Origin of the sequence: Moritella sp. PE36 (assembly GCF_000170855.1) — a bacterium.
GTDB lineage: Bacteria > Pseudomonadota > Gammaproteobacteria > Enterobacterales > Moritellaceae > Moritella.
Window position 1 is genome coordinate 1 of sequence record NZ_ABCQ01000022.1, and the last position, 57,671, is coordinate 57,671.

Annotated in this window: 35 protein-coding genes and 2 pseudogenes (1 of these 37 running past the window's edge); 20 read left to right on the forward strand and 17 right to left on the reverse strand. The window is 39.7% G+C overall.

All coding sequences use genetic code 11. The annotated features are described in order from the left end of the window. From PE36_RS13240 to PE36_RS13265, 6 genes are all read right to left on the reverse strand, one after another. A partial coding sequence (locus PE36_RS13240; protein ID WP_006032546.1) for an Ig-like domain-containing protein occupies positions 1 to 3,747 on the reverse strand: 3,747 nt, incomplete at its 3' end. A 501-nt stretch (positions 3,748 to 4,248) separates the two neighbouring features. Beyond that, positions 4,249 to 5,571: a TRAP transporter large permease subunit gene (locus PE36_RS13245; RefSeq protein ID WP_006032547.1), complete on the reverse strand. Its 1,323-nt coding sequence runs from the start codon at positions 5,569 to 5,571 to the stop codon at positions 4,249 to 4,251. A gap of 1 nt (position 5,572) precedes the next feature. Continuing rightward, positions 5,573 to 6,106 carry a TRAP transporter small permease subunit gene (locus PE36_RS13250; RefSeq protein ID WP_232286585.1) on the reverse strand — a complete coding sequence of 178 codons (534 nt, stop codon included), beginning with the start codon at positions 6,104 to 6,106 and terminating at the stop codon, positions 5,573 to 5,575. 331 nt (positions 6,107 to 6,437) lie between these two features. Beyond that, complete coding sequence (locus tag PE36_RS13255; RefSeq protein WP_006032549.1) at positions 6,438 to 7,454, reverse strand: TRAP transporter substrate-binding protein; 1,017 nt, start codon at positions 7,452 to 7,454, stop codon at positions 6,438 to 6,440. A gap of 316 nt (positions 7,455 to 7,770) precedes the next feature. After that, positions 7,771 to 8,301, reverse strand: coding sequence for a gluconokinase (locus PE36_RS13260; protein ID WP_157517789.1), 531 nt, complete (start codon positions 8,299 to 8,301; stop codon positions 7,771 to 7,773). 67 nt (positions 8,302 to 8,368) lie between these two features. Next, entirely contained in the window at positions 8,369 to 9,382 is a 1,014-nt protein-coding gene (locus tag PE36_RS13265) for a LacI family DNA-binding transcriptional regulator (RefSeq protein ID WP_006032552.1), read from the reverse strand. Between the two features lie 469 nt (positions 9,383 to 9,851). On the opposite strand from PE36_RS13265, the gene gndA reads away from it, so the two are divergent. Continuing rightward, complete coding sequence (gene gndA, locus PE36_RS13270; protein WP_006032553.1) at positions 9,852 to 11,354, forward strand: NADP-dependent phosphogluconate dehydrogenase; 1,503 nt, start codon at positions 9,852 to 9,854, stop codon at positions 11,352 to 11,354. A 63-nt stretch (positions 11,355 to 11,417) separates the two neighbouring features. Here gndA and PE36_RS13275 read toward each other — a convergent pair whose 3' ends face one another. Then, the gene (locus tag PE36_RS13275) at positions 11,418 to 11,840 is read right to left on the reverse strand and encodes a hypothetical protein (RefSeq protein WP_157517790.1); all 423 of its coding nucleotides are present in this window, start codon (positions 11,838 to 11,840) and stop codon (positions 11,418 to 11,420) included. 325 nt (positions 11,841 to 12,165) lie between these two features. Here PE36_RS13275 and PE36_RS13280 point away from each other — a divergent pair, with 325 nt between their 5' ends. The 10 genes from PE36_RS13280 to PE36_RS13325 all read left to right on the forward strand — a co-directional run bounded on the left by PE36_RS13280 (position 12,166) and on the right by PE36_RS13325 (position 26,561). Then, positions 12,166 to 12,912 carry an AzlC family ABC transporter permease gene (locus PE36_RS13280; protein ID WP_006032555.1) on the forward strand — a complete coding sequence of 249 codons (747 nt, stop codon included), beginning with the start codon at positions 12,166 to 12,168 and terminating at the stop codon, positions 12,910 to 12,912. After that, positions 12,909 to 13,211, forward strand: coding sequence for an AzlD domain-containing protein (locus PE36_RS13285; protein WP_006032556.1), 303 nt, complete (start codon positions 12,909 to 12,911; stop codon positions 13,209 to 13,211). The genes PE36_RS13280 and PE36_RS13285 overlap by 4 nt, the downstream gene beginning before the upstream one ends. Before the next feature lie 18 nt (positions 13,212 to 13,229). After that, positions 13,230 to 14,072, forward strand: a complete 843-nt coding sequence (locus PE36_RS13290) for a LysR family transcriptional regulator (protein WP_006032557.1) — start codon at positions 13,230 to 13,232, stop codon at positions 14,070 to 14,072. A 232-nt stretch (positions 14,073 to 14,304) separates the two neighbouring features. Then, positions 14,305 to 16,377 carry an alkyl/aryl-sulfatase gene (locus PE36_RS13295; RefSeq protein ID WP_006032558.1) on the forward strand — a complete coding sequence of 691 codons (2,073 nt, stop codon included), beginning with the start codon at positions 14,305 to 14,307 and terminating at the stop codon, positions 16,375 to 16,377. A gap of 511 nt (positions 16,378 to 16,888) precedes the next feature. After that, positions 16,889 to 18,721, forward strand: a complete 1,833-nt coding sequence (glmS, locus tag PE36_RS13300) for a glutamine--fructose-6-phosphate transaminase (isomerizing) (protein ID WP_006032559.1) — start codon at positions 16,889 to 16,891, stop codon at positions 18,719 to 18,721. A gap of 143 nt (positions 18,722 to 18,864) precedes the next feature. Next, positions 18,865 to 19,695: a heteromeric transposase endonuclease subunit TnsA gene (locus PE36_RS13305; protein WP_043994517.1), complete on the forward strand. Its 831-nt coding sequence runs from the start codon at positions 18,865 to 18,867 to the stop codon at positions 19,693 to 19,695. Beyond that, positions 19,674 to 21,752, forward strand: coding sequence for a DDE-type integrase/transposase/recombinase (locus PE36_RS13310; protein WP_043994518.1), 2,079 nt, complete (start codon positions 19,674 to 19,676; stop codon positions 21,750 to 21,752). Before PE36_RS13305 ends, PE36_RS13310 begins: the two co-directional genes overlap by 22 nt. A gap of 2 nt (positions 21,753 to 21,754) precedes the next feature. Then, complete coding sequence (locus tag PE36_RS13315; protein ID WP_006032562.1) at positions 21,755 to 23,416, forward strand: AAA family ATPase; 1,662 nt, start codon at positions 21,755 to 21,757, stop codon at positions 23,414 to 23,416. Positions 23,417 to 23,418: 2 nt separating this feature from the next. Next, positions 23,419 to 24,957, forward strand: coding sequence for a TnsD family Tn7-like transposition protein (locus PE36_RS13320; protein ID WP_006032563.1), 1,539 nt, complete (start codon positions 23,419 to 23,421; stop codon positions 24,955 to 24,957). After that, the gene (locus tag PE36_RS13325; RefSeq protein WP_006032564.1) at positions 24,954 to 26,561 is read left to right on the forward strand and encodes a Tn7-like element transposition protein TnsE; all 1,608 of its coding nucleotides are present in this window, start codon (positions 24,954 to 24,956) and stop codon (positions 26,559 to 26,561) included. The genes PE36_RS13320 and PE36_RS13325 overlap by 4 nt, the downstream gene beginning before the upstream one ends. Before the next feature lie 591 nt (positions 26,562 to 27,152). Here PE36_RS13325 and PE36_RS13330 read toward each other — a convergent pair. The 6 genes from PE36_RS13330 to PE36_RS13355 form a co-directional block, all read right to left on the reverse strand. Beyond that, positions 27,153 to 28,382 carry an MFS transporter gene (locus tag PE36_RS13330; RefSeq protein WP_006032566.1) on the reverse strand — a complete coding sequence of 410 codons (1,230 nt, stop codon included), beginning with the start codon at positions 28,380 to 28,382 and terminating at the stop codon, positions 27,153 to 27,155. Next, positions 28,372 to 29,361, reverse strand: coding sequence for a trans-aconitate 2-methyltransferase (locus tag PE36_RS13335; RefSeq protein ID WP_006032567.1), 990 nt, complete (start codon positions 29,359 to 29,361; stop codon positions 28,372 to 28,374). The genes PE36_RS13330 and PE36_RS13335 overlap by 11 nt, the downstream gene beginning before the upstream one ends. Then, positions 29,358 to 33,203, reverse strand: a complete 3,846-nt coding sequence (locus PE36_RS13340; protein ID WP_006032568.1) for an AMP-binding protein — start codon at positions 33,201 to 33,203, stop codon at positions 29,358 to 29,360. Before PE36_RS13340 ends, PE36_RS13335 begins: the two co-directional genes overlap by 4 nt. A 43-nt stretch (positions 33,204 to 33,246) precedes the next feature. Further along, complete coding sequence (locus PE36_RS13345; protein ID WP_006032569.1) at positions 33,247 to 37,476, reverse strand: type I polyketide synthase; 4,230 nt, start codon at positions 37,474 to 37,476, stop codon at positions 33,247 to 33,249. After that, positions 37,476 to 43,466, reverse strand: coding sequence for an AMP-binding protein (locus tag PE36_RS13350; protein ID WP_006032570.1), 5,991 nt, complete (start codon positions 43,464 to 43,466; stop codon positions 37,476 to 37,478). Before PE36_RS13350 ends, PE36_RS13345 begins: the two co-directional genes overlap by 1 nt. A 61-nt stretch (positions 43,467 to 43,527) precedes the next feature. Further along, the gene (locus PE36_RS13355; protein WP_006032571.1) at positions 43,528 to 44,079 is read right to left on the reverse strand and encodes a GNAT family N-acetyltransferase; all 552 of its coding nucleotides are present in this window, start codon (positions 44,077 to 44,079) and stop codon (positions 43,528 to 43,530) included. Between the two features lie 648 nt (positions 44,080 to 44,727). On the opposite strand from PE36_RS13355, the gene PE36_RS13360 reads away from it, so the two are divergent. The 3 genes and pseudogenes from PE36_RS13360 to PE36_RS24870 form a co-directional block, all read left to right on the forward strand. Beyond that, positions 44,728 to 46,524 carry an AMP-binding protein gene (locus PE36_RS13360; RefSeq protein WP_043994519.1) on the forward strand — a complete coding sequence of 599 codons (1,797 nt, stop codon included), beginning with the start codon at positions 44,728 to 44,730 and terminating at the stop codon, positions 46,522 to 46,524. Next, complete coding sequence (locus PE36_RS13365; RefSeq protein ID WP_006032573.1) at positions 46,524 to 48,191, forward strand: acyl carrier protein; 1,668 nt, start codon at positions 46,524 to 46,526, stop codon at positions 48,189 to 48,191. The genes PE36_RS13360 and PE36_RS13365 overlap by 1 nt, the downstream gene beginning before the upstream one ends. A gap of 31 nt (positions 48,192 to 48,222) precedes the next feature. Next, positions 48,223 to 48,372 (forward strand): annotated as a pseudogene (locus tag PE36_RS24870) (transposase); the annotation flags it as partial. A 185-nt stretch (positions 48,373 to 48,557) separates the two neighbouring features. Here the strand turns inward: PE36_RS24870 and PE36_RS13370 are convergent. Both PE36_RS13370 and PE36_RS25020 read right to left on the reverse strand, forming a co-directional pair. Then, a complete protein-coding gene (locus PE36_RS13370) occupies positions 48,558 to 49,301 on the reverse strand; it encodes a 4'-phosphopantetheinyl transferase (protein WP_006032574.1) in 744 nt (247 codons plus the stop codon). A 115-nt stretch (positions 49,302 to 49,416) separates the two neighbouring features. Next, positions 49,417 to 49,553 (reverse strand): annotated as a pseudogene (locus tag PE36_RS25020) (IS3 family transposase); the annotation flags it as partial. A gap of 259 nt (positions 49,554 to 49,812) precedes the next feature. On the opposite strand from PE36_RS25020, the gene PE36_RS13375 reads away from it, so the two are divergent. The 4 genes from PE36_RS13375 (at position 49,813) to PE36_RS13390 (ending at position 54,710) form a co-directional block, all read left to right on the forward strand. Then, on the forward strand, positions 49,813 to 50,073 hold the full coding sequence (locus PE36_RS13375) for a hypothetical protein (protein ID WP_006032575.1): 261 nt from the start codon (positions 49,813 to 49,815) through the stop codon (positions 50,071 to 50,073). 1,214 nt (positions 50,074 to 51,287) lie between these two features. Beyond that, entirely contained in the window at positions 51,288 to 53,180 is a 1,893-nt protein-coding gene (locus PE36_RS13380) for a copper resistance system multicopper oxidase (protein WP_006032576.1), read from the forward strand. Next, the gene (locus PE36_RS13385) at positions 53,177 to 54,055 is read left to right on the forward strand and encodes a copper resistance protein B (RefSeq protein ID WP_006032577.1); all 879 of its coding nucleotides are present in this window, start codon (positions 53,177 to 53,179) and stop codon (positions 54,053 to 54,055) included. Before PE36_RS13380 ends, PE36_RS13385 begins: the two co-directional genes overlap by 4 nt. Before the next feature lie 130 nt (positions 54,056 to 54,185). After that, on the forward strand, positions 54,186 to 54,710 hold the full coding sequence (locus tag PE36_RS13390) for a plastocyanin/azurin family copper-binding protein (RefSeq protein WP_006032578.1): 525 nt from the start codon (positions 54,186 to 54,188) through the stop codon (positions 54,708 to 54,710). A gap of 72 nt (positions 54,711 to 54,782) precedes the next feature. Here PE36_RS13390 and PE36_RS13395 read toward each other — a convergent pair whose 3' ends face one another. Beyond that, a complete protein-coding gene (locus PE36_RS13395; protein WP_006032579.1) occupies positions 54,783 to 55,127 on the reverse strand; it encodes a DUF3316 domain-containing protein in 345 nt (114 codons plus the stop codon). Positions 55,128 to 55,410: 283 nt separating this feature from the next. Here PE36_RS13395 and PE36_RS13400 point away from each other — a divergent pair, with 283 nt between their 5' ends. Both PE36_RS13400 and PE36_RS23755 read left to right on the forward strand, forming a co-directional pair. Next, complete coding sequence (locus PE36_RS13400; protein WP_006032580.1) at positions 55,411 to 56,085, forward strand: heavy metal response regulator transcription factor; 675 nt, start codon at positions 55,411 to 55,413, stop codon at positions 56,083 to 56,085. Then, complete coding sequence (locus PE36_RS23755; protein ID WP_006032581.1) at positions 56,082 to 57,434, forward strand: heavy metal sensor histidine kinase; 1,353 nt, start codon at positions 56,082 to 56,084, stop codon at positions 57,432 to 57,434. The genes PE36_RS13400 and PE36_RS23755 overlap by 4 nt, the downstream gene beginning before the upstream one ends. 25 nt (positions 57,435 to 57,459) lie before the next feature. Here the strand turns inward: PE36_RS23755 and PE36_RS13410 are convergent, their stop codons facing one another. Continuing rightward, positions 57,460 to 57,671: the 3' portion of an ABC transporter substrate-binding protein gene (locus tag PE36_RS13410; protein ID WP_157517791.1), read on the reverse strand. Its footprint extends 562 nt past the window's final position; only the last 212 of its 774 coding nucleotides appear in the window; its start codon lies beyond the right edge, outside the window — the gene reads right to left on this strand; the stop codon is at positions 57,460 to 57,462.

Consider the following 57,671-nt stretch of genomic DNA (forward strand, 5'->3'; position numbering starts at 1 on the left):
TACTGGCGTGGCGCCATCAACGTTATACGTTAATGTATCGCCCGCTTTAGAGCCGGTGACTGCGATCGTCGCCGTCACCGTGCCATCGGTACCTAATTCTGCTGCGTTATAAACGCCGTCATCATTGGCATCGATATCTGCGATCGTAACGCTTGGCGTCACGACCGCTGTATCTACCGTGATCGTTTGCTCAACGAAGGCTGCGTTACCTGCGGTATCGGTTGTGGTAATGGTTAAAGCTTGTGTGCCATCCACTAATGTCGATGTCGTAATTGAATAATTGCCATCCGCATCAACCGTGCCGGTACCCACAACTACGTTTGCTGCATTGGTGATAACAACGCTGGCGCCGATCTCACCGGTACCGTCAATCGTTGGGGTATTATCAGACGTAATATCGTCATTATTAATGGCGCTATCTGAGCCCGCATTGATGTCCGCCGTTGGCGTCACGATACCAGTATCTACCGTGATCGTTTGCTCAACGAAGGCTGCGTTACCTGCGGTATCAGTTGTGGTAATGGTTAAAGCTTGTGTGCCATCCACTAATGTCGATGTCGTAATTGAGTAATTGCCATCCGCATCAACCGTGCCAGTACCCACAACAACGTTTGCTGCATTGGTGATAACAACGCTGGCGCCGATCTCACCGGTACCGTCAATCGTTGGGGTATTATCAGACGTAATATCGTCATTATTAATGGCGCTATCTGAGCCCGCATTGATGTCCGCCGTTGGCGTCACGATACCAGTATCTACCGTGATAGTTTGCTCAACGAAGGCTGCGTTACCTGCGGTATCAGTTGTGGTAATGGTTAAAGCTTGTGTGCCATCCACTAATGTCGATGTCGTAATTGAGTAATTGCCATCCGCATCAACCGTGCCAGTACCCACAACAACGTTTGCTGCATTGGTGATAACAACGCTGGCGCCGATCTCACCGGTACCGTCAATCGTTGGGGTATTATCAGACGTAATATCGTCATTATTAATGGCGCTATCTGAGCCCGCATTGATGTCCGCCGTTGGCGTCACGATACCAGTATCTACCGTGATCGTTTGCTCAACGAAGGCTGCGTTACCTGCGGTATCGGTTGTGGTAATGGTTAAAGCTTGTGTGCCATCCACTAATGTCGATGTCGTAATTGAGTAATTGCCATCCGCTTCAACCGTGCCGGTACCCACAACAACGTTTGCTGCATTGGTGATAACAACGCTGGCGCCGATCTCACCGGTGCCGTCAATCGTTGGGGTATTATCAGACGTAATATCGTCATTATTAATGGCGCTATCTGAGCCCGCATTGATGTCCGCCGTTGGCGTCACGATACCAGTATCTACCGTGATCGTTTGCTCAACGAAGGCTGCGTTACCTGCGGTATCGGTTGTGGTAATGGTTAAAGCTTGTGTGCCATCCACTAATGTCGATGTCGTAATTGAATAATTGCCATCCGCATCAACCGTGCCGGTACCCACAACTACGTTTGCTGCATTGGTGATAACAACGCTGGCGCCGATCTCACCGGTGCCGTCAATCGTTGGGGTATTATCAGACGTAATATCGTCATTATTAATGGCGCTATCTGAGCCCGCATTGATGTCCGCCGTTGGCGTCACAATACCTGTATCTAAAGTAAAAGTAACTGGCGCACTTTCAGTGCTGTTACCAGCCGTATCGGTCTGGCGAACTACTACGCTGTTATCACCTTCAACTGGCGTATACGTGGTTGTCCAATCACCACCGTTAACACTGTATTCAACCACGGCATCATCTTCAGCCGCTGAAACTGTCAGAGCACCATCGTTGGTGATGGTATCACTGCCGCTAACACCAGAATCATTCGTTAATGAAACCGTTAATGCATCTGGTGCAGTCGTATCTAACGTGAAAGTAACTGGCGCACTTTCAGTGCTGTTACCAGCCATATCGGTCTGGCGAACTACAATACTGTTATCACCTTCAACTGGTGTGTAACTTGTTGTCCAATCACCACCGTTAACACTGTATTCAACCACGGCATCATCTTCAGCCGCTGAAACTGTCAGAGCACCATCGTTGGTGATGGTATCACTGCCGCTAACACCAGAATCATTCGTTAATGAAACCGTTAATGCATCCGGTGCTGTTGTATCTAAAATAAATGTAACCGGCGTACTTTCAGTGCTGTTACCAGCCGTATCAGTCTGGCGAACTACAATACTGTTATCACCTTCAACTGGCGTATACGTTGTTGTCCAATCACCACCGTTAACACTGTATTCAACAACACTTCCGTCTTCAATATTATCGAGTTTTAAACTGCCATTGTTGGTAATTAAATCACCATTTACACCGCTATCGGTTACCAATGAAACTATCGGTGTATCAATCTGATTGTCTAATTTGAACTCAAATTTGGTGTTACTTGAGGTATTACCTTCTGTATCTGTTTGACGAACATAAACCGTATTATCACCCTCAACAGCAATAAATTCATCGGTCCAGGTTTCACCATCAATACTGTATTCTATAGTCGCACCAGCTTCTGGGGCCGTTACACTCAAACGGCCATCTGTCGTAATCAAATCGCTATTATCGCTACCCGAATCATTTAGCAAACTAACAACAGGTGCATCCGGAGCAGTAATATCAATACTAATTACATCTTCAGCAACTGCGTCTGTACGGTTACCTGCTTTATCAGTAACTTGCGTATTAACATCATATTTTACGCCATCTTCAAACGGGGCTAACGTACCACTGTCTGGTACAGTGCTACCCGTATCAATGCTCCAGTGGCCATTTTCATCAACAACGACATCATTATAAGTTGCGCCATTAATAATCACAGTTAGACTATCGCCTGATTCCACAGTCGCGGAGCCAGTAATGATCGGTGTTAAATCATTACCATGAGAATTATTCACCGATGCAGCAACAGGGGGCGTGGTATCGACTTCAAAAGTAATATTACTGTTGTCAGAAACATTACCCGCGCTATCAGTCTGGCGAACCGTAACAACGTTTTCGCCTTCCACGGCAGTAAATTCAGGTGACCACGTTAAACCGCCATCAACGCTATATTCAACAGTTGCATCAGCTTCAATACCTGTAACCAATAAACGACCATCATTAGTGACTAAATCACCCGCAACATTACTGTCATTAACCAGCGCTACATTAACGGCCTGGGGGGCAGTACTATCAACAGGTACGGTGTTATCATCAGATGCTGCCGTATCAACAATACTTGTATCTACCAAGGTTTTAGTTTGCGCAGCCTGGGTAAAGGTTTCAGTTTCAAATTCAGCATGGGCCAGTGTCTCAGCTCCGGTACGTTCTACAGTTATCGCAGAAGAACGACCGCCATCACTGGCACTACCAGCAGCAGTACTAACAGGATCAATAAACTCTTCATCAGATAGGATTAAGTCTTGAATGGCACGAATTTCAGCTAAAATATCGTCACTAACTTGGGGTTGGTCTTGTACAGGTTTATCACTAGATGCGGTAATTTCATCTAACACATCCATTGCTACATCAGGCGTGTCAGCATCATCATTTGCTTTAAAATGTTCATCGATAATCACTTGTGAGCCATCGGCATATTTCAATATAACCTGAGCACCAGACGTGACTTCAATTTTGCCACCCGCCGCAATTTCATAACCACTCTCCAAGGATTGACTATCCTGCTCAAGTATATGCTCTGCTTTACCGTTAACAGATATAACTTGTGCTTGTTGGGGAATGACAAATGTGATCATGAGCAAGTCCTTTTGACTATCTTATTCTAAGGAACAGGTAAATACCTGCATAATTATCGGTTTACACTATGATCACACATACAAGAATCATCATTTTAACGATATAATAATTAACTACTTCAACTATCTAACTTAGTACATAAATCAACATAACAGCAGAGCTGTTAACGTTAAATACACATTTGCAATGAAGCATTAGTTTAAATAGCTCTTTTATTATACATATTTAAGAAGCTATAAACTATTGTATGACATGGTTTTTTAAATTCCAAAATTGCCTAGTTCGACGGCCATCAGTCAAACGGTGACAATACAACTTAGATTTACCACTAACCAGTTGTAATTAATGATTATTTTTCAATGCCACTTTAGTACCAATTTAAGTGTGAAATTTTAACTGTTCAAATTTCAAACAAAAAAAGCCCATTGTTATTACTAACAATGGGCTTTCAGATATCTAATTTAACAAGACGTCGGTTATATCACCTATTCAAGAATAAATTATTGCCACCATAATGCCAACTGAGGGAACATGATGAGCAATGCTAACGCGACAACTTGTAAACAGATAAACGGTACCAGAGCACTGAAAATCTCACCTAAGCTGATGTCTTTTGGTGCTACCGATTTAAGGTAGAAGGCAGCGGGACCAAACGGCGGTGACAAGAATGAAACCTGCATATTCATACAGAACACCACACCAAACCAAATTGGGTCAAAACCTAGACCAACCACAATCGGTACAAAGATAGGCATAGTTAATAATGCAACACCAACCCAATCTAGGAACATACCTAATACAAACAGCACTGCCATCATGATTAAGATAGTACCCATTGGGCTACCACCACTCATCGCCAGAATGCCTTCACTTACAAAATCAATGCCGCCCATTAAATTGTAAACACCAACTAATGCGCTCGCACCAATACCAATCCAGATGATCATGCCACAAGTACGTAACGTCGCAATCGAGCTTTCTTTTAACATGTTCCAGTTAAGCTCACCACGGATCGCCGCACTGATTGCAATACCGACAACACCTAATGCCGATGCTTCAGTAATTGACGCAATACCACTGTAGATACTACCCAGAACCACACCCACAGATAGCATTGGGAATAATAACGCTTTTTTGAAGTTAATATCTTTCGCGGCATCTTCCGCTAATTCTTCAGCTGTCGGTAATGGTGCTAATGACGGGTTTAAATGACAACGAATTAATACATACAAGATATACAATAACGCTAAAATCGCGGCAGGTAAGAATGATGCTTTAAACAGATCGCCAATTGATACATTTGCCGTTAGACCATAAATAATCAATACAATACTGGGTGGTAACATGGTGCCTAGCGCACCACCGGCACAGGTTGTACCGATCGCTAATTTACGATCATAACCAAGGCGCAGCATTTGTGGTAATGCAAGAATACCAAGTAGTACCGTTTCACCACCAATCACACCCGACATTGAAGCCAGTAGTACCGCAACTAATAGCGTTTGAACAGCAACACCACCACGGACGTTACGGCCCACTTTTTTCATTGCATCGAACAAGTCACGCGCAATACCAGAACGGTCAAGCAAGGCGGCCATCAATACAAACATAGGCACGGCTAAAAATACATACCCACTAACAAAACTATAAATTCGACTTGTGATCAGCGGTAGAACCTCAGGTCCAAACCAACCGAATGTAAATATAACCGCAACTAAACCAGTAACAAATGCTAACTGCATACCTGTTAACAACAGGCCAATCATAAGCACCAGCATTAATAAACTGCCGTAAGCAATACCAATAGATGAAAGATCAAACATATTATTTTTTCTTCTTAACTAAGCCGTGGATTTCTTGAATGAGGTGCAACACAAATTGCACTGACATTAAACACAGAGTACCAAAAATTAACGCTTTAAGTAGCGCAGGAAATACTGGATTCCAAGCTGAACCCGATGTTTCTAAACGCATCTCACCCCAAGGTGCATACCATGCGCCTTCCACCATGGTATAAGCGGCATAAGAAAGTAATACCGTAAATAATAAACCCATTATATGGTGGAATACATTCAAGTACTGCTTTACACGATCCGATACATGATCATAAATAAGCACAACACGGACATGTTTATCTGCGGCTAATCCATAAGCACCACCAATCACAAATAACGAGCCACCAACAAAGGACGCTGTTTCATGTACCCATGTCGTTGGCGCATTAAATACGTAACGCATAAGTACTTCATAAAACGATATTAATACCGTAAACAGAAACAACACACTAATTGCATTGCCAGCCCATATAATACCCGCATCGAGGCGGTTTCTTGGTTGCAGTTCTTCTGGATTACTCATAGATTTTTTCATCTTCTAAGTGGAAAAAAAAGGCTGCAGCGCAGCCTCCAGGTATATACCCAAGTTACTTCAAGATGCTATATCAGAGACGAGCAGGGATATCAGGACAAGGCACAATATATAGATAATGGTTATTCCATTTTCAAGTATTGTAACGCTGTACTGTTATTCCTGCTCGCCTCCCGTAGGGCAAACCGAAAGCAGGTATCTTCGGCGTTATGAAGTCTTGATTTAGAATAACTAAATCCTCGACTTCATGCCTTGAATATCCTCTCCTTTCGGTTTGCTGATTGTGCATCTTGAAGTAGCTTGGGTATAGCACTTACTTAAATTACAGTAAGTTTTTCGCTTTTAAATACGTTGTTACAGAGTCATATACTTTTTGTGCGTTTGGAGAACGTTTTGCGTAAACTTCCCACTGGCTACGCGCAATAGTACGGAACTTTTTACGTTCTTCTGCAGGCCAGTCATGTATGGTGATTTTTGGATCTGCCATAGCATCTGCGACCGCTTCAGCATCTGCTTTTTTCAGTGTCTCAACCATAGTGTAAGCAAATGTTTTAACTGAATCTTGCATTAGCGTTTGTAGGTCGGCAGGTAGTTTGTTCCACGATTTTGCACTAATCGAAACTTCAATTGCAGGTAAAGAATGGAAGCCAGGGTATACCGGATGCGTAGCGACATCATTCAGACCCGCTTTATGGTTCGTTGAGAACACCGTGTAATCAGCAGCATCAATAACGCCTTTACTTAGGCCTGTAAATACTTCTGAACCTGGTAAGTTAACTGGTGATGCACCTGCAGCTGCAAATACTTGTTGCACTAGACCTTCAGGCGCTCGTAGTTTAAGCCCTTTCAGATCGGCCACACCATTTAGCGGTACTTTAGACACAAACGCTTCAAGACCTGTTGCTGATGCACCAATATAATAAATACCATAAGGAGCATAGATCTCACGCATTAGCTCATTACCGCCGCCGTTATACATGTAATCTAATAGTTGTATTGGATCTGACCAAGCACCGACTGTGTTACCCATTAAACCAAATGCAGGATCTTTACCAGCAAAGAAACTTGTTGCTGTAATGTGACCTTGTAACACACCAAATTTAATACCATCGAGTGTTTCGGAGTGCTTAATTATCGCGCCAACTGGCAACATAGTGACATCGATACGACCGTTAGAATCTTTTTCTAATTGTTCAGCCCATGCCTTTTGCACTTGGAAGTTCTTCTCACCTGATGGATCAGAAGATTGAAATTTAAAATTAAATTCAGCGGCGAATGCAGATGCACTCATCATAGTTGCAACTGATGCTGCAATAATTGTTTTAGTAATGGTTTTCATTGGTAGCGGTATCCTTGTTTCTGACAAACCCGATAATGATATTGCTTTTATGTTACCGGTAACTATTGAGGTAATCTTACTCTCACAAACAGCTAAACTCTAGGGGTAACGTCACATTTTTATATAAAACCATCGGATAGTTTCAACTTTAAAGTCAGCATTGTTACATATAATCCACTTTTAAGTTTCATTTGAAGGGGAAGTGACGAGATAAAAAAAAAGGCCATATTTTGATTAAAATATGACCCTTGTTATAGTTTATAGATGCGCTAATTATTTTATAAAACGATTAGTATATTCACAAAAAATCGTAACACTAATGGCTTTTTAAAGCCTTAATACTGAGCGTTACTATGTCATCAATTGTGCCATCAATAGGCACAGAAAGTACGTCAATTTCATCCTCGAGTGGTAACTCCAGCGTGTTAAATTGGCTTCTTAACATATCATCACCACTAAAAAAATGCCCAGCTCGTGCTTTCAACCGTGTTAAAATTAAATCAAAGCTACCATCTAAGTAAATAAAAGTAATTGCTTTGTTACCGTCACGGATCTGATCGCGATAATCTTTACGTAATGCAGAACAAACAATAATACCCGTTTCATTCTTTTGCTCTATGCTAAAACACGCATCGCGAATACGCTCTAACCACGGCTTTCGGTCTGAGTCATTTAACGGTTGCGCTTCAGCCATTTTCAAAATATTGGCTTTCGGGTGTAGATCATCACCATCAATGAATTTAACGCCGAGCTGCTGTGCAATTTTTAATCCTATCGTAGACTTTCCACTACCAGAAACGCCCATGACTATAATACTTCTACCCATCATATTCTTACTTCTTAGCATTGCACTTAAAATCAACTAACGCAATGTTACCGTTAACACAGGGAAACACAAGTGTTATCAGTCTGACTTAGGTACTTGCACGCTCAGAAATAATAAAACCGAGATCTAAATGCTTACTTTCTATTGGTTCATCATTAATTCTTTTCAATAACAATTTGGCCGCCTGCTCACCAATATCAAAACGCGGAATACAAACAGAGGTTAATTTAGGGTTTGTCGCCGAGCAAATATCAAGGTCGTTAAAGCCTACTAACGCAATATCTTTCGGTACTTTTAAATTACGACGTTGACACTCAAATAGCGCCCCTGCAGCCAAATCGTCATTACAGAAGAAGATGCAGTCAGTATCAGGCCATTCACCTAATATCTCTGTCAACATATCAGCACCCATCTGGTAAGTTGAGGCATAAGAACTAGTGAGCACACGAGCATCGCTTAGCTCTGTTTCCCAAATCGCTTTGCGCCAACCATCTAAACGAAGTTGCGCACGTAGATCCATTCTTGCACCAGCAAAACCGATGTTTTTATACCCTTTGCCAATTAAATGCTGTGTCATTTTATAACCAGCTTGCGCATGATCTAAACCCACCGACATATCGATCGCGTTCTCATTACATTCCATGATCTCAACAACTGGTAAGTTTGATTTACGTAATAAACGATTACTCCGTTCAGTGTGGTGGGTACCAGAAATAATGATGCCATCGATACCAAACTGTAAGTAAGTCTCGATTAAGCGCTCTTCTTCTAATAAGGAATAACCCGAGTGGCCTAACAATATTTGAAAGCCTTGGTTTAACATTACATCATTAATGCCACGAACAACGTCAGCGAATACGCCGTTAGATAATGAAGGAACAATCAATACAATCGTTTTACTTTGCTTTGCACTTAACATGCTCGCAGCACGATTAGGCACATAGCCCATTTGATCAATTGCTTTATGGATACTTAAGCGTAATGATTCCGATACTTTCTCCGGCGTGCGGATCGCCCTAGAGACGGTGATTTTAGTCACACCTACTTTATTTGCAACATCTTGTAAGGTCACTCGACCAGACTTACGGCTGTTGGAACTCATACGCCTAATATCCTTAGTTATAAAATACTTACCACATTATACCTATCTTCAATTAGGGGTAAATAAACTTTTCAATTAACTTCAAAACAGCACAATCGTATGGTTTTTAACATATTTTTTAATTTATTTGACCAGCAATGATGCGGTTAAGTTAGATAACTATTCTTAGAAAGGAATATATAAAGATATTAGTAGTTTTAGCTACATTTATATAAGTGAACAGGAAAGAACCAATCTAAAATTTAACTAAACGCTGATAGTGTGAGGTAGATCTCATAAGACAATGCTGATTAACCATATTCGTTTTAATGATTTAAAATTAATTTATCAAAAAATAGTGATTTAGATGAAAAAGACAAATAACGATAGCGTTAACATTGTATCTTTTTCTACTTTCTATATCATGCCTTAAACTACAAGGCATTAGCCAATTCTCACCTTCATGACTTGCTAAGACACAGAGGACCAGATGAATAAAAATATTGATATTGCAGTAATAGGTTTAGGCGTAATGGGTGCCAACATGGCACTAAACTTAGCTGAACGTGGATTTTCCGTTGCAGCTTTTGATATTAACGAAAGCCGTCGTACTGACATCATTAAGCGTCATCAACCTTTAACAGCAGCAAAATTAATTGCGGTTGCCGATCTTGCAGAACTAATTAACCAATTAGAAGTACCTCGTCGAATCGTGCTTTCAGTACCAGCGGGTCCTGTTGTTGATATTATCTGTAATGACTTAATAGCAGCTGGCTTAGAAGCAAACGACATTGTTGTAGATACAGGTAACAGCCAATGGCGTGACTCTATCGCCCGTGCAGATACTTACGCAGGTAAGTTTAGCTTCTTCACTTGTGCTATTTCTGGCGGTGAAGTTGGCGCTCGTTTTGGTCCATCATTAATGCCAAGTGGCGACAAAGCAGCTTGGGAAAGACTAAAACCGATGTGGCAAGCGATGTCTGCGAAAGTAGACCCTGAAACAGGTGTTGAAATTGCACGTACACACGTAGACCAGCCACTACCAGAAGGTGAACCTTGTGCCGAATATATCGGTCCAATCGGTTCTGGCCATTTTGTTAAAATGGTACATAACGGTATCGAATACGCTGATATGCAAATGATTGCCGAAGTTGTGCAGTTCATGCGTCAAATCTTAGGCATGTCTGCGGTTGAAGTTGGCGAAGTATTCAGTGAATGGAACAAAGGTAAACTGCAAAGCTACCTCATCGAGATCACAGGTAATATCCTAAAAGTTGTTGATGAAGCAACAGGTAAACCTATGGTTGATGTGATCATGGATCAAGCAGGCCAAAAAGGCACAGGTAACTGGACTGCGCGTGAAGCCTTAGAGCTTGGCGTACCAGCAAACGCAATTGCCGAATCTGTATTTGCCCGTTGCCTAAGCACACAAAAATCTATTCGCCAGGTTGGCGCGACTAAACTTGCTGGTCCAACAGTCACGATTGAAGACCGCAACGTGTGGTTAGAAAAACTGGCTGACGCACTATATTGTTCAAAAATCTGTAGCTACGCACAAGGTTTTGAATTAATGTCTGCAGCACAAAAAGAACATAACTGGACACTTGATTACGTTGCAATTGCAAAAATCTGGCGTGCAGGTTGCGTGATCCGCGCTCACTTCTTAGATGATATCGCGAAAGCTTACCAAGCTGAACCTGAGCTATTAAACCTCATGTTAGCGGACCGTTTCACTAATACACTAGCTGAAAGCCAAATGGCATGGCGTGAAGTATTAGCGAAAGCAATCATGCAAGGTATGCCAATGCCTTCAATTAGCGCAGCAATGAGCTACTACGATTGCTACCGTGAAGCAGATTCATCAGCAAGCCTTATTCAAGCAATGCGTGACTACTTTGGTGGCCATACTTACCGTCGTAAAGATCAAGATGCAAGTCAAAGCTTCCACTATGATTGGCACTTTGGCACTGGCGAGCACAAAGCGCAGCACTAATTAATCGCGTTTTATTTTGTTAATAAAAAAACCCGGCTTGCTGGGTTTTTTATTAACTCAAGGTTAATGCTGCTTGATAAATTCGACTTGCACTACTTTTTCGACATACAAAGTTAGCGCTGCAAGTTCTTTTGAATCCCAGGCAAGCATTTCAGCTTGCATCGGTTGCAACATACAAAATTGCACCATCTGCTCGGCATCTATAGAGGTTAAACCCGACATATCTTCCGCCATTGCGACCAAGTGCGGATATGGCTGTTTAAAACTATCATTAAATGCCGCGCCACCAGCATGACAAGTACCGCACGCTAAACCACTATTACCAAGGCTAGGGTCATTCCACAGTTGTTCCCCATAAGCGAGTAAGTCACTACGATCACCACTGTAAACAGGGCTGTCGGCTTGTCGAACAAATTTGTTTAGCTCTTCATCATTACAACCCGCTAAACCAATCACGGCGATTAACGCCAGTATTTTCAATTTCATCGTCATTCTCTATTGTGTATGGGCAATTAAAGTTAGAAATTATGAGCAGTTAAAGTTAGAAATTAGAAGCGTAATTAAATATTAGTCCTATTTTTAGATTAAACAAACTAAGCTCATGATTTTACAAGGTCGATAAATGATGACAATAGACTAATCGCCAGCATATAAAACTAATATAATCACCATAGCACTTGGTTTAACGTATATATTCATCCACTCTCGCGATCCACAACCAAATGTATCCACCATATCTCTTACTCATGCGCTAACTCCGTTAATATGCATAATCACTATAAAAACAACATATATGACAAGGAATAAAAACATGTCACAGCCACAATCATCCGCCTCGATCAGAAAGTCATTATGGCGAGGTATGATCGCAGCAATGCCGTTAAGTATTGCGGTGATCCCTTGGGGTATTTTGGCGGGCTCTTATGCCATTGAAGCCGGTTTAGATATGCTGCAAAGCCAAGCAATGTCAGCGATTGTGTTTGCTGGTGCGGCGCAGCTGGTTGCTGTGGGGATGATCAAATCAGGCGTTGGGTTAACCAGTATTCTCTTAACTACCCTACTCATTACCTCACGCCATTTTTTATATGGCATGGCTATGCGTCAGCAAATGAGTCCCCTGCCTTTACGTTGGCGGTTAACACTGGGATTCTTACTCACCGATGAATTATTCGCTATATGCAGCGACACCAAGCAGCACAAATTTGATCGCTGGTTTGCGTTTGGCGGTGGCTTTAGTTTTTATCTCATTTGGAATATAGCGTCTGCGGTCGGTATTTTTGCTGGTCAACAGATCCCCAATTTAGATGAGCTCGGTTTAGACTTCGCTATCGCAGCGACTTTTATTGCCTTGGTTGTACCTGCCATTAAAACCCCATCCATACTCGTTAGCGTACTGGTGTCGTTAGTCATGGCCGTCGTGTGTGAAGTGTTTGATATCCAGGGCGGATTACTCATCGCGGCATTATCAGGCATGAGTGCTGGTATGCTTACAGCTAAATTAACCAATGAGGCACACCCAAATAAAATCATATTAACCAGACCGGGAGAAGGCCTATGATCTGGCTAACCATTATATTAATGACGGTCATTATCTTTATTAGCCGCTACATATTCATAGAACCGAAACTACCATTGCGCCTTAATCCCGGTATGGTGAAGTTTTTAAGCTATTCGGCACCTGCAGTACTTACTGCAATTTTAGCGCCGATTGTCTTTATTCAAGACAATACTTTGCATCTTAATCTCGATAATAGTTACTTGATCGGCGCTGTGTTTGCGGTGTTGCTGATCCTGATAACCCGCAACACGTTGCTCACAGCGGTATTGAGTATGCTGCTTTTTTTCTTAGTTCATTAAGCCGCAGAGGTAATTGTTATGCATGATTTTGATATGAACCTAATTAAGCCCTTTGCAAAAGTGTATGAGCTTAATTCTATAACTAAAGCCGCTGAATTATTAAATGTGTCACAGCCCGCGATTAGTGGTGCGATAAAACGCTTAGAAACGTATTTAGGTTACCCGTTGTTTATTCGCAGCGGCCGAAAATTAAGCCCTACTCCTAATGCACAAAACTTCTACTCACAGGTTTCTACCGTATTAGAAATTGTTGACAATGCACTGGGCAACAAAGAGCACTTTATCGTTTACGCCCCCGAGAGCATTTTGCTCAAACTCAGTGGTATTCACGATATCCAATTAATAGAATCAAGTGATAGTGAGGAAGATACATTTAACGATTTACGTATGCGTAAAATTGACCTCGCAATTGATAACGTCACACAGCAAGATAACAGTTTCTGTTTTGAACTGGTGCGCAAAGAACATCTTAAACTGGTGTGTTGCAAAAACCACCCTACAGTTACAGATAGCATCACCATGGAGCATTATTTACAACTCGGTCATGTGGCAATGAAACTGGTGCGTAATAATATGCGTGCCGTGGAGTACTTTGCCAAAACAGCATTAAAAGCGCGTGATATCAGAGTGCAAGTCTCTAGTCCAGCCAACATGATGCTGGCAGTACAAAATTCAGATTATATTGCCGCCATCCCTGAGGGCCTTTGTCATATTGCAGATAGCTTAGGGTTAAAAGTCATTGAGCCGCCTTTTACCATGAAACCAATCGACTTCCATTTGATTTATCACAAGCGTTACCTAAAAGATAAAGGCCATCAGCAATTAAGAGAAACAATCAAAAACAAGCTGATTAATTTTTAACGATTGTTCAGCACGCCGATTTAGCATCGGCTACAGTTTAGTTAGCATAATCACAGCGGCCATTTATTTAGTATAAGCACAGCTTATGGCAGGCATAACGCCTGCCCCGTTCTTTTATTTACCGACAATGTTTATTATTACCCCATCGAAGCAAAGCAGCTAATAACCAGCTATCTGTTGCGCTTTATAAAACTTTATATCTTTATAATGTAATGAATTAACGGGTGATATTATGAAAAAAACTACATTAGCTATCGTGATCTCTTCTCTCTCTTTAAGTGCAATCGCTGCCGACCATGGCCATGACCATGCTCACCTAAGCACTATTGGTGAGCAAGGTGGTAAAGACGCAACCAAAGCTACGATCCAATACAACAACGAATTTGCCAAAACACTTAACTTTGAAGATGTGCGTGCTTTTGAAAATAATAACCGTGGTTTGATTGCTGAATTTGACCAAACAACTGGTGATATTATTCGTAATAGCTTTAACTTTATTGATGCCGATGTAGCAAATGCAGATAACGCCCCCGATTCAGTAAATCCATCATTATGGCGCCAAGCGGTATTAAACCAAGCGGCAACGGGCTTATATGAAGTCGTACCGGGTAAAATTTACCAAGTGCGTGGTACCGACCTTTCTTCAATCTCATTCATTCGCAGTGATAGCGGTTGGATTGTTTACGATGTGTTATTAACCAAAGAATCAGCGGCGCAATCTCTCAAATTCTTCCAAGAAAATGTACCAGAAGCAGGTAACTTACCGATTGTAGCGATGATTTACTCACACTCACATGCCGATCACTTTGGTGGTTCACGTGCGATTAAAGATGCTTTCCCAGATGTGAAAGTATACGGTTCAAAAAATATCACCAAAGAGATTGTTGATGAAAATGTATTAGCAGGTAACGCTATGTCACGCCGCGCCGCTTATCAATACGGGGCAACATTAGACCGCAATAATCACGGTATTGTTGACGCAGCCTTAGCAAAAGGCCTCTCTACAGGTGAGATCACTTACGTATTACCTGACTATGAGTTAAACCATGACCAAGAAATTGAAACCTTAGTCATTGATGGCTTAGAAATGAAATTCATGGATGCATCCGGTACCGAAGCCGCATCAGAGATGGTTACGTTTATTCCCAGCATAAATACCTTGTGGACAGGTGAGCTCACTTACCAAGGCATGCATAACGTTTATACATTACGTGGGGCCAAAGTACGTGACTCATTAAAATGGTCGAAGAAAATTAACGAAATGTTGGTCACTTGGGGCGCTAAAACAGACGTATTATTCGCGTCACACTCAGCGCCGATTTGGGGCAATGAAGAAATTTCTAATTACCTAAAAATGCAACGTGATGCTTACGGTTTCACACACAACCAAACATTGCGTTTAGCCAATAACGGTTACGTAATGCAAGATTTAGGTGATAAGATCTATGAAGTAATGCCTGATAGCATTCAGAAAAGCTGGCATACCAATGGTTACCACGGTACTTATTCACACAACTCGCGTGCAGTGTATAACATGTACTTAGGTTACTTTGATATGAACCCTGCGAACTTGAACCCACTGCCAATTAAGCCACAATCAGCCAAATTTGTTGAGTATATGGGCGGTAGTGACGTGATCCTTAAAAAAGCACATGCTGATTTTGAAAAAGGCGAATACCGATTTGTTGCAACTGTGCTGAATAAAGTCATGCAAGTTGAGCCTACAAACACCGAAGCACGCAAACTATTAGCCGATTCTTACGAGCAATTAGGTTACCAGTCTGAAGGTGCGGGTTGGAGGAATACCTACTTAACCGGTGCGCAAGAGTTACGTGTTGGCACTATGCCTGGTAACCCAAAAACCGCCTCAGCAGATGTACTTGCAAACATGACTATCGAAAACTTATTAGATTATATGGCCGTTAAAGTTGATTCGCTAAAAGCGCAACACACACCATTTACCTTAAATGTGGTATTACCTGATGTAGAAGAGACTTTCTATGTAGAAATGGCAAACGGTAACTTGAATAACATTAAAGTAGACAAAGCATTAGAAGCAGATGCGACCTTGTTTATTAACCGTAGCGATGTAACTAAAATCATCTTGCAACAAACGACATTAAAAGACCTCTTTGCAAGCAAAGCAGCCGGTTTAAAAGGTGACAATACCGTATTAAACAAACTACTTAGCACTATGGTTGAATTTGATGAAGTATTTGAAATTGTACCTCGCCCAGCGAAAGGCCAAGAAGTCGATGCTCAGTTATATGAAAAAACGGAGAACCATACAGGCCATAAACATTAAACACGTTTATTAGCGTCACTACCCAAGCCAGCTTATGCTGGCTTTTTTAGCTTCTAAATTTGTGCCGTATTCAAATCATAAAAACCATGCTTGAGTTAAGGCCGGCATAATTGAGTTTCGCCACATTCATCGATACAAGTTTCATTAATTACGCTGTAACCACACATAAAGTGCAAGTTTAAATAGACAAACGAAACAAACGAAACTAATATACGGAAACTTCGAAACTTAACCTGTCATATTTACAGAATCAAGGTATCGATATAACGAGTGAAAGTAGATAAATTTCAATCACACGCTATATTTAATAAAACGTAACTAATGCATTTCATTTAAGTTACGTTTCAACTTTGAAATACAAAATAATCGTTTAATGATAACAGTTTCGAGCTCAAAATCATTAAAACAAGTTATATCAGGACGAACGTCATCACGGACCGATAGGCAGTACTATCACGTGGTTATTACTTGTTTAAAATATTTATACCATTTATAAAGCTAGGAGAAGACCATGTGTGGCATTGTTGGTGCAGTAGCGCAAAGAGATATCGCTGAAATTTTAGTTGAAGGTTTACGTCGTTTAGAATACCGCGGTTATGATTCTGCCGGTGTGGCGATTGTTGATCAAGACAATAACCTGCAGCGTGTTCGTAGCTTGGGTAAAGTAAAAGAATTAGCGAATGCCGTTGAGACTGAACAACCCGTCGGTGGTACTGGTATTGCCCATACTCGCTGGGCGACACATGGTGAACCTTCACAAGCAAATGCTCATCCACACGTATCAGGTGATATCGCGGTTGTACATAATGGTATTATTGAAAACCATGAAATGTTACGTGAACTATTACAACAACGTGGTTATATTTTCCAATCGCAAACAGACACTGAAGTCATTGCCCACCTTGTTGAATGGGAACTACGCTCTGCCGATAGCTTACTTGATGCAGTACAAAAAACCGTGGCACAGTTAGAAGGCGCATACGGTACTGTGGTACTAAATCGTCTCGAACCAGGTAAGTTAATTGTGGCTCGTTCAGGCAGCCCAATCGTAATTGGTTTAGGTGTGGGCGAAAACTTCCTTGCATCCGATCAACTTGCACTGCTTAATGTTACTCGTCGTTTCATGTACCTTGAAGAAGGCGATGTAGCTGAAATTACCCGTCGTGATGTGTCAGTATTTGATATTAATGGTAAGCCAGTAACACGTGAAGTAACGGAGTCAAATGCAGAGCATGATGCAGCAGATAAAGGTAAATTCCGTCACTTTATGCAGAAAGAAATCTTCGAACAACCTGTAGCACTAACCAATACAATGGAAGGTCGCCTTACAGCTAACCGCGTTATTACAGAAAGTATCGGCGTTAATGCGGCAGAGATCTTAGAGAAAGTTGAACACATTCAGATCATCGCTTGTGGTACGTCGTACAACGCAGGTATGACAGCCCGTTATTGGTTTGAATCGTTAGCAGGTGTCAGTTGTGATGTCGAGATCGCGTCTGAATTCCGTTACCGTAAGTTTGTAACGCGCCCTAATAGCCTACTTATCACTTTGTCACAGTCAGGTGAAACTGCAGATACGTTAGCAGCAATGCGCTTAGCGAAAGAAAAAGGTTACATGGCTGTAATGACCATTTGTAACGTAGCCGGTTCTTCATTAGTACGTGAATCTGACTTTGCATTCATGACCCGTGCGGGTACCGAGATTGGTGTTGCTTCGACTAAAGCATTCACGACACAATTATCCGCATTATTAATGCTAGTAACGGCATTAGGTAAACAAAAACACGTTATCGATGCAACCAAAGAAGCTGAAATCGTAACGGCATTACATGCACTGCCAGCACAAATCGAAAATGCATTGTCATTTGATAAAGACATTGAAGCACTAGCTCAAGATTTTGCTGACAAACACCATACCTTATTCCTCGGACGCGGTGAGTTCTACCCTATCGCCATGGAAGCGGCGCTTAAGCTTAAAGAGATCTCGTACATTCACGCAGAAGCATATGCGGCGGGTGAATTGAAACACGGTCCGTTAGCGCTAGTTGATGCCGATATGCCTGTTGTGGTTATCGCGCCAACCAATGAATTACTCGAAAAGCTTAAATCGAATATTGAAGAAGTACGTGCACGTGGCGGCCTGCTTTATGTATTCGCAGATGCAGAAGCTGGTTTTGTTGAATCAGAAGGCATGAAGATCATCACTATGCCGCATGTAAGTGAAATTACAGCGCCGATCTTCTACACGTTACCAATGCAGTTACTGTCATACCATGTTGCTCTGATTAAAGGTACAGATGTGGATCAACCACGTAACTTGGCGAAGGCTGTTACTGTAGAGTAATTAATCATGGTCTAACCGCAATTTATGTATTCGAGTAATAAAGTTATATACCAAGTAATAAAGACGTATACCAAGTAATAAAGTCGTATACTGAGCCTATCCGTACTATGCTTAATAATAAGCAAATATGGATGGGCTTTTTTATGTCACAAAATCGTTACTTCAATTCTGAAGCTAAAAATATTAAATGGATTAAACAAGGACGAGGTTCTGGCCATGGTATCAATTACAAACCTTGGCTTACAGTGCGGGACCTACCATCAAGAGGTCGTTCAAGTCGAGTCTTTGGACATAAAAGTGCCCGAACTCATCATCTATTATCAGATTTAGAATTAGCTGTATTTTTCATTTTAGAATGGGACCTATCAGTCACTGATATACGAGAACAATTTCCACTTAACCTTAAAGACACACAATCCATCGCTCGTAACGCACAAATTAAACACCCCGTAGATAAAGGTGTGCAGCAAATAATGTCATCCGACTTCCTCGTGAATACAAATTTCCTCAACAAACCTAAATTTGCGTTACAAGCTAAATACGCAGCAGATTTAGAAGATCCAAGAACAATAGAAAAGCTTGAAATTGAACGCCAATTTTGGGCATTAAAATCAGTACCATGGTTTATCGTCACTGAAAATGATATCCCAAAAGTTGTTTTTGAAAACATTAAATGGCTCTATCCTGCCCAGCGGGATGAAATAGATTTAGGTGAATTTATTGAACGTATTAATTTTTATCAACATATCTTTAAAAGTCATCCGACTAAAACAATTATTACACTCTCCAAGTTATTAGATAGTACTTACGATCTTGAATTAGGTGAGACACTCCGTGAATTACGCCAACTGTTAGCCCATAGATGTTTTGAATTCGATATAAATATTCCAATAAAAAAATTAAAAATCAATGAATTACATTTGGCTAATTATGACGCTATACGGGAGGCTGAATGTTTAGAGTTAACGAGGTAGTCAATTTTAGTGATGAACAATATCGGATCTTAACTATTTACCTTGATGAAATAGTTTGGATTTCATTAGATGATGAGAAAGCTTTTCCGTCTTGGATTGCTAAAGACGAGTTAGTAGAAGCTATTGACGATGGGACTCTAACCAGAGGAACTGACCCATTCGAGTTTTTAGCTTTTGAAAAACCAGAAGAAGGTAGTACGTTTTACAAAAAACGAAATCATAATTATGAACTCATATTGCCTCTCATTTCTGACGAACAGATATTTAACCCTAAAGCTCGAGCTAAATTAATTAACGCATTGATTGACAGTCATGTATCAACTAAGCGTACTTTGTATAAACAACTCAGGCGCTATTGGCAGCGAGGTCAAATACAAAATGCCCTACTTCCTGACTATAAGCTCTCTGGTGGTAAAGGAAAAAAAAGGCAAGCTACAGATAAAAAACTGGGTAGACCTCGCATCATTACGTCTGGTAAGGGAGCAATTATAACCCCTGAAGTTGAAAAACTATTTCGTCGAACAATTGAGAAATATTTACTTGTTGCCAAAAAAAATACATTTCCCTTCACTCATCGACAATTTAAAAGCATCTATGAGACTTATTACCCTGAAACGCCAGAAGAAGAAATTCCATCATTGTGGCAAATGAAGCACTTCTATACTCGAGAGTATAAACAAGCTGAAGTAATGTCTAAACAAGTAACAAACATTGCATATCAAAAAGACGTTCGCCCTCTATTAAGTACAGTCAATACAAATACATTAGGACCAGGTTCACGATTTGAAATTGACGCAACGATTGCTGATATCTACATTACCTCAAACAGTGAACGGGCATGTATTATTGGTCGTCCTGTTGTATATACAGTTATAGACTCATTTAGCCGTATGGTAGCTGGTATTTATGTCGGGATGGAAAGTCCATCTTACGCTACAGCCATGCAGGCTCTCACTAATGCACTAACAGATAAAGTGGCTTACTGTGCAAAATATGGCATTGATATCACGAATGAAGAATGGCCGGTTAATGGATTACCCGATGCCATCTTAGCTGATAGAGGCGAATTGATAGGATATCAAATTGAATCTCTCGAACGCAACTTTTCAATTCGCATCGAAAATACAGGCCCTTATCGTGGCGATGCAAAAGGTATTGTAGAGCGATATTTCGGAACTCTTCAGGCCATATTCAAGCCCTTTTTACCAGGTATAGTCACTGGCACTAAAATCAAAAAACAAGGTGATAGAGATTATCGACTTGATGCTAAGGTAACACTTAATGAATTTATTGAAATTATCTTAACCTCTGTTTTATATCATAATCAATTTCATACACTAGAATACTATGACCGCGATATTGACATGCCAGAAGACCTTGCTATGACCCCGCTATCACTATGGAATTGGGGTCTTCAAAATAGAACAGGTAAATTAAGAAGTGCCCCAGAAGAAGCGATTCAAATTGCATTGTTACCGCAAATTGATGTGACTTGCTCACCTTTAGGTATCAAAGCTTTAGGCATCTATTTCACAAGTAGTGAAATTTTAGAGCAAGGCTGGCTACATAGAGGGAAATCGGTGAAAAGGCCTCAGAACCTTAAAGCAGCCTATGATCCACGAACAGCAAATCAAATTTATTTGTTTCCTGAAAAAAATAACAATAAATATTGGATATGCAAATTAGCAGACCGAAGCCGTGAGTTTATAGACTGCACATTTTGGGAAGTTGAAAAAGTACAATCTGAGCAAAAGCAGGCGATATCTAAATCTAAAATGACCTCTGATAATAAACTTAGAGCGCTAGAAAGTGCAATGGCTAAAAAAGTCAAAGAGATTGAAAAAAATGCAATCAATACAGCTCAAATGTCTGATGCAGAAAGGTTACGACAGATAAATGACAATAAGGAGAAGGCTAAAGAAGCAGAAAGAAAAGAAACAGCTTTTCACCCTAATGTGAACAAAAAAAACCAATCTGCCGATATCATTCCTATCACAAAGCAAGATGATGATTGCAGTTTCCCTGATTATATTGACGAGCTTTTTGATGAGGATTAAATATGAGTACTAACAATTTCGTTCATGACGCCTGCTATCAAGATCCCGGTATCAAAAAATACCAAGGTAATGCATTTATCGAAGCGTTACCTCCTATTATGTCCACAGCACAGATAAAAACAGGGCTCACAGGCAAAGTTGACTTTGATCCCAAGGATATATTTATTGATGCCAATAGAAGAATTCACATAATAGCTAACTTGTTAAATGATTTCTTTCAGCCTATTTCTAATCACCTACAGCTAGAAAGTAAAATATCGATCATGATCCGCCAAGGCTATGTTGGTCGGAACCCTGATAATGGCGCTTTAAATAGCCATATGCAAAATGGTTACGAGAGAATTCAAAGCGGTGATTTAAACAGTTTTAGATTTACAAATGTTAAATCTACAGCACTAAGTATGGCTTTGATTGGTAACTCTGGTTGCGGTAAAACAAGTACGCTAAACAGAATCCTCGCGACCTATCCGCAAGCTATTTATCATGAAAAAACCAATATAACTCAAATCGTGTATTTAAAATTAGACTGCCCATCAAATGGTTCGACAAAAAGCCTCTGCCATCACTTTTTCACAGCAATAGACAAAATATTAGGCACTAACTATGAGACAAAGTACGCACTAAAACGGCATGGTGTTGAAACGCTATTAACGTTAATGAGCCAAATCGCTAATGTGCACGCAGTAGGTGTATTAGTTATTGATGAAATTCAGCATTTGAGCCTATCCGGTGGCATAGACAAGATGCTCAACTTCTTTGTTACGTTAGTTAATGTCATCGGGTTACCCGTCATTCTGATAGGAACACCTAAAGCTCGACCTATATTTGAATCTGATTTTCGTTCTGCCAGACGAGGTGCCGGATTTGGTGCTTTATTTTGGGAACCAATGAAGAATCTTCCATCTAAAGAAAATCCTCGAACAGGAAAGTTAAGTAAAAGTGAATGGGTAGCATTTACAGATAAGTTATGGGGCTATCAATGGCTTCAAAAAAATGACACGCCTTTATCAGATGAGTTACGTGAATGTTGGTATGACTTATCGCAAGGTGTACTCGATATCGTAGTAAAGCTCTTTGTCTTGTCTCAACTAAGAGCTATCGTATTAAAAACTGAACGGCTAACAATAAATATCCTTACACAGGTATACGAAGATGAACTAAAGCCAGTACACCCTATGCTAGACGCTCTGCGATCTAATGACCCTGAACGCATAGTTGAATTTTCAGATCTTTGTATGCCGGATATCGATAAACAATTATTAACCTTATCTCAGAAAATAGAACATGAACTTAATAACGAAGACTCATTAGATAACATCTATCATGGCAATCAAAATGCTAAACGTCTACACCAGTTGTTAGTCGCGATGGACTGTAACTCTGACCTGATAAAACCGTTGGTAAATAAAGCATTTGAATTACATCCGACAATGACCATGCAACAATTAATGCCAATTATTCTCGAGTGGTATAACGAACCAAAAGAAAAAATAGTTAAACCACCAACATCGGTAATTAAGAAACAGAACTGGAATACGTTACCTTCTGACGATATGCGTTTTATGCATTCAGAATCTGATAATGGATCCTATTCAGTCTATGAACAATTAAAACTTAAAGGTGTGATTTTTAGTTCAAATTCTTGGTTCAAAGATGTAGGGTAATTATGCGCATTCTTCCAATCCCTTATCCAGATGAACTCATCTACAGCGTCATAGCTCGATATGGCGTTCACTTTGGCAGAACAAGTCCAAAAGCGATATTGGATGACATTTTTAGCGACCGAAAAATAATCGCGACCATAGACTTGCCTAACCAGTTGAGTAAAGTTTCCAATCAGCTACCAGCCCTTACGGACTATTCTGAAACTAACCTTGCCTACAAACACACATTTTTTCCAATTTATGCCCCCTTCACCTTAGAATCACGTAAACATAAATGCTTAAAGTTATTGTCGAATCGATCTCAAGGTTCAGTTCATTTAATGCTTGGCATCTCCGCGTCAAGAGTGAATAAAAACATCACATTAAAATACTGTCCGCAGTGTCTTGATGAACAGTTACAGCAATATGGTGAGTACTATTGGAAACGAAGTTGGCAAGTTACAGGGGCTGAATGCTGCCTTAAGCATGGCATGCTTATCGACTCTGATATCACCATAAATTCCAACCATAGACACGCATATTTTGCTGCATCTCCCGAACATTGCATAAGGATGTCACAGGCTAAAGCAACACCAGAGGCTACGGCTGTAACAACCCAGGTGAATCAATTGTTGTCACAACCACCAATATGTTCACCAACTTTCACACAATGGTCTTTGTTTTATAAGCAGATGGCGAACAACAATGGTTATGGTAAAGGTGAATCTCATATAAAACACGATGAAATTAAGCAATTAATACTTAACCGTTGGTCCCATCGCTGGCTTAAAAAACATGGACTAGAGCTCAATAATAAAGACACTAGCTGGCTTAAAACCATATTCAGGAAACATCGTAAATCATTTAGTTACCTAGAGCATATTGTCGTACTTAGCTCATTTCATGATCCAGATTCAAATAATAATTGGGACATATGCAAAGTGATAAATCAGGTGAGCAACTTATCATGTTCCACGACTAAACCCGATGAAAAAACTAAGAATCATATTGATATTAAAACGCTCAAATATCATCAAAATAATTGGAAATCACTAGTGTCAAAATGGGGTGTAAAAGCATCTAGACATAGAGAAAATGGCGGAGCGTTATATGCCTATCTCTATCGTAATGATAAAGCTTGGTTGCTTAAGCTTAATGAATCCTATCACTTACCACAGAAAACCATTAATAATCGAGTCAATTGGCATAAACGTGATCGCCAACTTTGTAAGCAGCTAATAACTAAGAGTAAAATAATTGAATTGAAATTGGAACATCCACAGTTCACAAGGAATTGGTATTTAACTCAGTTGTCATCATCTTCCAATATTGAAAAACATCTAGATAAATTACCTTTATGTAATGATTTTTTTCAACGCTATTGTGAAACAACAGATGATTATCAAATCCGCCGAATAACTCGTTCAATTCAAATGTTGCGAAACGAACTAATCAATACTTCGAGATGGCGTGTATTACGTAAAGCAGGATTAAGCGAAATAAGACTTACCAATCTAGCTCGTCATTTTTTAGATAATGTAATCGGAGATATCATTGAGTGAATAATTTACATATAGACGGATTTGAAGATAATACGGTGATAAATGGATTCGGGAGCTTTTTCAAACATAATGACGCAGCACGATGGAATATAAATTTAAATGTTTCACCTCATCAGAAGAAACATTACACCTCTTTATCACAAGCGCCAATATTAACCCGTAAACGTATTATTAACGCAACGAGTGATACTTACAAAAAAGGTTATTCACGAAATATAGAGATTGAAAGCTTTCAAACATGGGAGACATGTAAGATCGCTGATTGCCCTATATTAAACAATCAGAATAAGTCTGAAAATGAACAGTTTTGCTTCAAGTTTATAACTAACTCCGGAATGACGGTCTATCTCCCTCAATTTGAGCTTGCTCGCGTATTATTTTTTCGTGATGGATACTTATCCAGAACCGCAATGAATTCAACTGAACTGAGTATTGAGTTTGATATAGACCATAATAGCGATGATGACTCAGTCATTGTTAATGTTCTTGATAGCACAAGTTATTGTATGGAACATTTTAACAATGAAGCTGCAAGGTCTACTCTCAGCTGGGTCCTTCTCGATCCCAACGCTCGAACCTCATATGAGAGTATCCATCGTTATTATCGCAAGAATGTATATTTAAAAAATAATTACGAACATTGGTTTTTTCAATTTGATCAACCTAATTTAGACGGTTCTAAACTTCAAATAAAAGGGATATATAACGACAGTGATGATATCTTTTTTGTTAACGAAATAACGTCGATTACCAATTTAAGACATTCGCTATCTCAACCAATAATATTCACTCACAGTAACTTTACAGAGTTAGACCCCACCGTAGAGTCCAAAAACTATACCAAAGAACAAAAGACTGCCGACAAGTATGCCTTATACGACAATCTAACACCAAACTCTGATACAACTCATCGTATGGTCAGTGCACCAGCAACCTTCATTGAGTTTGCTACGCCAATAAGATCAAGAAAAAGACCGCAGAAAAAACAAGCACTTTCTACAGCCTCCTTTGATGATGAAAGCAAGGACGATAGCACAGATATAACCAGCCACATCTGCACTGAAGAAGGCGCTAATACTGGGACTGTATTACGTGCAGAATGGGATACGACTGTAAACACTCAAGACGATGAACGTGTATATGAAAATAAATTCGCACTATTCTTGCGGATGATTTCATATCTTGAAAGCAACTTCGATTGCCAAGTCATAGATAAGAAAATAACCAAGCTCCCTCTTATCGAAAAACATAAAAAGCACTTATTACAGAGCACTGCTGAACCGCGCTGTATTGCTGTCATTGAAGTAGCAATAAGAACTAAGGTTTATCATATTCTTGAAGTTGATACTTCCGATTCGGCAAATAAATTGGCAACTAAAATTATTCATTTTAATTCTAATATTGACTTAGAAAATGAATTAACAAATATCAATGATTACTTAGTTAAAAACTCCCTCCGCTGGCCACAAGAAAGATTAAATTTACTATCAAGTAATCGGCAAGTAAGTACCTCGCACCCACAGATGATTAATTACTGTGAAAACATTGATAAAGCGACATTACATAAGTGGTCTGTTCGTGTTTTCAGCAAGTTCATTGATTAATATAAAGCTATCTGCAATTACATTTCAAAATAAGCTTTAGTTCTTGCTTTAAATTTGCTGGATAACCTCCAATCGGGATAAGAAGTTAAACTAAAAGCTAGCTTTAGAAATAAGTTATTTATTCTGTGATGTCGATGATTTTTTTAAAGTATATCTGAATGGCATAAACATCAATTGAAAGAGGTGAATGCAAGCGGAATAGAACAACTAACCTATCTCACAGTGAAATAATGACAATTATTATTGCATGTCACATCACCGTAATTTCAAACAATTATATTGGTCTTATTCGTCGTTACAACCTTAAAAGGCAAACCAACAGGGATTGAGTTTATTGATTATACAAGCATTAAAGTTTACCATAATTTAAGAAGACTTAGACACAAGATTGACAAAGTTAAGGGGTTGAGCAACGAGGATAAAAACCCAAATGTATTGAAGGCACTTGGATTTTTACAGCTTATAATGATCAGTCAATCGATTATTTTCGCTTAACTGATCAATACTAGAGCATAGTGGCGACTTATTTATTCCGCAAAGTCGTACACTAAAGCAGGTCAAAGAATCATAGTATGTATACTTTGACCTGCTTTAGGCCATTTCAACTTTAGATGCAATATTCTGCTCATCCTTACTAACAAATTTCGCGACTACCATTTTGGCTGGAATAATACTGAGGATAGTAAACATCCCAATAACAATCACGACTTCGTAAGTGGGTAAGATCTCCCCCGAGTATAAATACATAGATATGAGACACGCAATGCCTTGAAATAATCCGATAGCTCTCAAAATAATTATATTGGCCTCTACAGCTTGATGACGTTCAATTGAATTTAAAATATTGACACAAGCAGGGTTATATAAACCGATACTGATGCCTCCCAAAAACATAGTTGTTAACATAGTGTACATACTTGGATACATTATGAATATGATCGATGCCAATAGATAGGCGCAAGGGAAGAATGATACAATTCGTACCAAAGACATTACTTTTATTATTCGTTCAAAATAGAACCCACCAATAAGTGAAGGCAATCGAAGTAACGTCATGATAAGGACACTTTGCGCTGCAGTCATTATATCAGCACGCTCAACTATTAAAGATTGAAAATATGCATATGAAGCATTGACAGCATGCAGTAAAGGCATCCCTAAAGCTACCCAGAATATCTGTATTTTTACGGACGACGTAACTTTTTTAGTATTTTCAACTTCACCTATAATTGCCTCTTTATTCTTCACGTCGTGACCCACATATAGGAGGCATAAAGAAAGCAACAAAAAGGTTAATGCATCAATAATAAGGGCAAACCGCCAATCACCAGTGGAAATCAGATAAGATGCCATCAAAACACCTAATATACCAGCTACAATATCAAGTCCTGCTTTTCTACCGGACACCTTAGTGTAATTTTCATCGTCACAAAAAAACTTATATATCGACACATTATAAATAAGCCTAGTAATCCCCTCTTTAGTGATCGCATATAAAAACACAAACCCAGCTATTAGTATTATCATTGACCATTTTTCTGTTAAGACGAACACAAGTCCACCAAAAAAAATTTCAATACACGAAATAGCTAAAAGAAGTAAAGCATAATCTTTTCTTTCGGTATGTTTACGTTGTTTAACTATTTTTCCAAAAAAACTAGAAATAAACATTGCAAGAGAAGGTACTAACCAAGCTATCAACGCTATCCTTATATCCCCCGTTTCCACGCCTATTCCTATAGGTAAAGCAATAACAAGAAGTGAATCACCAAATGACGATAAAAAAGATATTCCTAAAAAAGTATTAGTTTTAGACTTCATTTTGATGACTCCTTAACCATGTAGCCAAATGTGCTAAATCAGCTGTTGATTTAGTACAAAGAACAGATATACCATTTGGTTTCCATAGGTACTCAGCTACATTAATTTTTAGTTCATAGTCCAACTTTTCGAAAGCGTCTCTAAGAGATTCTCCAATACCCAGCTCCTCAATTGATAAGTAGCAAGCCGCATCATATTTGGGCAAACAACTAGCAAACAAACGGCTTTCGTTATTGCGGTTAAAACCACAACAGAAATTAGAGTCAAACCCAACCTCAGACGACATACTAATAATACCGTTATAATCGTAAGCATTCACAATTGGATTTAGAAAAGCGTCCACATCAATAGCCAACTGATCAACGTCACCATTTTCTTGTAAAGCTGTTTCACTACCATACTGATGCGTATGTAAAGTAGCGCGTAAATCGTGCATAGCTTCAATATCAAGAAACCAATTTTCACCTGATTTTTTCTTAGTCAAAATTTGAAGTGCATCACGTAAGTTCAAACGTTCGCGCTCACCAATACTGTGATAAAGCCATATAAGCGCAAACCCATCATCTTTCAGATTGCGATATGCAGCCTTAAAACCTTCAATAGGTTGTTCCATATGATGAAACACACCAGTTGATACAACAACATCAAATTTTTTGTCCGTCATAAAATCTTCAATTGCCGAACGGATAAATTGAACATTACTTAAATTATGTTTTTCTTTCAATTCAAGAGCTACATTTAAAGATTCCGCAGTCATATCGACGCCTACGAACTGAGTCTCAGGATACATGCTTGCCATGCCACAAAGCCGATGTCCGGAACCACACCCAAGGTCAAGAACCGATTTACCCTCTAGGCAATCTATCGTAAAAATACTGCCAGCCATCGCAGCTAAATCGTAAATCAAATTATTCCCAGCGTTTTTGCTCGGATAAGGGTAGCGTGAATACATAGCTTCCAAAGCTGCTCTTTTTTTCATACAACGACTTCCTTGTGATTTAAAGAATTAATAATTAACTCAGATATTTGCGGGGTGTGAATTATGGAGTAATGATCTCCATCCAGAACAAAAGTATCCGAATCTTGGCTCGTAAGTTTTCGCCAATCTATTTGATGTTCACTGAGAACTACGTGTGATTGTCTAGCCCAGATAACTTCAAGATTAAGATTTACTTTACTATTTCGCTCAAAATAATGTTCACGTAATAAGCGGCGATGCCAGAAAACATTTTTTACCATTTCTTCCAACATACCATTTGATATAGAAATACCATATTCTTGGTTTAGCCATATAGTCGCGTGTTCATAGCTATTATCAAATTGAGGAATCTTCCCTTTTAGCACTCCGATTTTACCGATTAAGCCAAGGAGTGTCGAATTAAATGCTGTAACTATCGCAGTATCTTCATCACCAAACAGGCCCGAGTAGACGGCATCAATGAGAGTAACCCCTTTAACTTCGATCTGACTATTTAAAAGGCGACGAGCAATCTCAAACGCGAGTACACCTCCGTAAGACCAACCAACTAAGGTAACAGGTTGATTTTTGCTTACAGCTTTGATATGCGATAAATACCGTTCACACAGCTGTTCGAAACTTTCTACTTGAGTGGATAGGGTTCCAATGTCTGCTTCAATTCCCATAACTGTAACATCATCCGGAAGGGCATTTATCAGAGTATGATAACAATCAAGCCGACCACCAACTGGAGGAAGTAAAATAAGCAGGGGTCCTTGAAATTCACCTTTTTTAAGGGTAACTAATTCTTTATCTTTAGATACTTTGTTAGTACCGAAGAATCGAATCCGCTCTAAAAGTTGTTTAAGTGAAGGATGGGTAATAACATCTCCAATAGTTAACTTAACGTCATAATATGAACGAATATCTCTAATGATTTTAAATATCATTAAAGAGTTTATTCCAGCACTAAATAGACTTAAGTTAATATCAGTAATATTAATACCTGTCGCTGCACATATTCGTTGAGCCAATTCCTTATATTCCGATGACATGCCAACACTAACATGTGATTCGTCTCGATTTAGCATTTTAAGCAAAGCCGAAGCATCTAATTTCCCTGATTTATTCAGAGGGAAAGCATCAATAAAATGAATTTCAGATGGTAGCATATAAGTAGGCAAATGATCTTTAAGCACTTGATTAAGCGCTGATATACTCACCACTGCCTTTGTGTTGACAAGAGTACAATACAAAAATATCTGTTGGCTATCTGAAGACAAGATGGCGTGAGCATCTAAAATTTCAGTTACTTGTTTTGCCAACGAAGCTATTTCGTCCAGTTCTATACGAGCACCATTGACTTTTATTTGATTATCCTTCCGGCCAAGAACACAGATACAACCGTCACTATCTACGTAACCATAATCACCCGTTATATAAGCTTGCGTTATACCGTCCGGTGTTAATATTTTCCTAAATTTTTTACGTTCGAGATCTACTGCACTAACATAACCAGCCCCAAGTGAAGCCCCCATAATAACAAGTTCTCCAACTTGTCCGACGCGACACACCTCATATTTTTCGTTACAAATAGCAACTTTAGTATTACAGATTGGATACCCAGTCTGATCGAGTTTTGTATTATCTTCAATACGCATAAACACCGTATCAACCGCACTTTCGCATGGTCCGTAGACGTTAAAAAACTTAATACGCTTAAATAATTTCATTTGTTCTAGCAACGGTGCAGAAATCCGTTCTCCACCAACCAGCATAACTCTCAAACTTGGTATTCGATCAAACAGTTTCGACTCAAAAAAGATAGCAAGCTGAGAAGGGGTACAGTCCATAGCTTCAATATTGTGTTTATTCAACGCATCGACTAATGTATCGATATTTAATCGCTCTTCCTTCGTCAATATATACACACTACGTGCAAAAAATGGCATCACGATTTGCTGATAACTAGCGTCAAAGGTGAACTCTGCATTAAGAGCAATTCGAGTGATATCAGCGTAGCAATCTTGTAAAAATGAAGCTAAGTTTTCGATTGCGGCCTGCTCTATCAACACCCCCTTTGGAGTACCAGTGGTACCCGAACTAAAAATAACATATCCAAAGTCTTCTTTCACTTTTATTGGTAACGAAATTTTAGCTACGTTAGAAGGCATTGTCCTTATAGAGTGCCCATACCTCATCGCTCCAGGATTACTACACACAGCGAGAATATCTTGAGCACCAATTTCTTGACACATAAAATGTCCACGCTTTTCAGGTAGATCATCAGGAATTAATACAGCATGATAACCCGCAGCCCAAGCCGCATAAAGCAACACTAACGTATCAGCTTCCCTTGGTGCCAGTATAGCTACAGTAGTCTTCGGTGCGTATGTTTGTGTGATATACTGACTCCAGTTTTCTATTTTTTCTATTAAGGCTTCATACGATACACCTTCGTGGTTTAAAAAAGCAGGTATCACACGTTGCTTGCTCGATAGCTGGTATAATTTGTTGAACAAATTAGCGTTTACCTTCTCAGGCCCTTGCAATATTGATAGTGAAACCTCATGCTTATCAAAACCACATATCTTTGCGAGGTCTATTTCAAATTGATTCATCAACTGTTCTACAAACCATCGAGATACTTTGTTGGAATCATACTCCAAGTTAAGTTGTGCACTGTCTTCATAACAACACACAAAAAGTGAAATATCATTTTTAGCATCACGTGAAAAAGCGTTATCCAGCAAATCACTTTGAGTTATAGCTGGGTCTTTATCTTGTATTTCAGACATTCGCTGCAATTCAAGAACAACTTGATAGGGTTGGGTTACGTTTTCGTTGTTGCTGTAATGGTGAAGGTCACTCAATGCAATTGTTGGCAATGAAAAAGCATGTACATTTGAATCATCCAGCAGTTTAAGTTGCTCATTTGTGGGCAACTTGTTGATATTCGTTTTGAGTTTAATAGTCCGAGCGAAGTACCCAATTATGTTTTGAGTCTCTATTGAGTGGCGATTTTGATCTGTAGTAGCAATGAAAAAGTCTGTTTCTTTCGTTAATGCAGATATAGCTTTCGCTAACGCCAAGTGAAAAACACTGAACAACTGCACTTGTTTTTTCCTGCTGTACTCAGAGACTTTTTTAAATTCAGGCAATGACCTAACTAAAGTTTTAGCTCCTTTTATCTCTAGAGTACCAAATGAAGGATAATTGAACCAAGCACTTTTAAAGTGCTCATAGTAATCATCCCAAAGGCCAGTTCTTTCAGACAATATTTGAGGTGACTCATCGTTTGCAAAAAGATAATCGAAATAGTCAACGCTTAAAAGAGCATCGTCCCGTTTTAATATCTTATTAATCACGGTCTCAATACAAGTAATTGAGACACCATCCATTACTATATGGTGAAAAAAACCACATAAAAACAACGACATTTCACTTTTACAAATAAAAAATCGAGCCGGAAATTCCGATGTCAATAAAAAAGGACTTTGATATTCCTTGCTTAAAAACTGAGTCATCTCTATATCATCTTTAAAATTCAGACGGGATACTCCGACTTCAGAGGCTGCGAGCGAGATCATGTGTACGTGATCTTTACTCTCATATAAAACACTTCGAAAAATGCGATTATTTTTACATATTTTAAAAACTGCGTTTTCTAATTCGTCTTCTGTCACATTTGGATCCGAACACTCCCAAACTACCCCCAAGTTATACGCATTAGACTGAATATCGATACGGCTCTCATGCCACAATGCTTTTTGATTTCCAGATATCTTAGGGTAATTACCCAGTACTTGAGTTAGTTCGAAATCTCTAAGCTTATTCAGCTTACTGACGACATTATCTATCATAGTGAATATATTCCTTTATCATTGTCACTTAGTTTGCACAAAATTAAGTCAGTTCTAATAATTGCTCTACTGACACTTCGTGATTTTTTTCCACTTTAACTTGAGGCTTAATAGGTGTATTCACTTTTTGTTCGATCAAATCGGTAAACCTCTTTAAAGTGGGATGCTGGACAAGGTCAAGTAAAACCAATTCAATGCCAAAGGCCTGTCTAAGGCTAGCAAATAGACGAAACGCCATAAGAGAGTGGCCTCCCAGTGCATAAAAATGACTATGGTGATCAAGTTCTTCTTCGCCGAGCAGTGCACTCCATTGAGACCTAACGAATGTGGTCGGTGAATCAACCTGAGAAAAAGATAGTGGAAGGGAAAACGGTAAGGTAGAGTCCGTACCATATTCGTATACCCACTCTCTAATTCGCTGTTCAAAATCCTGATTAGACAAGATAAGAGACCCCTGCAAAGAAGAATTCAAAAGATAAGCCGTCAATTTCACTAATTTATCGCCTTGAATATAGTTCAGTGGTACAGGTAAGTGATCTTGAAACCGAAAAGCATCAAAGTTAATTGCAAGACGGGATTTTTGAAATTTATTTTGTCCAGCCCACGCATCCCAGAAACCATTTGCCACGCTGTAAGAGAACATCCCCATCCCCCCTAATCGACTCGCGTTAGAGCTAAATAACAAAGTGCGATCTGGTTGTAAAGTATGTTCAAGATACTCTATGGTTTTAATCACGCCTTCTTTAGCATTCATCTGACAACGAAGATCATCATAGGTGACATCAACCAACGGTTTACGTATCGACGTATCATAAGAATTAGCTGTAAGTGCTAAAATAGCATATAATTTTTCATTCCCCTGTGCCAGGATGAATTCAGACACACGATTGCCAGCATCAACCATACTTAACTCACAATCCAAATAACTGAGACGAACAAGGTTCGCCTGCAAGCGTGCTAATCTAATATCATCTAACTGATGTTGTTTGGCTTTATGGGACAACAGTTCCGATAGAGAGCGTCCCCCCATACCTTCTCTCCCGACGATAATCATTCGTCTATGACTGAGCTGAAGCAAATCAGAAATAAGGTTCAAGCCGACTAGCCCTGTTCCTCCTAGAATCAATATCGGCGAACAAGTTGCATCATCATTTAAGGATATTTTCTGTCCAAAAGAGAAATCCCTCTTGAAATATGCTGGTTTTAATACTTGAGAAGCAGATAAGAGGTAGGTGTCAGGTTGCTCTTCTATCAGTCCTATCAATGCGTCGTAGTCTTCCGTAGAGTTCGGTTCTATAACTATGACCGATATGCGTAGCATGCTAACTTCTTGATTAAAACACACAGCAAAATTCCGGATATAAGACACCGGTAAACAACTTCTCGAGTACTGAGCTCGAATAACTAACCCTACACATGAAGTGCTCCCAAGATCAGCAAGAAGCAAGAGCTTTTCTTTCAATAAGATAACAAAGTCAATATTGGACCAATCGGAGTGTGTTACGTCAATAAATAGAGAGTTACATTCTCTTTTTAAGCTTAAAGATTTTAACCAATCATCAACAGAAAGCGCTCTTTCTGGTTGATGTACAGTCATCCTCACACTATCAACATGCTGCATCGTTTCACTATAAAGTTGTGGTACAGAACCAGCTTGAATATCGAATACTTCAGTTATTTCTTCTGGCTTACACTCTGTTTTCTTGAACTGATACGCAGGCAGCGGCATTGATGCTTCTAGTTTCAGACATAAGTCAGGTAGACCGCCAAAGTTTGGGGTTTCACCTAAATGGTAACAAGCGGCAACAGTTTCAAGTAGCGCTTCAGTCGTATTTTTCGCATTATTGCCAGACAAAGATAAAACATTAGCTTCTTCTCCATTTGCTGCTAATTTAGCTAAACCATCACCTGCGCCAACCTGAAAGTATGTTCCGACCCCACTATCTCTCAGGCTTTTACAAGCCTTGGAATATTGCATTGGTTGACGAAGATGTGATGTCCAATAATCCTTGTCTAATAAACTATTGATTGGCAATAAATTACCATTTAGATTACTCGCCATTGGTACTAATAGAGGTTTAAAGTGGAATTTAGATAAAAAATGATTGAATTCTGGAAGTATTGGTTCAAGCTCTCGCGAATGAACGGCCGCCTTGATATTTATCTTCTTGTAACCAATATTTAATTTATTTAGGCTCCGAATAAATGAGTATTCATGTTCCGGTTTTATCGTCACAGTATGGCTTCGTGCGCTGTTATGAGTTGCGATTTCGAAGTCTACAATGTCTAATTCAACCAGTTTTTCATGTTCACAAATAACATTAAATAATAAACGTGGATCAGCCTTACTGATTAAACGAGCTCGTTCCTCTATAATTATCACCGCATCTTCTGCTGACATAACACCAGCATATACAGCACAATTATACTCACCCAGACTATGCCCTATAACTGCGTCAGCCTTTAAATTTAAGTAATTCATAGCCATCATAAATGCATGATTCAGATAAAACGTCGTAAGAAAATTTTCATTTAAATTCTCACCAAAATTCTCTTCGTAATTTTCGGTACTTGTAAGATAGCGGATTACACGATTCGATAAAAAAGTAGTTTGAGTACTTTTAACAAAGCTCTGCCATTGTTCAAAAATATCAGGTAATTCTTTTTTCAGGCCCAGCAATGCACCTGCAAAAAAAATCCCCCCACCGGGGAATACTAATGCAGTTTTATCTTGATTATTATTAATACATGGGCCGTTATATATTTCTGTTTCATCATTATCCTTCCATTCAACCCAAACTCCAGTCTTAAATGGTAGAGAACTCAACTGCTTTTCCATGTGAACAGCTAAACTTTTGGCTGGGTATGTTGAACGCACTATGAAGCTTCCAACTTCTTTCTGGTTCATTCTTAACACATTTCGATCGTTGACTGAAAAAGGAAAATAAAATCGACCATGATTCTTAGTCACTTTAGTCCGAGTCCAATCCGTTAATATAGCTACAACGTTAGTACCGCCAATCCCAACAGAGTTGACAGCTGCAACATGAGCCTCTTTATTGTTCAATGGAGTTAATGTAGCTTCTATTTTAAATGGGCTACCATCATAATTCAGTTCAGGATTGGGTGAGGAAAAGTCTGGCTGAGGTGGAATAACCTTGTGCCAAAGAACCAAACAGGTTTTAATAAACCCCGCAATACCAGCTGCTGAGTCAAGATGACCTATATTTGCTTTCACACTTCCTAAATGGCAGAAGTGTTCACGATTAGTGTGGCCTTTGATTGCTTGGCTCAGAGCTGTGAATTCAATTGGGTCACCAAGTGGTGTTGCTGTTCCATGCGCTTCAACGTAACTCAACTTATCTGCATTAATACCTGCAAATGACAAGGCATCAGAGAAGAGTGTACGTTGTCCTTCGACACTGGGAGCCGTAAATCCTACTTTACGATTCCCATCATTGTTAGCTAATATGCTATCTACTACTGCATAAATCCGGTTTCCGTCCGCGATAGCATCATCGAGACGCTTTAACACCACAGCGCCTGCACCATTTCCAGACACAGTTCCACTACTATACTCTGAAAAAGGGCGACAGAATCCATCTTTTGAATAGATTCCCTGCTCGTGATACACATAACCAGTCTCTTGAGGCAAGCGTATGGCAACCCCCCCGGCAATAGCCATATCGCAATCGCCGAATAACAAACCTCGCCATGCCTCATGCAACGCCGCCATGGAAGAAGAACAAGCGGTTTGAACATTAATCGCTGGACCATGTAAATTCAGTGCATTAGCGACTCGAGTTGCGACTAGATCTCGCAAATTATTACTAGCAACAGCCATTGACTGTTGCCAGTCCGACATATCCATATCTTTGGCCACAGTTTGCGCATAATCAGAAGGGCTACAACTTGCGTACACACCAACCTGGCGATTATCCATAGACAAAGCACTGTATCCAGAGTCTTCCAGTGCATTACTACAAACCTGCAAGAATTTTCGTTGCTGTGGGTCTAACAGCTGCGCATCTTTTTTAGCCATACCAAAAAAACGATAATCAAACATAAAAGGTTCGTCCAGATGACCTTTTCTAGTGACATACCGTTCTCCGTAACGGACTAATAAGTCGTGAGCGTCCTTACACAATTCATCTTTCTGATACGTTTTTATCCCGTTCTTTCCTTGAAGGAGCAGCTCCCAAAATTCATCTATATTGCTAGCTCCGGGGAAAACACCTGCAAGCCCAATTACAGCTACTTTAGTTGAATTCATTAGCGCGTTCCTCTACGTCGTTGTAATAAAATATTGGCAACCTCGATTGGTTGGCGAGTAAATTCAGCCATAGCTAATCGAGGCTCATCACCAGACAAAAAATGTTTTTGCTGAGAAATTGTGGTGTGCTGTAGTAGGTCAACAGCTCGTACTGTGACACCAAAGGCACCAGACAAAAGAGAGGTCAGCTGCAGCAGCATTCTAGAGTTCCCCCCAGCATCAAAAAAGTTAATGTGATCATTCAGTATTATTTCGCCAAGTAATTCCTGCCAAATATCGCGTACTTTAGACTTTGGAAATGTATTAAGTATTGGCTGTTCAATAACGACCGAACTATTCATCATAGATGTTATATTCATCTTACCGCTGTCACTAAAAATAGCTTCATCTGTAAAAAACAATCGAGATGGCACCATGGCTTTGGATAATTGCCTCTGAAGATATTGCATCACTTCATCTTTAGTTAGTTTAGGTTGCGAAGGCGTTATTATAGCTAAAAGCACAGGCATACCTTTGTTATGCCAGACATCAACCTGAGCCGAGCTTATATAGGGATACTGAAGTAACACACTTTCTATTTCGCCCAATTCAATACGATGACCATCTATTTTCAACTGCCGGTCCTCTCTTCCTATATAGAAAAATTCACGATCACGTACACATACTAAATCTCCAGTGAAGTATTGAGTTAGGCTTTTATTTGGATTGTAACCCTGTTGAAAATAACCAGAAAACACCTGAATGCCACTAACCACAAGCTCGCCAACGATACCTTCAGGCAAAGGGCGACCCAACACGCCGAAGACTTCAAGTTGGGTATTCGCGACTGGTGTACCTATTGACACAACCCCTTTCCCTTCTTGTGGATACACTTTCTTGATTGCACAGCCAACGGTCGCTTCAGCAGGCCCATATTCATTAAATACAGGTACGGTTGGAGCCACTTTTTTCAACATTTCGTGGTATAACTGTTCTCCGCCAACAATTAAGCAATCAGTATTAATGAGTTGTTCACCAACCAAATAAGACAATAAATCAAGGTGACTTGGCGTCATTTTCATCATTGAATAATGAACTGTTTTAGCCGCTAGAGCGGCCAAAGTTTCAATACCATTATGGCCACCGATTACATCTATCTCTGCTCCAACCATCAAGGGTAAAAATAAACTGGTAAGTGTTAAGTCGTAACTTAAAGAAGTAAATAACGGAACACAACCACGAGCTTTGACATTGTAAGTATCTCTCGCCCAAGTAAGATAATTATTTAATGCATCATCTTGAACAGAGACTCCTTTTGGCGCACCAGATGACCCAGACGTAAAAATCATATAAAGTGGACGGTTTTTACTCATTGGTGTCTGGAGGTACTGATTATCCAACGTCCCCCCTATAGAAACAGCTTGATCAAAGAATGTTTGATCAATCACCAAAGATTGGTTTAGTTCCGCCTTAATTCGTTCAACTCGGGATGTCGGCGAGTCACCATCTAACGGCACCACCGTGTACCCTGATATAATCACTCCAAGAATCGCCGCTATTGCTTCGATGCTTCGATTCATATGCACCACAACTGGTGCATCATGAGTATTTTTTTGGTGGAGAAGGTGAGCAACAGATTTTGCATATTTCATAAGCTCACCATAACTAATTGAACGTGAACCGTCTTTAATTGCAGGGAACAACTCATTTTCTTCACACACTTCCCAAAGAGTTTGTCTTACCGACATTTTCGGGACTGCCAATTCTATCCCTTTCATAGAGTCAGCCTGCGAAAAAAACACGTACTCATTAATGAAGGTATGCCTCTGCTCAACAACCGAAACAATGGCGTGGTGAAATTCATTAGCCAAAGCCTCCAACGTTTTTGAATTCAAACACGCAGAACTCACAGAAACCTCTAATGAACCATCAACATGAGAAAGTACATCAAACGTCAAATCAAATTTTGAAGTATCTTCTTCAAGATCAATTCGTTGAAAATTTTGCCACTGATTATCTGCGACGGTTTCAAAAACAAACATGTTATTAGATTTTAGCTTCCCCTCCGAGCTAACAAGAGAGCCAAGGCTTACTATTTTGTCAAATTCGATATCTTGATGCGCAAGTACCGACAGGAACTCTTGTTGGCATGTTTTCAAATACTGTTCTACGGTTTCCTGTGGTGAGACTTTGATTAAAATGGGTAAGGTAGTAATTCCGAAACCCAACTTTTTAAAATCCCCATTTGTTTTACGTCTTGATGCAGGAAAATAAGTTAACTTTTCTAACTGATTAAAATAGTAATTAGTCACAAGTCCGTATAGCGCAAGGCATCCTGACTGTAGGGATAAATCCAATTGAATAAATAGCTGATTCGCTGTAAAAACGTCTGCTGCGGGGATAACAATTTTGATTCTCTCTTCCTGAGGTGACTTAACTAAGGAAGATTCAGGCCAGGCCCAGGATAATGATTTCCCTTTAAACTTATTACGCCAATAGCGTTTCGCATCATCCACCTTACAAGGCGCATAACTAGGTACAAACGCCTCAGCATCTATGTCTAAAACAGAGTTATCTGTTACTAAGAGCAGATCCAATGCTTTAAGTAAAAGCTGATTTGACCAAGCATCCGTGAGTATATGATGCAAAATTAGAAGAACTTCACCGTTATCATAAAATATACGATATGGACATTGACGATCAAGCTCAATCCTTGTATGGCACAGTCTCTTCAATTTTTCTTGATTGCCACTAAAATTAATGTCCAACTCGACATATGGTATGAATGTGTCTTTGACATTAAAAGTTAGTATATCCTGATGTTCATAGAAGAACGTACGTAGTAATGGTACAGCCGCAACCAATGTATTCAATGCTTTAAAAAAATCATCATAGCTGAACTGTGAATTCAATCGAAGTAATAATGGTACGTTGTACGCATGATTTTGTGGATCAAGTTGATTAATGTTCCACATAGATACTTGCAGAGAATCAAGTGAATAGCCACGTTCTGATATTTCGTTCTGTGGTACCGAGCCTTTTTTGTGTATGTTTTGATTATGAAAAAAGCAAAGTCGAGGTTGTTGTAAAAATTCACTCAGAGCTACCTTTACGCCTATTTTCTTTTGTAGATCAGCAAGTAACAACATAGCACTAATGGAACTCGCGCCTTGCGAATATATAGAATCATTAATACTTTTTGGCTCACCGATATGCTTACGCCAACATGCAAGTATTATGGGGTCAACAGATTGCAATTTTATTGCTGAAGCAGCACCTTCTTTCGAAGTATCGTTGAGCTGCATTCGTAACTGAGATTCATCAGTTTTTCCATTCCGTGTTATCGGAATTTTATGAATTGAAACGACCCGTCCAGGGATCATATATTCTGGCAGAAATGCTCTTAACTGCTCTGCATAAAAAGACCATTTTTCGCTATGCTGACGCAATGTGAACAGCACCAATGTGCGTGAATCATATAACAATCTAAAATCTGACACCGCGATAAATTGAGAAATTCTTTCTTCTACCTCCGCCATTTCTACACGATAGCCTGACACCTTCACCTGTCTGTCCTGTCGTCCAATAAAGTGGAAGCATTCGCTATCATCCGCCCAAACAACATCTCCAGTCGCGTAAGCTCGTTCTTGATTTTTAAACAAGAAGAAGCCTCTATTATTCTCGGGTGATAGATAACCTTTTGAAACACCGGGTCCTATGACAATAAGTTCACCAGAAATAAACGTAGGTAAAGTACGTTTGTGATGGTCCGTAACAAACAGTTGATTAGTGCCTAAGGCATACCCAATTGGCACCATTGATTGTGTCAGCTCGTAAGAATCCGCTTGCCATACGCATGTGCCTATTGTTGTCTCAGCTGGTCCATAATGATTTAATACCTTAACGCCAAGACTTAACACTTCAATCAGCTGCTCTTTTGCCAGCTTTTCTCCTCCGGTGATCAAGCAAGTACTGGGCAACATATCTGATAATATATTCCCTCTAGCTAACCCCCATAAGTGTGATGGGGTAATCTTGAGGACGTCCACTTGTCTTTGTTTCAGTGTTCGGCTAAACATTGAGGCGTCAACGCTCGTATCATAAGGTAAAATAGCTAACCTTCCCCCTAAAAAGATCGCTGAAATAATGCAAGTGTAGCCAAGATCAGCGCTCAAGGTCGACGCGACAGCAAAGGTAAGTTCAGCATCAGATTTCAATCCAGCACGCTCAAATTCTTGCTCTAATCCCTGCGCATAATGAGTTAAATTACGATGCGAAGTAGAAATCCCTTTCGGTTGTCCGGTTGTACCTGAGGTAAAAATAACATAAGCTTCCAGATCATTTTCCACTCTATCGATCAGTTCGATAAAATTAGTAGCTGGATAATTTAGCACTTCAGTAAAAGAGAAAGATGGTAGTTTTAAACCTAACATGTCACGTTCACCAAAACCAATTACTGCTCCCGATTCATCTGCCATATGACGAATACGTTCATACGGAGTCGCTTCATCGATGGCGACAAAACTAGCACCAATTTTCCAAACTCCCAACATCATGCAGACAAAACGATAATCTCTTGGTGCGATGATTAAAACACGCTCTCCAGGTCCAATACCTTTTTTTGATAAGAAGGCCGCGACTGAGCATGCATAGTCGTCAATTTCTTTTCTAGAATACGTAGTATTATCCTCAATACAGAATGGGGATTGCGGGGACTCTATTGTGTCCCTTTCAAAACGTTCTAGAAGAGATAGCTCTATATATTGGTCTGAGTCAAGCAGAGATAATGAACAAAATAAATCGGTTTCTCGTAGTGATAACACATTTTGTTCACTAGTCAGCAACGTCTTCATCACATGCATAAACATTCTATTGACCGCTGAAATATATTCTTCTGTGAACCAAGATGTATCATAAATATATTCTATGCCGTGATGAGATGCATCACGCTGAAAAATGACATTCAATGGAAACTTAGGTTGCTCGGCGTCGAGTACCTGCCAAGACAATGAATCCAAAGACTGATCAGCGACATCTGAATAGCTAGTAAAAACATGAAACCTGATATCTTCTCCAAGTTTTTTGATCAGGGATTCGCGTAAGTGCCAATAAGGCACTTTACCTTTTTCTAAGATATCAAGCATAGCATTGGTCATTCCTTCCCAAAGGCCATCTGTTGTGGAAACGAAACTAAGATCAAGTGGCAGGTATACCGTATTTGCAAAGCAACCAATTACCGGGCTTGATTCACTTCGCGCATTCATCACAGTTCCTATAAGGACGCGGTCTTTATGTTGCAGTGCAGAAGTGATAAGCGCGAGAATACCATTAAAGAATATGGATGGCGTAATAAAATTAGATTGACAATAACGTTCAATACCTAAGGTATGTCTCTCAGAGATAATGCTCTTAAATCGATTCGCTACTTTTTTCGTACCATCAGGGTTTGCTGCACGAAAAGGCTGACAAGAAAACCCTTCGAGTTGTTGCAGCCAAAAATTGACATCTTGTTCGGTGGGATTATTGTGTTCTAAATCAGTATCCAAGTTATGAGCGACATAATGATTCTGCAAACAATAAGCGTCGAGCGACTGCATCAAGGCAACTATACCTTCCTGATCTATCAAAATATGGTGGAATACAAAATACATTACGGAAACACGTTCATTATCTTCCATAGCGTATACCCGAAACAAAGCTTCGTCCCTTAATGAAAGAGGAGCTCTAAGGATATCCAACAAATGCGTTTCGTTAGTAAAAAAAATAACTGCCAGGTCGCTTGGTACCAACCTAGGTTCTGCAGGAGGTGAAGGGATTATCAGTTTAGCAAATATATTAGGTAAACCTGACATCCACGACGTCAAGGATATCGCCACGTCGCGAGTTAATGGTGTGGTAAATTCTACTCGAATAGGTATTAGATACTCTGAATGTGTTGCGTCTGCTTCTGCGGCCCAAAAGAAATTTTTCTGATATTCGTTCAATAATATGCCATCTACTTCCTGTAGCATAGTCACTCCATATGCATGTTCCCCTTAATCGCCTCAAAGACAAAATAAGCGAAACTATCAATTAATTTAACAACGGAAAATAATAAACAGCGGTGTTGTCAACAGCACCACTCGGTAGGATGCGCTCGTTAGATAGTACTGCCTCTAAAACAAACTTACAGCGCTCGGCAACACGACGGCTTGCCAGGTTACTTTCTGCGGTTCGTATCTCGATCCGTTTTGCATGATATTGTTGACTCAAGTATTTTGTCATTATGGTGACTGCAACAGAGGCATACCCTTTCCCCGATTCCGACTCGTCCAACCAATACCCTATTTCGAAAAATGGTACTTGTCTATCTCGAACCATTAACCCCAGCACACCGAGTAAGACTTGGTCATTTCGACGGACAATCAAATAACGTTGTTCTCCTTCAAAATGTTCGAAATTTAAAACCGCATCTTTAGTATTTTTCAAAAATAGGTCTTGTGTTTTTACAAGTTCAACCCAAGGCATAAATAAAGACAAATGGACTCTGTTTTTGACAATTAAATCATAAACTGCTCCTGAACTTTCTATGGACGGGGGTAAAAGAACTATTTCAGAACCATAAATGGTACGATTTTTTTGCATAAAAACCTCATATCTAATTGCTAAAGCAACCCCAACAGCACTAATAAAATACAATGAAAAAAAACCAAATCACGGAATATATAGTTGCAAAAAAGTAAATTCAACAACCAATAAAAGTTATTCGAATCCTTCGTAATATCCAGAGTGAAAATAACTAAATCCAACTTTAAACGTAGTTTTAATTTGATTAAACCTCACCAATTAATTTATTAACCAATTAATTTATTAACCAATTAATTTATTAACCAATTAATTTATTAACCAATTAATTTATTAACCAATTAATTTATTAACCAATTAATTTATTAACTAATTACTAGCTACACACAAAAAAACAATCATACCACATTGATTTACATTGTAAAACAAGAGGCTAGCATAAAATTCACTTTCTATTTAAAACAAATATTTAAATTTATAAACTTAATATCAACCTTAAAATTAAGTTTATACTTACAATTAAATTTATAAAATTAATATTACAATTAAATTTAAAAACTTAATTAAAATTGATGTGTTAAGAATGAAATAATGTAACAATACAATAATTGTTAAAAGTTGTATTCATTACTATATTAAATTAATTAAAATTAATTGAAATTAATATAAAAACTAATGTACTGTGATTTGCATAAGGATAATTATAAAATGTTTTGTTTAAAGAAAAAACTATGGTCGTCGCTTGTAAAACATTCTGGATATTGCGCAATTAAATACGAAGGTCAAGAGTATTCTTATTCAACTCTTCTTGTCATGGCTGAACGACTTTCGATTTCTCTGAGATGCAACGGGTTATCCCAAAATCATAAACTTCTGATCTGCACATCTAATCCACTTTTTCACTGCGTAGGAGTTATTTTCAGTGTATTAAGTGGTATACCTTACGTCCCAATTGATTACAGTCTTCCTCGATCTCGAATAAATACCATAATAGGCAGTTTGGGAGAGCATGTAGTAGCATGTACCGATTCAGGAACTTCTGGTAAATTTACTCAAGAAGGTATCTCAATAAGTAATATGAGCCAAGTATTCGAGATAGCTGAAAAAAAAATTTTAGCCTCTATACAACCTTTTGAAGATTATAACTCTGAGCTTCAGTATATTCTTTTCACATCTGGCTCCACAGGCGCGCCTAAAGGTGCTTCAATTTTTTGTGACGGTTTCAACAATCTCCTTCAGTGGTATCACGATTTAATATCTCCGACGACAGAAAGCAAGTGTATGGTGGTAAGTTCTCTCTGTTTTGACCTTACGCAAAAGAACCTTTTTATTGCTTTAACATCAGGATCACGGCTAATATTTATGAACGATCTAATTTTCGAACCAGCCGTCATTGCCGAGCAAATTGATGAAGAGGATATTGACTGGATCAATTGTGCTCCGAGTGCTTTTTATTTAATTGCGGATGAAGGCCAGCAGTCACAGCTCTCCAGTTTACGCCAGGTAGTTTTAGGGGGTGAATCCATAAACCCTAAAAAGATACGTACCTACAGGAAGCTAGGGTTAAATTGTCAGTTCATAAATAGTTATGGACCAACAGAGTGCACCGATGTCGTTATGTACCATATATTAGAGGACATCGACTACGAACGAGACTACATACCGCTTGGAAAAAGCATTGACAATACACAATTTGAACTTGACAAATCTCACTTCAGTGGGAAAAATACTGGTGAATTAATATTAAAAGGTATTTGTGTCGGTAATGGGTATATAAATAATTCAGAACAAACAGCAAAAAGTTTTTTTGTGGATATGGATCAAATAAAATCTTATAGAACCGGAGATCTCGTAAAATTAGAATCCAATGGTTGCCTTAAGTTTATCTCAAGGAAAGATGATCAAATTAAATTGCATGGCTATCGTATCGAGCTGGGTGAAGTAGAAGCTAATCTTAATCTTTGTGAATATATCAATATGAGTGTAGTAAAGTTAGGCCACGAGGAACTCATTGCCTATATACAGCCAATTTCGGGCTGTGATAACTGGGATGATAAGATACATATAACCAAGATAAAACTCCAACTCGCTAAGCAATTACCATCATACAGTCTACCATCCAGATATATTGTTCTTGAACAATTCCCACTTAACCGAAATGGTAAGATTGACCGGAAGTCACCATTATTATCGACCCATGAGCAATCAGATCAAAGTGGATCATTAGAGCATTTTAATAAAGTGACTCCTAAATTAATACGAACACTATTGAATACGATGAGTATATCGACAGAGGGACTATCAGATCACACTCCGCTAAAAAATTATCATATAAGCTCTCTTCGCATGCTCAAACTATATTCTATCTTGAACCAATTAACGGATTCACCACCCAAATTAGCTGAACTGTATGGCGAAGTTAGCATTAATACACTTTGTAGTATGATTTACACAAATCCAAAATCTCATTTTAGTATATATTGCTTTACTCGAGGAACTCAGTAATGAACCAAAACAATCTGCTACTCATCGAATGTCCTCATGGGTTTATCATCCTAGATAACGATAATAAGCTTGGTAAGCTCACGGGAATGTCTGAAGAAAAAATATTAAATAGATATTATTCTGTTCAAGCCTCGATGAAAACAAAAATAGAGCAGAATAAGATTAATACATCTTCATTTCCAGTATTAAACCCTACAGTTCAAGGCATCCATACTGAATGTGAAGGGTTTGGGTTAAATGCAGCTTATAACATTCCATTATTACTTGCTTGTCAACAAAATACCGCTGATGAGCAAATCGAGCGATTCAAATCACTGCTAAACTCTCATGATATATTACGTTCAACAACCGAGATGACAGGCAATACTTTGTATTACAAAGTATTGCCTGTCATCAACACTCTGGACGTTAAGGAGCACACCTTCAGGACAAAATCTCAACTCCAAGAAGTAGTTCACCGAGTTATCACTGAAGCATTCGACTTATCTGGCGGGCCACTATTTTCAATACATAGGATATACGATCAAACTAATCATGAGGAATTTGTGCTAATAGTTCTTCATCATATGCTGGTGGATGGACAGGGCTTAAATCAGCTAAGACAACTCCTGATAGAGCGCTCAACATCCCCTGTTTCCTACCAATCTCTTGAGGAATACCAACACTGCATTGAAAAAAACTTCATCTATAGTGATGAAGATATACATACTTGGTGCGCTAAATTTAATTCATTATCAATGGTTAGAAAGCTAGACAAATGGAGCCTAGAAAAAAAACGTAAAGTAAATCATAATCTGTCAGCCAACAAGTATAAGCAAATTATTTCATATTGCTCCAAACAACACTGTTCGCCTTTCGTCTTTTTTTTAGCTTTATCTGCTATTAGCTATCACAATAACTATCCTGAAAAAAACACTCTTCACATTTTAGTCCCAACATCGAATCGGCGTTATCTTGCCTCTCAGAGTTTAATCGGCTGTGTCACAAACAGCGTTTTGGTTCCTATCTCAGTAGCACAATTTAGTACATTACCTGATTTGATACAGTACCTAACTCACGTGCTTGTGCCAACGATATTATCCAACTCTCACCTTCCTTTATTTGAAGTTATCCACAGAACTAAAATTGATCCAGATTACCTATTCAATCATGTTACCCATGAACATAAATATGACCCTCTTTTATCTAACATAAGCTACAACCCTCTATCTATTCATTCATGTTCTTTCGATATACAGGAATATCCTAAACACATAGATATTCAAACAGGAAGTTGCGGCGAAAATAAAATACACGCTGTACACCAAGAGTTTTTCCGCCTATTGACAGACGAAAAATACGACACGATTACCATTAATAATACTCCTCATATTGGCTCACTGTTACACGATGGAGAGTCTATAACAAAGAATACAACATCCACATCCACGTCAATGTCCTATATTAATGAACAACTTTGTAGCTTGTATGCAAAGGCATGTATTATTACCGATCTTGACTCGATATCAATTGGTGAACATGACGATTTGTTTTTACATGGTATCAACTCAATACGAGGGATCAAGTTAGCTAAGTTAATCAGTCAAGAATATAGCTTATGTTATAGCTTTAGAGATTTACTTCGTCAACGAACGTTATCTAATATCGCAACTCACCTCGAACTATAGATTCTTGGTGATATAGTGGCTAACGACTGGAAACACGGATGACAGAAAACCAGTAAAAGAGTTATCAAAAGGTCTCATTGATAAACTTTATGCTGATAAAGGATATATCAGCAAAGCGCTGGCGCCAGACCTTGCTGATGATGGTATAATTTTGGTAACTGCTCAGAAAATAATTGAATAGATAATACCAATGGCTTAAACCGATCTGAGGTTAATTATGTTTGGCAAAAATTGGTGCTGAGGCCTCCATTACACTATACCACTTTCGTTTTCCGAGTTGTTACATGAGCCCTCCGAGAGGGTAGGTTGCGCGTGAAACATTAATATTTAATTTAGAATAATCTTCAGCTAACTGTATGCTTATATTTAAACTATAAGTGTAATTACATGAAAATCGCTCAACCCAAATCTACCTTGGTAGATCTTACCTGCTATATGCCTATGTGAAAGTGTATAGTTAAGTCTTAACGAAAAAGTACCATTGATGGGATCGATATGATTTATAGATACAGCGTGACAATCGAAGTACTGCTGTACCTCAGCATAAAGGGATTTGAAAAGACTTTCTTTCGCTGAAAACGCCAGATATAGTCCTTTATCTTGATCCTTAATACATTCTTGTAGATATGAGGCCTCTTGTTGAGATACAATGTCAGTGGCGATATCAGTCATAATATTAGGGCTAAAATATTCCAGATCAATGCCTGGGCGCAAAGGCTCGTTAGATCTTGTTATAATTGTACATGCTGTATGTCGAGAGTGGGATATACTACCTCTAAATCCTTTAGGCCAAATAGGTTCTCGAGCCTCCCCACTACCAACATGTAATATTTCACTACCTGCCAGTTTGAGTGCGTATTTGCTGCAAAGTCTCCCAGCCAAAAACTCCGCCTTGCGGATATCTGACGCAGACTGTATGTTGCTAGGCATAATAATGTTGTGCTGTTCGTACCACTGATCACAGTAAAGCTGTTGCGCCCAGTCAACTTGGCAACAAAAGAGCTTAGGGAATAAGGACGGTACCCCTACTGATATTTTTATACCCTTTGCCACCACGTTAAATATTTCAGAAAAAAAGCCGAATGATTTGATAGATAAAAAAAGAGACACAATGATATAAATACTAGTAATGATTAATTTTTATAAGTTACTATATTATAATGAAAAAGTAAATGATTATAGAGGAGCTAGGTTAGTGGAATTAATTCAAAAAGGGGTGAAGAGGTCAGCTAATTTTGGCCACAGTTTTTATTCTAACCAGTACCTTCGTTCTGATTCATTTGGCGTTAAACCACAGTTGTGTTGATGCGGCCTAACTCGGCTATAATATCCCATAATATAATTCGTAATAGCCCTTTTTGCGTTTCCCAAATTGGAATGATCTTTAGCTGCGCCCTCCTACCTCAGGATAGTTATCCCCCTTAGTTTTGAGCTAATCATAAATACAGGGGGCGGTAATTTAGCTTGGAATAACTCGATATTCACTAGACAGAAAAGGCGCAGCTTTAACTAAAATGTTACCACCATAATCTCGAACAAAGAATGGAGTAGCAAGCGAAGAAGACATCCCTTATAACACTTTGTATACTTGGCTTAAAACAGCACAACGACACAATGTAAAATGGCTATTTCACAAATTTGGACAGCGGAAAGTAAACTTGCCGTCATCATTGAGAACTGGCTCGTGAATCGGCTCCGAACTCGCCAGTTATTTCAGAAAAAAGTGTATATCCAGAACAAATCAAAGGCCAATCTAGTATTAAAGAAGCACAAGCTGATAAAAGATCTGAGACGTAAAGAGAAAGCACTTGTTGAAACGGCTGCGTTATTAGTGCTGCGAAAAAAGTTAAGTCATCTCAACGGGCTAGACGAGGAGAGCTAACGCCTGCATTAGAACGTCAGAAATTAATTACCATTATCGGTTATTGATACTGTCTGGCCCACATAAAAATCGATCTTGTAGCGAAATTAGATTACGCACGATGGATTAGTCGTCTATTAGACGTCGGAGATAGCGGCCTGAAGCAGACATGAAAGTCCCTTCTCAAGCTGAACGTCCATCGCTAATTACTGTAATTAACAGTAATAAATACGCCAGTTTACCTCCATCACAAATAATACCTTCGCTATTAGATAACTCCACTCTAAAGTACTAGGTCAATACTTCTTCTGTATATGACTGAGGATATTTACAGCCGTAAAATTGTCGATTACGAAGTATATGAAAAATGAATGTGCTATTAAGGTTATGGAATTATTAGAACGCACTTGTTAGCATGAAAAGATAGATTAATCCCCCCTTGTTTTACACTCGGATAATGGTGCACCAATGAAAGCATTGACGATGAAGGTCAAGATAGAATACCTAGGGTTAAGTCGTCATATAATCGACCAAGAGCCAGTAACGACGACCCTATTCAGAGTCGACATTTAGAACGTTAAAATACAGACCAAATTAGCCATCGCATGGATTTAATAGTATAAATGAAGTGAGAGATTGAGTGCAAGGGTTCATAGATTAGTGCAACTATGGGCATAAACATAACCTTATTAAATTTGTCACTCCGAGCCAACGACATTATGATGCAATTGGCGAGATGACATGAAATCCGGAAAAACCAACGCAAAAATTAACTAATTAGTACAAACAGACTTGAGGAAAAATTATAGTATACAACTTTTTTACTCGATAAATATATCAATCCTTCAGTAACCCAAATTTAGTATACTACTTTATTATTTATATTTTTATTTTCTGAGCTTGAGTACCTCTATTCAGAGCCCATCTGGTATACATCTTTATTACTCGAACACAATTTACAATAGAGCCGCCAGTGAGTATTTCATTCACTGGCGGCTTTTTATTGCCTTCTTTTTATAACATCCCACACCAACGCCTACCGTCAAATATCTCCGAACTATACTACTATTCTTCAAGGTGTTAGTTAAAAAGCTAGCCAGTACATAAACCATCTTATCTATATTTATCTCCAACATGACAAATTTGTCATATTCGTGTCACCTTCTGGAAAGCAGCCTATTTGTAGAATAGACCATTAATAACAAGGAATTTTTGAATAAAGGAGCACAGCAAGTATGAAGCATGCTTTACATTCAGCCAATTTACCACGACGTAAATTCGTTAAGGGCCTCGTCGCCGGAGGGGTGATTGTGGGGTTATATCCCCTGCTACAACCCGCCAGAGCCGGTAGTCTGAATACCCCACCAAACAAGGCGCCAGTGCTGAGCGGTACTGAATTTGATCTGGTCGTCGCCGAATCACAGGTTAATTTCACCGGAAAAATACGGTTGGCAACCACCATCAATGGCTCCATTCCGGCTCCGACGCTGCACATGCGTGAAGGCGATACCGTGACAATACGAGTCACCAACCATTTGAAAGAACATACCTCCATTCACTGGCATGGCATTATCCTACCTTACCAAATGGATGGTGTGCCAGGGATCAGCTTTGCTGGCATAGCCCCAGGGGAAACCTTCACCTATCAGTTCAAAGTAGAACAAAGCGGTACCTATTGGTATCACTCCCATTCTGGCATGCAAGAAATGACCGGCATGTATGGTGCTATCGTGATCGAGCCCGCAGCAGAAGATAGTATCCAAGCAGATCGGGAACACGTGATCCTACTTTCAGACTGGACTGATGAAAACCCCGCACAGGTTTTCGCTAAGCTAAAAACGCAGGGTGATTATTACAACTTTAATCAACCCACAGTATTCGACTTTTTCCAAGACGCTTCCGAAAATGGACTACAAGCAGCAGTGCAGTCACGCCAGATGTGGAATCGAATGCGCATGAGTCCCTCCGATCTCGCCGATCTCTCCGCACAAACCCTTACCTACCTGATGAATGGTACTACCCCTGCAGGTAACTGGACGGGATTATTTAAACCTGGTGAACGGGTCCGATTACGGTTTATCAATGGTGCCAGTAACAGCTTTTATGACGTGCGGATCCCGGGGCTAGCATTAACGGTAGTGCAGGCAGATGGCATCAATGTAGAACCCGTCACCGTGGATGAATTTCGCTTTGGTCCAGGCGAAACCTACGATGTAATCGTTGAGCCCAGCGCTGATACCTATACCCTGTTTGCTCAATCGATGGATAGAACTGGTTATGCACGCGGTACCTTAACGACTCAAGCAGGCCTCAATACCGATGTACCAACATTAGATAAACCCGAATCACTGACCATGACCGACATGATGGGCGCTATGGGGTCAACAGGTAACGTGGGGGCAATGGGTAACATGGAACAAATGAATGGAATGGAGCATGGCTCTATGTCCGGTATGGATCATAGTTCAATGCCCGGTATGCAGCATTCTGGGATGGTCGATATGGGTAAAATGACGGGCATGGATCATAGTTCGATGCCCGGTATGATGACAAATATGGACCACTCGGCCATGTCTAATATGACATCTAAGTTAGCCACAGCCAGCGAGCAAGTTCGACATGCTAAAACAGAGTACGGCCCCAGCGTCGATATGCGGGTCGATATGCCTCGCACCAACCTTGACGATCCCGGTGTCGGTTTACGTAATAACGGACGACGGGTATTAACCCTAGCCGATCTTAAAACCTTAGGCGGACCAATGGATCCTCGCACTGCCGAGCGTGAAATCGAACTGCACCTGACTGGCAATATGGAACGCTATACCTGGTCTCTGGACGGACTCGAATTCGGTAGTTCTACCCCGATTCATTTCAACTACGGGGAGCGAGTGCGAATTATTTTACACAACGATACTATGATGACGCACCCTATGCATCTGCACGGCATGTGGAGCGAAGTCGAAAACCCAGATGGCAGTTTCCAGGTACGTCGCCACACAATTCCGGTACAACCGGCACAACGCATCAGTTTTCTGGTTACTGTTGACGCACGCGGGCGCTGGGCTTGGCATTGTCATCTTATGTTCCATATGGATGCGGGCATGTTCCGTGAAGTGGTGGTTTCATGAATACAATTCCCCGTACGCTCAATTCTGTCACCACGGTGATGGCCATAACGACACTGAATCTACTCTCCTTTAGTACCCAGGCTGAACCGTCACATAACATGGCAGATATGGGTAATAACGGCATGCAAATGCAAGGTGGCTCGGCGCCCTCTAATGCGCGGGATCCCCATGCCTATGCAGATGGTTTTACTTTGGAATCTGGTGCTTATGCACTCCCCGGTCCTCGCCAGTTAAGGTTTGCAGACGAACATAGCCGTGGCGGACTGTTAATCGATCGTCTGGAGCGCGTATTTACCAATGATGAGGATTCATGGGTCTATGACGGTCAAGTTTGGTATGGCCGGGATTATGATCGTGTAGTCATCAAATTAGAAGGCGATATTGCCGATAGTAAACTGGAGGAATCGAGCACCGAATTATTATGGAACCATGCCATCTCAACGTTTTGGAATACCCAATTGGGGGCTAGATATGATACTGGCGAAGGTCCAGATCAGAGCTGGTTAGCCTTCGGTATCCAAGGATTAACCCCTTACTGGTTCGAAATTGATGCCACAGCTTATGTCAGTGACGAGGGACAAACAGCCTTATCGCTAGAAGCTGAATACGAATTATTGCTCACCCAGCGTTTAGTATTACAACCACGTTTGGAAATGAACCTCTATGGTAAAAATGACGCCGAGCGTAACAGTGGTAAAGGTCTGTCTGATCTCGCCATCGGGATGCGCTTACGTTACGAAATAACCCGGCAATTTGCACCTTACGTCGGCGTTGACTGGGCAAAATCATTTGGTAATACCGCCGACTTCATCCGCGAAGACAATGCAGCAACAGAAGAAACCCGCTGGCTTGCAGGGCTCCGTTTTTGGTTTTAACGCCAGCCGAATTTAATAATAACAAGTACATACAATATATACCTAAGCCACTTCAAGATGCCAGTTCAGAAACTTGCGGATATAGCTTGGGTATCAATCTTACTAACGATACACAACAGAGAGTAACTACATGAAAGCAACTAAAACACTACCTATTTTACTATTAAGCATGCTCCCTAGCTTGGCGTTCGCTGGCGGAGGCCATAATACTGGTCACGATGCAGGTAATAGTACCAGTCCCGACGCAGGCCACAACATGGCTAGCATGATGGACATGACAAATTCAGCATCCGGGCAACCCGGTAAAGCGGCGGATATTACTCGGACTATCGATATCACCATGAATGACAACATGCGATTTACCCCGAGTCAGATCCACGTTAATGCCGGAGAAACCGTCCGATTTTTTGTTAAGAATGCAGGGGAAATATCCCACGAACTCGTCATTGGTTCGGCAGAAGCATTGGGAGAGCATGCCCAAATGATGCGAGACATGCCAGAGATGAAACATGCAGAAAGCAATATGTTGAGTTTAGGTTCTGGTCAGCGCGGTGGGTTGATATGGCAGTTCACTCAAGCAGGCTATGTTGACTTTGCCTGTTTATTACCGGGGCACAGAGAAGCAGGCATGAAAGGTACAATAATGGTGATGTAATTAACCTACTCTCAAGGTACGTAATAATTTAATTAGAGACTAGCTCCAGATCAGATCTGGAGCTGTAAAGAATTATCGATTACTACCAGCCTCTTTATAACTGTAATTTAGCTTCACTTTAGCTTGATACTTTAACGAGCCGTTTGCATCCGCAAATTCATCGACATAAACACGTCCATCATTAATTCGAATTGAACTTCTGACTGTACTCGTATTCACTATATTAAGCTTTTTATAAGCCTGATTCCCCGTTAGCAACTTCAGCTGTTGCAATGTATTAACCCCAGTCTCGTAAGCCTCAGTTCGGCTTTCAGTGACACCTGTGTATATTTCGGTATTACCCGATATTTGTGTGGCAGAGGCAGCGAAAGATTGCAAGCTAAGGGTTAATGCTGTCATTAGAATTAATTTTTTCATATTGTTCACCTTGATGTGATTAAAAGATACACATCAAATACTAGTGCCCCAATCTGTCATCAGCATGTCATCCATATTACAAGCTTGTCAGCTTTAAATTATCTTACTTTTCAATATGCTGGTGCACTACTTAATGATGAAAATGACAAAATTGTAATCTTAAAGACAGTTTTCTGTCATAAACTCATTATAATCTCCATTAGTTTAAGAGAATAAATTAAGCAAGTGTCGTAAAGTCTCTATACCAGTCCAACAATACGGTTGTCAAACGCGTGGGAAATCAATGAAAATTCTAATTATTGAAGATGAAGTTAAGTTAGGGAAATACCTTAAACAAGGGCTGGATGAAAGTGGTTTCAACGTAGATCTTGTCGATAACGGTATTGATGGCTTGCATCAAACAACCGAAATGGACTACGACCTGGTGTTATTGGATGTGATGTTACCGGGGATGAACGGCTGGGATATCCTAAAACGCCTACGCCTAAAACCCAAATATTTACCGGTAATAATGCTCACAGCAAGAGATGATGTGGCAGATAGAGTTCAAGGCCTGGAGCTTGGTGCAGATGATTACATGAGCAAACCGTTTTCTTTCTGTGAGTTATTGGCCCGGATCCACAATCAGTTACGCGACAAAGGTTCAACACATAGCGCCATTCTCACTATCGGCGATTTAGAGTTTAATCGGTTAAAAAGAAAAGTAAAAAGAGACGGTGACAGCATAGATCTTACCGCTAAAGAATTCGCCTTACTTGAGTTTTTACTGACTCGTCAGGGGCAAGTATTATCCAAATCACAAATAGCCAGCCATGTATGGGATATCAATTTTGACAGTGATACTAATATCATTGAAGTTGCGATTAAACGCTTACGGAATAAAATCGATCAGGGTTTCTCATCACCACTGATCCATACCGTGCGGGGCATGGGGTATGTGTTGGAACTAAGGTCGTGAGAGGTTCTATTGCCACCAAATTAACCTTACATTTTACCTTGAGCTACTTTCTTATCGTCAGTGCTGCAATTGCTTTTTTTTGGTGGTTCAGCAGCCAACATTTCAATGATATGGATAAGCAATACATTCTGAGTAAGAGTGACATGGTTATTGCAGCTATTGATGACAATACTCAAGAGCAGGATATAAATTTCAGTACCATCCTTACCGATCATCCTGATACCCATGTTTTAGCTATCAACAACGCTAACCAATTAATGCCATCATCTTATCAAGGCCTTACAGTACCATCTAAACTGCGTGAAGGCCGCCCTGGACAGCTCGTTAACTGGCAAAGTGAGATAGCCTACTTTAAAGGTATTGCGACCATCACCCGAAATCGTCGAGGTGAAAACTTTCGTTTAATCGTGATCAGGGATGTCAGTTATCATGCTGAATTTCTAAATAGTTCAACAAAAAATATGATCTTGAGCATGGGATTAATGTTCTTTATTCTTAGCATCATAGGCGCTTTTGTTGCTTGGTATGGTTTATCGCCACTACGTAAATTTAGTATGGAAACCAGTAAAATAGATATAAATACCCTGGCCACTCGACTTGATCAGCAAGAATATCCCAAGGAAATGCAGTCATCGATTCAGGTCTTCAACCTGATGCTCAAACGTCTGGAAGGTTCGTTCGATCAATTATCATTCTATGCGGCAAACTTGGCGCATGAATTAAGAACCCCATTGGCATCCATGACAGTGAGGAATCAATGTATGTTGCAAGGTGAAAGAAGCTCACTGGAATACAAAGATACCCTTGAATCTAATATCGAAGAGTTAGAGTTTCTTTCCAAAACAGTCACCGATATTTTACTCATGGCGAAAGCCGAAAGTGAACAACTCGCAGTCAATAATGAACGGGTCGATGTATACGAGTTATCATCTAAACTTGCGGACTATTTTCAGTTACTGGCAGATGAAAAAAACGTTAATATCATTATCGAAGGACAGGCCGAACTAAACACTGATAGCGCCTTATTACGCCGAATCATAGCTAACCTGTTATCCAATGCAGTACGCCATGCCGATGATAACAGTAAGATAATTATTGCCATTGCAGAAGAAAATGACAATATCCAACTCTCCGTATCTAATGCCGGAAAGACCATTCCAACAGATGACTGTACGCATTTGTTTGAACGCAATTTTACCCGCAATAAAAAATCAACCGTCAATATCGGGATCGGATTAACCCTATCCAGAGCGTTACTCAATACGCTAGGCGGCCGTATTTGGGTCACGTCAGCACGACAAAATACGCAATTTTATATTCGTTTGCCTAAAACAAGTGATACCGTATGACGCACCCGTATCATACAGAAATAATTTACTGGAGTGATGAAGTGAAGTCATACTTCTGAATACCATGTTTTTGCATAATTGTTTTAACCCTACCTTGTTCAGTAAGCATTTGCAGGCCTTTATTAAAATCATTCAATTTTTGTTGGAAACGGTCAGCTTTTCTTGAAAAGATTATATGCTGATTGGCGATTTCAATGGCTGGGGGGATCCACTCTATTTTTTCCATGAAATCAGGAT

Excerpts from the sequence above, each read along its gene's own strand:
- PE36_RS13275 (WP_157517790.1), bottom strand. The coding sequence starts at position 11,840 with ATGAAATTGAAAATACTGGCGTTAATCGCCGTGATTGGTTTAGCGGGT.
- PE36_RS13385 (WP_006032577.1), top strand. The coding sequence starts at position 53,177 with ATGAATACAATTCCCCGTACGCTCAATTCTGTCACCACGGTGATGGCC.
- PE36_RS13350 (WP_006032570.1), bottom strand. The coding sequence starts at position 43,466 with ATGCTACAGGAAGTAGATGGCATATTATTGAACGAATATCAGAAAAAT.
- PE36_RS13295 (WP_006032558.1), top strand. The coding sequence starts at position 14,305 with ATGAAAAAAACTACATTAGCTATCGTGATCTCTTCTCTCTCTTTAAGT.
- PE36_RS13340 (WP_006032568.1), bottom strand. The coding sequence starts at position 33,203 with ATGATAGATAATGTCGTCAGTAAGCTGAATAAGCTTAGAGATTTCGAA.
- PE36_RS13375 (WP_006032575.1), top strand. The coding sequence starts at position 49,813 with ATGGCTATTTCACAAATTTGGACAGCGGAAAGTAAACTTGCCGTCATC.
- PE36_RS13345 (WP_006032569.1), bottom strand. The coding sequence starts at position 37,476 with ATGAATTCAACTAAAGTAGCTGTAATTGGGCTTGCAGGTGTTTTCCCC.
- PE36_RS13265 (WP_006032552.1), bottom strand. The coding sequence starts at position 9,382 with ATGAGTTCCAACAGCCGTAAGTCTGGTCGAGTGACCTTACAAGATGTT.
- PE36_RS13315 (WP_006032562.1), top strand. The coding sequence starts at position 21,755 with ATGAGTACTAACAATTTCGTTCATGACGCCTGCTATCAAGATCCCGGT.
- PE36_RS13330 (WP_006032566.1), bottom strand. The coding sequence starts at position 28,382 with ATGAAGTCTAAAACTAATACTTTTTTAGGAATATCTTTTTTATCGTCA.
- PE36_RS13395 (WP_006032579.1), bottom strand. The coding sequence starts at position 55,127 with ATGAAAAAATTAATTCTAATGACAGCATTAACCCTTAGCTTGCAATCT.
- PE36_RS13305 (WP_043994517.1), top strand. The coding sequence starts at position 18,865 with ATGTCACAAAATCGTTACTTCAATTCTGAAGCTAAAAATATTAAATGG.
- PE36_RS13290 (WP_006032557.1), top strand. The coding sequence starts at position 13,230 with ATGCATGATTTTGATATGAACCTAATTAAGCCCTTTGCAAAAGTGTAT.
- PE36_RS13390 (WP_006032578.1), top strand. The coding sequence starts at position 54,186 with ATGAAAGCAACTAAAACACTACCTATTTTACTATTAAGCATGCTCCCT.
- PE36_RS13320 (WP_006032563.1), top strand. The coding sequence starts at position 23,419 with ATGCGCATTCTTCCAATCCCTTATCCAGATGAACTCATCTACAGCGTC.
- PE36_RS13285 (WP_006032556.1), top strand. The coding sequence starts at position 12,909 with ATGATCTGGCTAACCATTATATTAATGACGGTCATTATCTTTATTAGC.
- PE36_RS13255 (WP_006032549.1), bottom strand. The coding sequence starts at position 7,454 with ATGAAAACCATTACTAAAACAATTATTGCAGCATCAGTTGCAACTATG.
- PE36_RS13250 (WP_232286585.1), bottom strand. The coding sequence starts at position 6,106 with ATGAGTAATCCAGAAGAACTGCAACCAAGAAACCGCCTCGATGCGGGT.
- PE36_RS13335 (WP_006032567.1), bottom strand. The coding sequence starts at position 29,361 with ATGAAAAAAAGAGCAGCTTTGGAAGCTATGTATTCACGCTACCCTTAT.
- PE36_RS13400 (WP_006032580.1), top strand. The coding sequence starts at position 55,411 with ATGAAAATTCTAATTATTGAAGATGAAGTTAAGTTAGGGAAATACCTT.
- PE36_RS13280 (WP_006032555.1), top strand. The coding sequence starts at position 12,166 with ATGTCACAGCCACAATCATCCGCCTCGATCAGAAAGTCATTATGGCGA.
- PE36_RS13245 (WP_006032547.1), bottom strand. The coding sequence starts at position 5,571 with ATGTTTGATCTTTCATCTATTGGTATTGCTTACGGCAGTTTATTAATG.
- PE36_RS13260 (WP_157517789.1), bottom strand. The coding sequence starts at position 8,301 with ATGCTAAGAAGTAAGAATATGATGGGTAGAAGTATTATAGTCATGGGC.
- PE36_RS13380 (WP_006032576.1), top strand. The coding sequence starts at position 51,288 with ATGAAGCATGCTTTACATTCAGCCAATTTACCACGACGTAAATTCGTT.
- gndA (WP_006032553.1), top strand. The coding sequence starts at position 9,852 with ATGAATAAAAATATTGATATTGCAGTAATAGGTTTAGGCGTAATGGGT.
- PE36_RS13355 (WP_006032571.1), bottom strand. The coding sequence starts at position 44,079 with ATGCAAAAAAATCGTACCATTTATGGTTCTGAAATAGTTCTTTTACCC.
- PE36_RS13360 (WP_043994519.1), top strand. The coding sequence starts at position 44,728 with ATGTTTTGTTTAAAGAAAAAACTATGGTCGTCGCTTGTAAAACATTCT.
- glmS (WP_006032559.1), top strand. The coding sequence starts at position 16,889 with ATGTGTGGCATTGTTGGTGCAGTAGCGCAAAGAGATATCGCTGAAATT.
- PE36_RS13310 (WP_043994518.1), top strand. The coding sequence starts at position 19,674 with ATGTTTAGAGTTAACGAGGTAGTCAATTTTAGTGATGAACAATATCGG.
- PE36_RS13365 (WP_006032573.1), top strand. The coding sequence starts at position 46,524 with ATGAACCAAAACAATCTGCTACTCATCGAATGTCCTCATGGGTTTATC.